The organism is Micromonospora fluostatini (assembly GCF_050410825.1).
Taxonomy (GTDB): domain Bacteria; phylum Actinomycetota; class Actinomycetes; order Mycobacteriales; family Micromonosporaceae; genus Micromonospora; species Micromonospora rosaria.
The window spans coordinates 2,467,570-2,523,562 of sequence record NZ_CP191251.1; the positions used below are offsets into that span (position 1 = coordinate 2,467,570).

55 protein-coding genes and 1 riboswitch (2 of these 56 running past the window's edge) are annotated in these 55,993 nt (G+C 73.6%); of the genes, 26 read left to right on the top strand and 29 right to left on the bottom strand.

The window, feature by feature from the left end; translation table 11 throughout:
• The 3 genes from ACQUFX_RS10575 to ACQUFX_RS10585 all read left to right on the top strand — a co-directional run.
• A protein-coding gene (locus ACQUFX_RS10575) for an ABC transporter permease (protein WP_428965826.1) crosses the window boundary here: on the top strand, positions 1-134 show its 3' portion. The gene continues 676 nt to the left of window position 1, outside the view; only the last 134 of its 810 coding nucleotides appear in the window; its start codon lies off the left edge, out of view; it ends in the stop codon at positions 132-134.
• Positions 134-2,002 (top strand): oligopeptide/dipeptide ABC transporter ATP-binding protein, encoded by a 1,869-nt coding sequence (locus ACQUFX_RS10580; RefSeq protein ID WP_428965827.1) that lies wholly within the window; start codon positions 134-136, stop codon positions 2,000-2,002. The genes ACQUFX_RS10575 and ACQUFX_RS10580 overlap by 1 nt, the downstream gene beginning before the upstream one ends.
• A 182-nt stretch (positions 2,003-2,184) precedes the next feature.
• Positions 2,185-2,787 (top strand): class I SAM-dependent methyltransferase, encoded by a 603-nt coding sequence (locus tag ACQUFX_RS10585; RefSeq protein ID WP_428965828.1) that lies wholly within the window; start codon positions 2,185-2,187, stop codon positions 2,785-2,787.
• Between the two features lie 15 nt (positions 2,788-2,802).
• Here the strand turns inward: ACQUFX_RS10585 and meaB are convergent, their stop codons facing one another.
• From meaB to ACQUFX_RS10600, 3 genes are read right to left on the bottom strand one after another with little or no spacing between them, the layout of a single operon-like run.
• On the bottom strand, positions 2,803-3,822 hold the full coding sequence (gene meaB / locus ACQUFX_RS10590; protein ID WP_428965829.1) for a methylmalonyl Co-A mutase-associated GTPase MeaB: 1,020 nt from the start codon (positions 3,820-3,822) through the stop codon (positions 2,803-2,805).
• On the bottom strand, positions 3,819-6,038 hold the full coding sequence (gene scpA, locus ACQUFX_RS10595) for a methylmalonyl-CoA mutase (protein ID WP_428965830.1): 2,220 nt from the start codon (positions 6,036-6,038) through the stop codon (positions 3,819-3,821). The genes meaB and scpA overlap by 4 nt, the downstream gene beginning before the upstream one ends.
• Positions 6,038-7,894: a methylmalonyl-CoA mutase family protein gene (locus tag ACQUFX_RS10600; RefSeq protein ID WP_428965831.1), complete on the bottom strand. Its 1,857-nt coding sequence runs from the start codon at positions 7,892-7,894 to the stop codon at positions 6,038-6,040. Before ACQUFX_RS10600 ends, scpA begins: the two co-directional genes overlap by 1 nt.
• Positions 7,895-8,084: 190 nt before the next feature.
• Positions 8,085-8,303, top strand: a riboswitch (cobalamin riboswitch).
• A gap of 123 nt (positions 8,304-8,426) precedes the next feature.
• Between ACQUFX_RS10600 and ACQUFX_RS10605 the strand changes: the two genes are divergently transcribed.
• Positions 8,427-10,811 (top strand): ribonucleoside-diphosphate reductase subunit alpha, encoded by a 2,385-nt coding sequence (locus ACQUFX_RS10605; protein WP_428965833.1) that lies wholly within the window; start codon positions 8,427-8,429, stop codon positions 10,809-10,811.
• Between the two features lie 56 nt (positions 10,812-10,867).
• The gene (locus ACQUFX_RS10610) at positions 10,868-11,845 is read left to right on the top strand and encodes a ribonucleotide-diphosphate reductase subunit beta (protein WP_428966927.1); all 978 of its coding nucleotides are present in this window, start codon (positions 10,868-10,870) and stop codon (positions 11,843-11,845) included.
• Between the two features lie 167 nt (positions 11,846-12,012).
• Here ACQUFX_RS10610 and ACQUFX_RS10615 read toward each other — a convergent pair whose 3' ends face one another.
• On the bottom strand, positions 12,013-13,233 hold the full coding sequence (locus tag ACQUFX_RS10615) for a lytic polysaccharide monooxygenase (RefSeq protein WP_428965834.1): 1,221 nt from the start codon (positions 13,231-13,233) through the stop codon (positions 12,013-12,015).
• Positions 13,234-13,371: 138 nt separating this feature from the next.
• Here ACQUFX_RS10615 and ACQUFX_RS10620 point away from each other — a divergent pair, with 138 nt between their 5' ends.
• The 3 genes from ACQUFX_RS10620 (at position 13,372) to ACQUFX_RS10630 (ending at position 15,579) form a co-directional block, all read left to right on the top strand.
• A complete protein-coding gene (locus ACQUFX_RS10620) occupies positions 13,372-13,710 on the top strand; it encodes an Imm51 family immunity protein (RefSeq protein ID WP_428965835.1) in 339 nt (112 codons plus the stop codon).
• Positions 13,711-13,828: 118 nt separating this feature from the next.
• Complete coding sequence (locus ACQUFX_RS10625) at positions 13,829-14,545, top strand: substrate-binding periplasmic protein (RefSeq protein ID WP_428965836.1); 717 nt, start codon at positions 13,829-13,831, stop codon at positions 14,543-14,545.
• Positions 14,542-15,579 (top strand): cation diffusion facilitator family transporter, encoded by a 1,038-nt coding sequence (locus ACQUFX_RS10630; protein WP_428965837.1) that lies wholly within the window; start codon positions 14,542-14,544, stop codon positions 15,577-15,579. The genes ACQUFX_RS10625 and ACQUFX_RS10630 overlap by 4 nt, the downstream gene beginning before the upstream one ends.
• An 82-nt stretch (positions 15,580-15,661) precedes the next feature.
• Here ACQUFX_RS10630 and ACQUFX_RS10635 read toward each other — a convergent pair whose 3' ends face one another.
• From ACQUFX_RS10635 to ACQUFX_RS10700, 14 genes are all read right to left on the bottom strand, one after another.
• On the bottom strand, positions 15,662-15,820 hold the full coding sequence (locus tag ACQUFX_RS10635; RefSeq protein WP_428965838.1) for a hypothetical protein: 159 nt from the start codon (positions 15,818-15,820) through the stop codon (positions 15,662-15,664).
• A 136-nt stretch (positions 15,821-15,956) separates the two neighbouring features.
• The gene (locus ACQUFX_RS10640) at positions 15,957-17,285 is read right to left on the bottom strand and encodes an MFS transporter (RefSeq protein ID WP_428965839.1); all 1,329 of its coding nucleotides are present in this window, start codon (positions 17,283-17,285) and stop codon (positions 15,957-15,959) included.
• 208 nt (positions 17,286-17,493) lie between these two features.
• Positions 17,494-17,895, bottom strand: a complete 402-nt coding sequence (locus ACQUFX_RS10645) for a RidA family protein (protein ID WP_428966928.1) — start codon at positions 17,893-17,895, stop codon at positions 17,494-17,496.
• 137 nt (positions 17,896-18,032) lie between these two features.
• Positions 18,033-18,764: a 2-keto-4-pentenoate hydratase gene (locus ACQUFX_RS10650; RefSeq protein ID WP_428965840.1), complete on the bottom strand. Its 732-nt coding sequence runs from the start codon at positions 18,762-18,764 to the stop codon at positions 18,033-18,035.
• Positions 18,761-19,804, bottom strand: coding sequence for a 4-hydroxy-2-oxovalerate aldolase (dmpG, locus tag ACQUFX_RS10655; RefSeq protein WP_428965841.1), 1,044 nt, complete (start codon positions 19,802-19,804; stop codon positions 18,761-18,763). The genes ACQUFX_RS10650 and dmpG overlap by 4 nt, the downstream gene beginning before the upstream one ends.
• Positions 19,801-20,736 (bottom strand): acetaldehyde dehydrogenase (acetylating), encoded by a 936-nt coding sequence (locus tag ACQUFX_RS10660; RefSeq protein WP_428965842.1) that lies wholly within the window; start codon positions 20,734-20,736, stop codon positions 19,801-19,803. The genes dmpG and ACQUFX_RS10660 overlap by 4 nt, the downstream gene beginning before the upstream one ends.
• Entirely contained in the window at positions 20,733-21,527 is a 795-nt protein-coding gene (locus tag ACQUFX_RS10665) for a 2-keto-4-pentenoate hydratase (RefSeq protein WP_428965843.1), read from the bottom strand. Before ACQUFX_RS10665 ends, ACQUFX_RS10660 begins: the two co-directional genes overlap by 4 nt.
• Complete coding sequence (locus tag ACQUFX_RS10670) at positions 21,524-23,032, bottom strand: 2-hydroxymuconic semialdehyde dehydrogenase (protein WP_428965844.1); 1,509 nt, start codon at positions 23,030-23,032, stop codon at positions 21,524-21,526. The genes ACQUFX_RS10665 and ACQUFX_RS10670 overlap by 4 nt, the downstream gene beginning before the upstream one ends.
• A 16-nt stretch (positions 23,033-23,048) precedes the next feature.
• Positions 23,049-23,306, bottom strand: a complete 258-nt coding sequence (locus ACQUFX_RS10675; protein WP_067363332.1) for a EutN/CcmL family microcompartment protein — start codon at positions 23,304-23,306, stop codon at positions 23,049-23,051.
• On the bottom strand, positions 23,306-23,632 hold the full coding sequence (locus tag ACQUFX_RS10680; RefSeq protein ID WP_067363335.1) for a BMC domain-containing protein: 327 nt from the start codon (positions 23,630-23,632) through the stop codon (positions 23,306-23,308). Before ACQUFX_RS10680 ends, ACQUFX_RS10675 begins: the two co-directional genes overlap by 1 nt.
• Before the next feature lie 22 nt (positions 23,633-23,654).
• Positions 23,655-23,945, bottom strand: coding sequence for a BMC domain-containing protein (locus ACQUFX_RS10685; RefSeq protein ID WP_067363338.1), 291 nt, complete (start codon positions 23,943-23,945; stop codon positions 23,655-23,657).
• 9 nt (positions 23,946-23,954) lie between these two features.
• Entirely contained in the window at positions 23,955-24,794 is an 840-nt protein-coding gene (locus tag ACQUFX_RS10690) for a DODA-type extradiol aromatic ring-opening family dioxygenase (RefSeq protein ID WP_428965845.1), read from the bottom strand.
• Positions 24,787-25,767, bottom strand: coding sequence for a DODA-type extradiol aromatic ring-opening family dioxygenase (locus tag ACQUFX_RS10695; RefSeq protein WP_428965846.1), 981 nt, complete (start codon positions 25,765-25,767; stop codon positions 24,787-24,789). The genes ACQUFX_RS10690 and ACQUFX_RS10695 overlap by 8 nt, the downstream gene beginning before the upstream one ends.
• Entirely contained in the window at positions 25,764-27,782 is a 2,019-nt protein-coding gene (locus ACQUFX_RS10700) for a hydantoinase B/oxoprolinase family protein (RefSeq protein ID WP_428965847.1), read from the bottom strand. The genes ACQUFX_RS10695 and ACQUFX_RS10700 overlap by 4 nt, the downstream gene beginning before the upstream one ends.
• A gap of 173 nt (positions 27,783-27,955) precedes the next feature.
• Here ACQUFX_RS10700 and ACQUFX_RS10705 point away from each other — a divergent pair, with 173 nt between their 5' ends.
• Positions 27,956-28,780: an IclR family transcriptional regulator gene (locus tag ACQUFX_RS10705; RefSeq protein ID WP_428965848.1), complete on the top strand. Its 825-nt coding sequence runs from the start codon at positions 27,956-27,958 to the stop codon at positions 28,778-28,780.
• Positions 28,781-28,803: 23 nt separating this feature from the next.
• Here ACQUFX_RS10705 and ACQUFX_RS10710 read toward each other — a convergent pair whose 3' ends face one another.
• From ACQUFX_RS10710 to ACQUFX_RS10745, 8 genes are all read right to left on the bottom strand, one after another.
• Positions 28,804-30,423 (bottom strand): thiamine pyrophosphate-binding protein, encoded by a 1,620-nt coding sequence (locus ACQUFX_RS10710; RefSeq protein WP_428965849.1) that lies wholly within the window; start codon positions 30,421-30,423, stop codon positions 28,804-28,806.
• Positions 30,420-31,169 (bottom strand): enoyl-CoA hydratase/isomerase family protein, encoded by a 750-nt coding sequence (locus ACQUFX_RS10715; RefSeq protein WP_428965850.1) that lies wholly within the window; start codon positions 31,167-31,169, stop codon positions 30,420-30,422. The genes ACQUFX_RS10710 and ACQUFX_RS10715 overlap by 4 nt, the downstream gene beginning before the upstream one ends.
• Positions 31,166-32,524: an adenylosuccinate lyase gene (purB, locus tag ACQUFX_RS10720; protein WP_428965851.1), complete on the bottom strand. Its 1,359-nt coding sequence runs from the start codon at positions 32,522-32,524 to the stop codon at positions 31,166-31,168. Before purB ends, ACQUFX_RS10715 begins: the two co-directional genes overlap by 4 nt.
• Positions 32,524-34,086 (bottom strand): class I adenylate-forming enzyme family protein, encoded by a 1,563-nt coding sequence (locus ACQUFX_RS10725; protein ID WP_428965852.1) that lies wholly within the window; start codon positions 34,084-34,086, stop codon positions 32,524-32,526. Before ACQUFX_RS10725 ends, purB begins: the two co-directional genes overlap by 1 nt.
• Positions 34,087-34,090: 4 nt before the next feature.
• A complete protein-coding gene (locus tag ACQUFX_RS10730) occupies positions 34,091-36,100 on the bottom strand; it encodes a hydantoinase/oxoprolinase family protein (RefSeq protein WP_428965853.1) in 2,010 nt (669 codons plus the stop codon).
• 65 nt (positions 36,101-36,165) lie between these two features.
• Positions 36,166-36,996, bottom strand: a complete 831-nt coding sequence (locus ACQUFX_RS10735; protein ID WP_428965854.1) for an ABC transporter permease — start codon at positions 36,994-36,996, stop codon at positions 36,166-36,168.
• Complete coding sequence (locus ACQUFX_RS10740) at positions 36,993-37,865, bottom strand: ABC transporter ATP-binding protein (RefSeq protein WP_428965855.1); 873 nt, start codon at positions 37,863-37,865, stop codon at positions 36,993-36,995. Before ACQUFX_RS10740 ends, ACQUFX_RS10735 begins: the two co-directional genes overlap by 4 nt.
• On the bottom strand, positions 37,862-38,806 hold the full coding sequence (locus ACQUFX_RS10745) for an ABC transporter substrate-binding protein (RefSeq protein ID WP_428965856.1): 945 nt from the start codon (positions 38,804-38,806) through the stop codon (positions 37,862-37,864). Before ACQUFX_RS10745 ends, ACQUFX_RS10740 begins: the two co-directional genes overlap by 4 nt.
• Positions 38,807-39,134: 328 nt before the next feature.
• Here ACQUFX_RS10745 and ACQUFX_RS10750 point away from each other — a divergent pair, with 328 nt between their 5' ends.
• From ACQUFX_RS10750 to ACQUFX_RS10800, 11 genes are all read left to right on the top strand, one after another.
• Entirely contained in the window at positions 39,135-39,926 is a 792-nt protein-coding gene (locus ACQUFX_RS10750; protein ID WP_428965858.1) for a MaoC family dehydratase, read from the top strand.
• Between the two features lie 383 nt (positions 39,927-40,309).
• On the top strand, positions 40,310-41,047 hold the full coding sequence (locus ACQUFX_RS10755; protein WP_428965859.1) for a GntR family transcriptional regulator: 738 nt from the start codon (positions 40,310-40,312) through the stop codon (positions 41,045-41,047).
• 84 nt (positions 41,048-41,131) lie between these two features.
• Positions 41,132-41,950 (top strand): cyclase family protein, encoded by an 819-nt coding sequence (locus ACQUFX_RS10760; RefSeq protein ID WP_428965860.1) that lies wholly within the window; start codon positions 41,132-41,134, stop codon positions 41,948-41,950.
• Positions 41,950-42,789, top strand: coding sequence for a cyclase family protein (locus ACQUFX_RS10765; RefSeq protein WP_428965861.1), 840 nt, complete (start codon positions 41,950-41,952; stop codon positions 42,787-42,789). Before ACQUFX_RS10760 ends, ACQUFX_RS10765 begins: the two co-directional genes overlap by 1 nt.
• Before the next feature lie 29 nt (positions 42,790-42,818).
• Entirely contained in the window at positions 42,819-44,135 is a 1,317-nt protein-coding gene (locus tag ACQUFX_RS10770) for an ABC transporter substrate-binding protein (protein ID WP_428965862.1), read from the top strand.
• Between the two features lie 65 nt (positions 44,136-44,200).
• Entirely contained in the window at positions 44,201-45,145 is a 945-nt protein-coding gene (locus ACQUFX_RS10775) for a carbohydrate ABC transporter permease (RefSeq protein ID WP_428965863.1), read from the top strand.
• 4 nt (positions 45,146-45,149) lie between these two features.
• Positions 45,150-46,037, top strand: coding sequence for a carbohydrate ABC transporter permease (locus ACQUFX_RS10780; RefSeq protein WP_428965864.1), 888 nt, complete (start codon positions 45,150-45,152; stop codon positions 46,035-46,037).
• A gap of 20 nt (positions 46,038-46,057) precedes the next feature.
• Positions 46,058-46,579 carry a PPC domain-containing DNA-binding protein gene (locus ACQUFX_RS10785; RefSeq protein WP_428965865.1) on the top strand — a complete coding sequence of 174 codons (522 nt, stop codon included), beginning with the start codon at positions 46,058-46,060 and terminating at the stop codon, positions 46,577-46,579.
• Entirely contained in the window at positions 46,569-48,047 is a 1,479-nt protein-coding gene (locus ACQUFX_RS10790; RefSeq protein WP_428965866.1) for an FGGY-family carbohydrate kinase, read from the top strand. Before ACQUFX_RS10785 ends, ACQUFX_RS10790 begins: the two co-directional genes overlap by 11 nt.
• A 127-nt stretch (positions 48,048-48,174) precedes the next feature.
• On the top strand, positions 48,175-48,987 hold the full coding sequence (locus tag ACQUFX_RS10795; RefSeq protein WP_428965867.1) for a hypothetical protein: 813 nt from the start codon (positions 48,175-48,177) through the stop codon (positions 48,985-48,987).
• Positions 48,915-49,985, top strand: a complete 1,071-nt coding sequence (locus ACQUFX_RS10800) for a GDSL-type esterase/lipase family protein (RefSeq protein WP_428965868.1) — start codon at positions 48,915-48,917, stop codon at positions 49,983-49,985. The genes ACQUFX_RS10795 and ACQUFX_RS10800 overlap by 73 nt, the downstream gene beginning before the upstream one ends.
• A 52-nt stretch (positions 49,986-50,037) precedes the next feature.
• On the opposite strand, the gene ACQUFX_RS10805 is transcribed toward ACQUFX_RS10800, so the two are convergent.
• On the bottom strand, positions 50,038-50,580 hold the full coding sequence (locus ACQUFX_RS10805) for a hypothetical protein (protein ID WP_428965869.1): 543 nt from the start codon (positions 50,578-50,580) through the stop codon (positions 50,038-50,040).
• Positions 50,565-51,704 (bottom strand): sensor histidine kinase, encoded by a 1,140-nt coding sequence (locus ACQUFX_RS10810; RefSeq protein WP_428965870.1) that lies wholly within the window; start codon positions 51,702-51,704, stop codon positions 50,565-50,567. The genes ACQUFX_RS10805 and ACQUFX_RS10810 overlap by 16 nt, the downstream gene beginning before the upstream one ends.
• A 243-nt stretch (positions 51,705-51,947) precedes the next feature.
• Here ACQUFX_RS10810 and ACQUFX_RS10815 point away from each other — a divergent pair, with 243 nt between their 5' ends.
• From ACQUFX_RS10815 to ACQUFX_RS10825, 3 genes are all read left to right on the top strand, one after another.
• A complete protein-coding gene (locus ACQUFX_RS10815) occupies positions 51,948-52,130 on the top strand; it encodes a hypothetical protein (protein ID WP_428965871.1) in 183 nt (60 codons plus the stop codon).
• A 336-nt stretch (positions 52,131-52,466) separates the two neighbouring features.
• Positions 52,467-53,147, top strand: coding sequence for a lytic polysaccharide monooxygenase auxiliary activity family 9 protein (locus tag ACQUFX_RS10820; RefSeq protein WP_428965872.1), 681 nt, complete (start codon positions 52,467-52,469; stop codon positions 53,145-53,147).
• A 176-nt stretch (positions 53,148-53,323) separates the two neighbouring features.
• Entirely contained in the window at positions 53,324-54,007 is a 684-nt protein-coding gene (locus tag ACQUFX_RS10825) for an HAD family hydrolase (protein ID WP_428965873.1), read from the top strand.
• 108 nt (positions 54,008-54,115) lie between these two features.
• Here ACQUFX_RS10825 and ACQUFX_RS10830 read toward each other — a convergent pair whose 3' ends face one another.
• Complete coding sequence (locus tag ACQUFX_RS10830; RefSeq protein ID WP_428965874.1) at positions 54,116-54,262, bottom strand: Trm112 family protein; 147 nt, start codon at positions 54,260-54,262, stop codon at positions 54,116-54,118.
• A gap of 381 nt (positions 54,263-54,643) precedes the next feature.
• Here ACQUFX_RS10830 and ACQUFX_RS10835 point away from each other — a divergent pair, with 381 nt between their 5' ends.
• From ACQUFX_RS10835 to ACQUFX_RS10845, 3 genes are all read left to right on the top strand, one after another.
• Positions 54,644-55,537 (top strand): LLM class flavin-dependent oxidoreductase, encoded by an 894-nt coding sequence (locus tag ACQUFX_RS10835; protein ID WP_428965875.1) that lies wholly within the window; start codon positions 54,644-54,646, stop codon positions 55,535-55,537.
• A gap of 70 nt (positions 55,538-55,607) precedes the next feature.
• Positions 55,608-55,913 (top strand): cupin domain-containing protein, encoded by a 306-nt coding sequence (locus tag ACQUFX_RS10840; RefSeq protein ID WP_428965876.1) that lies wholly within the window; start codon positions 55,608-55,610, stop codon positions 55,911-55,913.
• A gap of 5 nt (positions 55,914-55,918) precedes the next feature.
• Positions 55,919-55,993: the start of a thiamine pyrophosphate-binding protein gene (locus ACQUFX_RS10845; protein ID WP_428965877.1), read on the top strand. The gene runs 432 nt beyond the window's last position; only the first 75 of its 507 coding nucleotides appear in the window; the start codon lies at positions 55,919-55,921; its stop codon lies off the right edge, out of view.

Here is a 55,993-nt window from a genome sequence, read left to right on the forward strand (position 1 = left end):
CGATGCTCACCGACGCCTGGCTGTGGTGGGCGCTGCCCCCCGGCCTGGCGATCGTGGCCACCGTCACCGCCCTCGCCCTGGTCGGGGTGGCCACCGAGGACCGTCTCAACCCGACCCTTCGGCAGGCCCGCTGATGCTGACCGTCACCGACCTCACCGTCGTCTACCCCACCGGCCAGCCGGCCGCCCGCGGCGTCGACCTGGCCGTCGCCGCGGGCGAGATCGTGGCGCTGGCCGGGGAGACCGGCTCCGGCAAGTCCACGGTCGCCAAGGCCCTGCTCGGGCTCCTGCCGGCGGGCTCCACGGTCACCGGCAGCGCCCGCCTCGACGACCAGGAGCTCGTCGACCGCACCGGCCGCGACTGGTACGGCATCCGGGGCAGCCGGATCGGCATCGTGCCCCAGGGGGCGATGACCGGACTCAACCCGGTCCGCCGCGTCGGCGACCAGCTCGTCGAGATCGTCCGGCTGCACACCGGGGCGTCCCGGGCCGCCGCCACCGCCCGGACGGTCGACCTGCTCGGCCGGGTCCGACTCCCGGCCGCCACCGCCCACGCCTACCCCCACCAGCTCTCCGGCGGGCAACGTCAACGGGTGGCCATCGCCCTGGCCCTGGCCGGTGAGCCCCGGCTCGTCGTCGCCGACGAGCCCACCACCGGACTCGACCTGGTCACCCAGAACCACCTGCTGGACCTGCTGGTCGACCTGCGTACCCGCAGCCAGGTCGGCATGCTGATCATCTCCCACGACCTGCCGGCCCTGCGCGGCGTCGCCGACCGGATCGCGGTCATGTACGCCGGCGCGCTCGTCGAGTCCGGGCCGGCCACCGGCGTCGCCCACCACCCGTACACCCGGGGGTTGCTCGCGGCGACGCCGTCGCTGCGCCGGGACGTGGCCTGGACGAGCATCCCGGGCACCGCCCCGGCGCGGGCCGAGCTGACCTCGGGGTGTTCCTTCGCCGCCCGCTGCCCCTGGACGACCGGGACCTGTCACAGCGACCGGCCCTCGCCGGTGGCCCTCGGCCCGGCCGTGGTCACCTGCCACCAGCCGAGCGCCGACCGGCCGCTGCTGTTCCCCACCGTCGCGGTGCCCGCCCCGCGCGCACCGGCCGCCGCCGCGCCGCCCGACCAGGGGCAACAGCCACCGTCCCCGGCGGCCCCGGACCCGGGGACCGGCCACGACGGCACCGGGGCCGGCAGCGGCGGCCCCGGGGCGGGCACCGGCGCGCCCGTGGCGGTGCTGACCGGTGTCGGGCACGTCTACCGCAGCCGCCACCGCCGCACCACGGCGCTGTCCGGCGTGGACCTCCGGTTGTCGCCCGGGACGATCCTCGGCGTCGTCGGCGAGAGCGGCAGCGGCAAGAGCACCCTCGGGCAGATCCTGCTCGGCCTGCTGCGGCCCACCACCGGGCGGGTCGAGGTGGCCGGTACCGACCTGTCCCCGCTGCGCGGTCGGCGGCTGCGTGCCGTCCGGCACCGGCTCGGCTTCGTCGCCCAGGACCCCTACACGGCCCTGCACCCGGCGATGCCGGTGGCGGACCTCGTCGCGGAGCCGCTGCGGATCGCCGGGGTCCCGGCCCGCCTGCACCCCGACCGGGTCCGGCGGGCCCTGCACCTGGCCGGTGCGCCCACCGACCTGCTCGACAGCCGGCCCGACCAGCTCTCCGGCGGTCAGCGCCAGCGCGTCGCCATCGCCCGGGCCCTCGTCGGCGAACCCGTGCTGCTGATCGCCGACGAGGCCACCTCGATGCTCGACGTCTCCACCCGCGCCGGGATCGCCTCGACCCTGCGGCACCTCGCCGACACGATCGGGCTGGCCGTCCTGTTCATCACCCACGACCTCGGCGAGGCCGTCCAGGCCTGCGACCGGATCGTCGTCCTGCACGAGGGCGTACCGGTGCAGCAGGGGCGTCCCCGTGACGTCATCGACCGGCCCCGCCCCGGCTACCCGGCCGACCTGGTGGCCGCCGCCCACCGGCACCTCGGCCCGGACCGGGCGGGCTGACCCTGCGGTCGCGGCCCGCGCGGGCCCGTCGCCGGCCGACCGGGTCCCCGGTGTGCCGTTCCGGCAAAAAAACTTGTCGGTCGGGCCCGGCGGGGGCAGGTTCGGCGGCGACGGAGGTCACCGGTAGCGGGCACCACGGGGGTGCCCCCGGGCCCGTCACCCGCCAGCGAGGAGAGCAGACGATGGACGCCCAGTTCTGGGACGAGCGGTACCGCAGCCGGGACCAGTTGTTCAGCGGCGCACCCAACGGGGTGCTCGTCACCGAGGTCACCGACCTGCCACCCGGGCACGCCCTCGACGTGGGCTGCGGCGAGGGCGGCGACGCACGCTGGCTGGCCCGGCGCGGCTGGCGGGTCACCGGGGTCGACATCTCCCCGGTCGCCCTGCGCCGCGCCGCCGCCGGGGGCACGGACGTCGCGGACCGGGTGACGTGGACACCGCTCGACCTGACCCGCACCGCGCCCCCGGCCGGCGCGTTCGACCTGGTGTCCGCCCAGTACTTCCCGCTCCCCCGGCAGCCGGACCACACCGCGCTGCGCGGCCTGCTGGACGCCGTCGCGCCCGGCGGCACCCTGCTCGTCGCCAGCCACGACCTCGCCGACCTGCCACCGCAGCGGGAGTCCGACCTCGACCCCCACGACTTCTACCAGCCCGACGACATCGCCCGGCTGCTCGACCGGGACTGGACGATCCTGGTCGACGAGACCCGCCCCCGGACCGCGCCGGCCCCCGCCGGGACACCCCACACCCACGACACCGTCCTGCGCGCGCGACGCCTGCGGTGACCCGGCGTCGGCCGGTCAGCCCGGCTCGGCGGACGGGTCGACGGGCCGGGCGAACCCGGCCAGCAGCCGCTCGGCGGCGAGCGCCGGGGTGAGGGTGCCCTCGACGACCTGCCGCTCCACCGTCGGGGCGAGCGCCCGCACCTCGGGGTGGGTACGCAGCCGGTCGAGGACCTCGGCCCGGACCATCGCCCAGACCCAGCCGATCTGCTGACGCCGCCGGCGTTCGGCGAGGTCACCGCTGGCGTCCAGGGTGTCCTGGTGCTGGCGGATCTGCCGCCACACGTCGTCGAGGCCGGTCTCGTCCAGCGCGCTGCAGGTGACCACCGGCGGCTGCCAGCCACCCTCGGGCGGGTGCAGCAGCCGTAACGCCCCGGCGAGTTCCCGGGCGGCGCGGCGGGCGTCGGTCACGTGCGGCCCGTCCGCCTTGTTGACGGCGATGACGTCGGCGAGCTCCAGGACGCCCTTCTTGATGCCCTGGAGCTGGTCGCCGGTGCGGGCGAGGGTGAGCAGCAGGAACGAGTCGACCATCTCCGACACGGCGGTCTCGGACTGGCCGACGCCGACGGTCTCCACCAGCACCACGTCGTACCCGGCGGCCTCGACCACCACGATCGCCTCCCGGGTGGCCGTGGCGACCCCGCCGAGGGTGCCGGCGGTCGGCGAGGGCCGGATGAACGCGGCCGGGTTCGTGGCGAGCCGGGCCATCCGGGTCTTGTCGCCGAGGATGCTGCCGCCGGTACGGGTGGACGACGGGTCGACCGCGAGCACCGCCACCCGGTGCCCGTCGGCGGTCAGCCGGCTGCCGAGGGCGTCGATGAAGGTGGACTTGCCGACCCCGGGCACCCCGGTGATGCCGACCCGGCGGGCGCCCCCGGCGAACGGGGTGAGCGCGACCAGCAGCCGCTGCGCCGCCGCCCGGTGGTCGGGGCGGGTGGACTCGACCAGGGTGATGGCGCGGGCGATCCAGGCCCGCGAGCCGGCGCGCACCCCCTCGACGTACGCCTCGACCGTGGGGGTGCGCCCGCCGCCGCTCACGCGGCCCCGTGGCCGAGCCGTCGGGACAGCTCGGCGAGCAGGTCCAGCGCGGCCTCCGCGACCACGGTGCCCGGCGGGAAGATCGCCGAGGCGCCCGCCGCGCGCAGCGCGTCGAAGTCCTGCGGCGGGATCACCCCACCCACGATGATCATGATGTCGTCGCGGTCCAGGGCGGCCAGTTCGTCGCGCAACGCCGGCACCAGGGTGAGATGCCCGGCGGCCAGGCTGGAGACGCCGACGACGTGCACGTCGGCCTCCACCGCCTGCCGGGCCACCTCGGCCGGCGTCTGGAACAGCGGGCCCACGTCGACGTCGAAGCCGAGGTCGGCGAAGGCGGTGGCGATCACCTTCTGGCCCCGGTCGTGGCCGTCCTGCCCCATCTTGGCGACCAGGATGCGGGGCTGGCGTCCCTCGGCGACGGCGAACGCCCCGGTGACGTCCCGCACCCGCTCGATGGCCGACACCGCTCCCGCCTCGTTCCGGTACACCCCGGAGATGGTACGGATCTGCGCGGCGTGCCGGCCGTACACCTTCTCCAGCGCGTCGGAGATCTCCCCGACGGTGGCCTTGGCGCGCGCCGCGTCGACCGCCAGCGCGAGCAGGTTGCCGTCGAGCCCCGGCCCCCGGGTGCCGTCGAGCGCGGCACCGGCCGCCCAGGTCAGCGCCTCCAGCGCCGCGGTGCACGCCGCCTCGTCCCGGTCCGCGCGCAGCCGGCGCAGCTTCTCCACCTGCTGCGCCCGCACCGCCCGGTTGTCGACCTTCAGGACGTCGATCGGCTCGTCGGCGTCGGGGCGGTACTTGTTGACCCCGATCACCGGCTGCCGGCCGGAGTCGATCCGCGCCTGGGTACGGGCGGCGGCCTCCTCGATCCGCAGCTTCGGGATGCCCTCGTCGATCGCGCGGGCCATCCCCCCGGCCGCCTCCACCTCGGCGATGTGCTGCCAGGCGCGGGCGGCCAGGTCGTGGGTGAGCCGCTCGACGTACGCGCTGCCACCCCACGGGTCGATCGCCCGGGTCGTACCGGACTCCTGTTGCAGCACCAACTGCGTGTTGCGGGCGATGCGGGCGGAGAAGTCGGTCGGCAGCGCCAGCGCCTCGTCGAGGGCGTTGGTGTGCAGCGACTGGGTGTGCCCCTGGGTGGCGGCCATCGCCTCCACACAGGTGCGGATCACGTTGTTGAACACGTCCTGGGCGGTCAGCGACCAGCCGGAGGTCTGGCAGTGGGCGCGCAGGCTCAGCGACTTCGGGTTCGTCGGGCCGAAGTCGCGGACCAGCCGGGCCCAGAGCAGCCGGGCCGCCCGCAGCTTCGCCACCTCCATGAAGAAGTTCATGCCGATCGCCCAGAAGAACGACAACCGGGGCGCGAACGCGTCCACGTCCAGCCCGGCGTCGCGCCCCGCGCGCAGGTACTCGACCCCGTCGGCGAGGGTGTACGCCAACTCCAGGTCGGCGGTCGCCCCGGCCTCCTGGATGTGGTAGCCGGAGATGGAGATGGAGTTGAACCGGGGCATCCGCGCCGAGGTGTAGGCGAAGATGTCGGAGATGATCCGCATCGACGGCTGCGGCGGGTAGATGTACGTGTTGCGGACCATGAACTCCTTGAGGATGTCGTTCTGGATGGTGCCGGAGAGCTGCTCCGGCGCCACCCCCTGCTCCTCGGCGGCGAGAATGTAGAGCGCCAGCACCGGCAGCACCGCGCCGTTCATCGTCATCGACACGCTCATCCGGTCCAGCGGGATGCCGTCGAAGAGCTGCCGCATGTCGTAGATCGAGTCGATGGCCACCCCGGCCATGCCCACGTCACCGGCGACCCGGGGATGGTCGGAGTCGTACCCCCGGTGGGTGGGCAGGTCGAAGGCGACCGAGAGGCCCTTCTGGCCGGCGGCCAGGTTGCGCCGGTAGAAGGCGTTCGACTCCTCGGCGGTGGAGAAGCCCGCGTACTGGCGGATCGTCCACGGCTGGGTGGTGTACATCGTCGGGTACGGGCCGCGCAGGTACGGGGCGACGCCCGGGTACGTGCCGAGGAAGTCCAGCCCGGCCCGGTCGGCGGCGGTGTACAGCGGCGCGACGGCGATGCCCTCCGGCGTCTGCCAGGTGAGCGCCTCGGGGTCACCGCCGGTCTCGGCGCGCACCGCGTCGCGCCACCGGCCGAGGTCGGCGGCGGCGGGCGGGTCGCCGAGCGGCAGGTCGGAGAAGTCGGGAATCCGAGCGCCCATCACGCCACCCCCAGGTCACGTAGCGTCGTCTCCAGCGCCGCGACGGCGTCGCAGCCCGTGTAGAGGTAGTCGTCCACACCGGAGTGCCCGGCGGGCCGACCGGCCAGCCAGACCCGAGTCGCGCCCGCGTCCGCCAGCGCCCGCGCCAACTCCTCGGCGGACGCGGCGTAGCCCCGGTCCGAGGAGCAGAGGCAGGCCACCCGGGCGCCGCTGGCGGTGAACTCGGCGGCCAGCCGGGCCGGGTCGTCGGGTCCGACCGGCGGGCGGACGGTGGCGATCCCGCCGGCCGCGAAGAGGTTCGCGGCGAAGCCGGCGCGCGCGTTGTGCGCCGCCGGCGGGCCGAGGGTGGCGAGGAAGACGGTGGGCCGCTCGCCGGTCGCCGTCGCGTGCGCGTCGGCGCGGTCCCGCAGCGCCTCGTAGGCCTGCGCGTACCGGTGCCGGGGCAGCCCGCCGCCCGGCGCGGCGGGCGCGGGCGGGCGCTGCGGCAGCCGCTCGTCGAGGTGGGGGAACTCGCTCACCCCGGTCAGCGGGTCCCGGCGGTGCGCCAGGTTCTCGGCCCGCCGCTGCCAGGTCGCGGCGAGCCGGTCGGCGACCAGGCCGCTGTCCAGCGCGGCGGCCATCCCCCCGGCCCGCTCGATCTCGGTGAACCACCGCCAGGCCGCCTGGGCCAGTTCCTCGGTGTACCGCTCGACGTACCACGAGCCGCCGGCCGGGTCGACGACCCGGCCGACGTGGGCCTCCTCCAGCAGCAGCGCCTGGGTGTTGCGGGCGATCCGCCGCGCGAAGCCGTCCGGCAGGCCGAGGCAGTGGTCGAACGGCTGCACGGTCACCGCGTCCGCGCCACCGACCCCGGCGGCGAAACAGGCCAGGGTGGTCCGCAGCATGTTCACCCAGGGGTCACGGGCGGTCATCATCGCGGTGGAGGTCACCGCGTGCTGGCGCTGCGCGCCCGCCTCGGGGGCCCCGCACGCCTGCGCGACCCGGGACCAGAGCCGGCGGCCGGCGCGCAGCTTCGCGATGGTGGCGAACTGGTCGGCGGTGGCCGCGTAGCGGAACTCCACCTGCCCGAGCGCGGCCGGCACGGTCAGCCCGGCGTCGGTCAACTCCCGCAGGTACGCCACCCCGGTGGCCAGCGCGCAGCCGAGTTCCTGCGCGTCGGAGCCGCCCGCGTCGTGGTACCCGGTCGCGTCGACGGTCATGGCCCGCAGGCCGGGGAAGCCGGTCGCGCAGCGCTGCGCCCACTCGCCGGCCGGGCCGTCCCAGCGCTGTCCGGTCCGCGCCCGCCAGCCGAGCGGGTCCACGCCCAGGTTGCCCCGGGCCTCGGCGGCCGGCACGGCCCGCTCCCCGAGCAGCGCGAACCAGGCCGGCACCGCCTCGACCGCGGCGGCCCCGGCGTCCAGCACCACCCCGGCCAGGTCCAGGTAGACCCCGTCCAGGGCGGCCGGCAGCGCGGCGACCGGCAGGCCGCCCTCGCCGAGCGCCAGCCACAGCGAGGTGGCGCCGTTGTCCAGGTCGGCGCGGATCGCCGGGCCGGTGACCGCCGGGTCCGGGTCGGCGTGACGCTGCCGCACGTCCCAGCCGGCCACCGCCGCGCCGGTCGCCCGCCCACCCCGGGTGTACGGGAACGCCCCCGGCGGCCCCGGCACCGGGGTCGGGTCGTCGGCGGTGGACAGCGGGGCCAGCGTCACGTCGTCGTACCCGCGCGGGGCCAGCAGGTCCTCGACCGCCTCGACGGGTGTGTCGTCGCTGGCGACGCCGGCCTTGCGCAGCACGCCGAGGGCGAGTCGCCGCCACTGGTCGTACGTGGCGACGGGGAAGTCACTGGCGAGGCGAAGCTCGTCCGGCGGCACCGTCATTCCGGGATGGTACGGGCCGACCGGCGCGGCGTGGTGCGGATGTGACGACATCAACTCGGCGGACCGTCGCCCGGCGGTGGCGGGCGACGGTCCGGCCGGTGGGGTCGCCCGGGGCGTATCCCGGGTGACCCGCCGCGGCGACACGCCCGACACAGCATCTGGTGTTGTCTTTTCGCCCGCGCACCCAGATATGGTGTCTCCCGCAGCTGGTTCGACCGCTCCCCCGAGGACCGGTCGAGGCAAGAGGGAACCCGGTGGGAATCCGGGACTGCCCCGCAGCGGTGAGTGGGAACGACCGCCGTCACCACGCACTGGGCCTGAACGGGCCTGGGAAGCGACGGCCAGTAGGCGACCGGCGACCCCGGTCCCGCCCACGAGTCCGAAGACCTGCCAGCGCGCCGTCCGCGTGCGCGGACGGCGGTCGAAGGTCGCGCGGGACGACCGACGCCAGCAGCCGGGCACCGCACCCCGTCGGGCCCGTTGGCGTTCTCCCGCGCGTCCGAAGGCCATCGGAGACAGGCGAGGAGAGGTCATGACGGTCGTGCAGGACAGGCCCACGTCCGGTCCGGACGGACCGGGGCAGCGCCGGCAGGCGATGCGGGTCCGCAAGCGCAACGGTGACGTCGAGCCGGTGGACGTCGGCAAGCTCGTCCGAGCGGTCGAGCGGTGGGTGGCCGACCTGGACGAGGTGGACCCGCTGCGGGTCGCCACCAGGACGGTCAGCGGCCTCTACGACGGCACGACCACCGCCGAGTTGGCCAAGCTGTCGATCCAGACCGCGGCGGAGCTGATCGGCGAGGAGCCGCAGTACTCGAAGCTGGCGGCCCGGCTGCTGGCCGCCTCCGTGGACCGGGAGGTGCGCGGGCAGGGCGTGGCCAGCTTCAGCCAGGCCATCCGGTACGGCCACGGCCTGGGGCTGGTCGGCGACGACACCGCCGCGTTCGTGGCCCGGCACGCCCGCAGGCTCGACGACGCCGTGGACCCCGCCGGTGACCTGCGGTTCGAGTACTTCGGGCTGCGGACGGTCGCCGACCGGTACCTGCTGCGGCACCCCGACTCGCGGCTGGTGTTGGAGACTCCGCAGTACTGGCTGCTGCGGGTGGCCTGCGGGCTGTCCGAGACGCCGGACGAGGCGGTCGACCTGTACCGGCTGATGTCGTCGCTGGCGTACCTGCCGAGTTCGCCGACGCTGTTCAACTCCGGCACCCGGCACACGCAGATGTCGTCGTGTTTCCTGGTCGACTCGCCCCGCGACGAACTGGACTCCATCTACGAGCGCTACCACCAGGTGGCCCGGCTGTCGAAGTTCTCCGGCGGCATCGGCATCTCCTGGTCCCGGGTCCGGGGGCGGGGCGCGTTGATCCGGGGCACGAACGGCCGGTCCAACGGCATCGTGCCGTTCCTGAAGACGCTCGACGCCGGGGTGGCGGCGGTGAACCAGGGTGGCCGCCGCAAGGGCGCGGCCTGCGTCTACCTGGAGCCGTGGCACCCGGACGTCGAGGAGTTCCTGGAGTTGCGGGACAACACCGGCGAGGAGTCCCGGCGCACGCACAACCTCAACCTGGCCAACTGGCTGCCGGACGAGTTCATGCGCCGGGTCGAGGCCGACGGCGACTGGTCGCTGGTCGACCCGTCCGACGCCCCGGAGCTGCCCGACCTGTACGGGGAGGAGTTCGACGCCGCGTACCGGGTCGCCGAGAAGAAGGCGGTCCGCACGGTCCGGGCCCGCGACCTGTACGGGCGGATGATGCGCACCCTGGCGCAGACCGGCAACGGGTGGATGACCTTCAAGGACGCCGCGAACCGGCTGTCCAACCAGACCGGGGCCCCGGGCAACACGGTCCACCTGTCGAACCTGTGCACCGAGATCCTGGAGGTCAACTCCGACACCGAGACCGCGGTGTGCAACCTGGGCTCGATCAATCTCGGCGCGCACGTCACCACCGACGGTGTCGACTGGGAGAAGCTGCGGGCGACCGTCCGCACCGCCGTGGTCTTCCTCGACCGGGTGATCGACATCAACTACTACCCGGCCGCGCAGGCGGCGGCGTCGAACCCGCGCTGGCGGCCGGTCGGGCTCGGGCTGATGGGCCTGCAGGACGCCTTCTTCACGCTGCGGCTGCCGTTCGACTCGGCCCGCGCCAGGGAACTGTCCACCCGGGTCCAGGAGGAGATCCTGCTGACCGCGCTGGAGACCTCGGCCGGGCTGGCCGAACGGTTCGGGCCGCACCCGGCGTACGCCGAGACCCGCGCCGCCGCGGGCCACCTGCACCCCGACCTGTGGGGCGCCGAACCCACCCAGCGGGAGCGGTGGACGGCGCTGCGCGCCACGATCGCCGCGCACGGCCTGCGCAACTCGCTGCTGGTCGCGATCGCCCCGACCGCGACGATCGCCTCGATCGCCGGCTGCTACGAGTGCATCGAGCCGCAGGTGTCCAACCTGTTCAAGCGCGAGACCATGTCCGGCGAGTTCCTCCAGGTCAACACGTACCTGGTCCGGGAGTTGCGGGCGCGCGGGCTGTGGACGCCGGAGATCCGGGACCGGATCAAGCGCGCCGAGGGCTCGGTGCAGGGCATCACGGAGCTTCCCGACGACGTGCGGGACCTGTTCCGCACCGCGTGGGAACTGCCGCAGCGGGCGCTGATCGACCTCGCCGCCGCCCGCGCCCCCTACGTCGACCAGTCGCAGTCGTTGAACCTGTTCATGAGCGCGCCGACCATCGGCAAGCTCTCCTCGATGTACCTGTACGCCTGGAAGTCCGGGCTGAAGACCACCTACTACCTGCGCTCGCGTCCCGCGACGCGGATCCAGCAGGCCACCGTCGCCGTCGCGCCCGCGACCGTGGCGTCCCCGGTCGACGCCGAGGCGCTGGCCTGCTCCCTGGAGAACCCCGAGAGCTGCGAGGCCTGCCAGTGACCACGACCCCGACGACCCCCACCACCGACGCCCGGCACCTGCTGCTCGACCCGGGCATGGACCTGACCCTGCGGCCGATGCGCTACCCGCACTTCTTCGACCGGTTCAAGGACGCCATCAAGAACACCTGGACCGTCGAGGAGGTCGACCTGCACTCCGACCTCGCCGACCTGGCCCGGCTCTCGCCCGCCGAACGGCACCTGGTGTCCCGGCTGGTCGCGTTCTTCGCCACCGGGGACACCATCGTCGCCAACAACCTGGTGCTGAACCTGTACCAGCACGTCAACTCCCCGGAGGGCCGGCTCTACCTGTCCCGGCAGCTTTTCGAGGAAGCCGTGCACGTGCAGTTCTACCTGAACCTGCTCGACACGTACGTGCCCGACGAGAAGGAGCGGTTCGAGGCGTTCGCCGCCATCGAGAACATCCCGTCGATCCGGCGCAAGGCCGAGTTCTGTTTCCGCTGGATCGACTCCGTCTTCGAGCTGCGGGAGCTGCAGACCCGGCAGGACCGGCGGGCGTTCCTGCTCAACCTGATCTGCTTCGCCGCGTGCATCGAGGGCCTGTTCTTCTACGGCGCGTTCGCCTACGTCTACTTCCTGCGGTCCCGGGGCCTGCTCAACGGGCTCGCCTCCGGCACCAACTGGGTGTTCCGCGACGAGTCGATGCACATGGCCTTCGCCTTCGACGTGGTCGACACCGTCCGCGCCGAGGAGCCGGACCTCTTCGACGCCGAGTTGCAGCAGCAGGTCCGGGACATGCTCGCCGAGGCGGTGGAGTGCGAGGTCCAGTTCGCCGCCGACCTGCTGGAGCAGGGCGTCTCCGGGATGTCGCTGGCCGACATGCGCGAGTACCTGCAACACGTCGCCGACCGGCGGCTGGTCACCCTCGGCATCGCCCCGCTCTACGGCAGCCGCAACCCGTTCGGGTTCATGGAGCTTCAGGACGTCCAGGAGTTGTCGAACTTCTTCGAGCGGCGGGTCTCGGCGTACCAGGTGGGGGTGACCGGCTCGGTCAGCTTCGACGACGACTTCTGACCGGTTCGCGGTGACCGTCCCGGACGTCGTCGGTGCCCGGGACGGTCACCGCCGGCCACGCCGTACGCCGTGGTCGGGCGGACGCCACGCGCCCTCCGCCCGACCACGGGTCACACCCCCCTGAGTGTCCTAGGAGGATAGGTTCATCGGGTGCCGACCGTGGTCGGTCAACCCATCGGTTCCCACAGGGCCGGTGTCTGGGGCGGCTCCCAGCCGGCCAGGGCGACGTGCCCCTGCCGGCACATGTAGACGACCCCCTGGTACGTCACGTGCGCGCCGGTCGCGTAGGGGGTCTGCGGACGCCAGTCCGGCACGCCGTCGGCGCCCGCCTCGGGGACGGCGTGCCAGAGGGCGGGTACGGCCGGCGGCTCCCAGCCGGGCTGCGCGGTGTGCCCCTGCACCGCCACGTACGCCCCGCCCTGGTACGTCACCTGCGCCCCGGCCGGGTACGCGACACCGGCCGCCCAGTCGGCGGCTGCGCCGGGGGCGGGCCGGCGCGGGTGCGGGGCCGGGTGGTGCTCGTGCGGGTGCGGGGCGGGGTGGTGGTGCTCCGGCACGAGGGGCGGCCCCGGGTCGGGTGAGCCGGTCTCCTCGGGGTGCTCCCGGGGCGCGGGCGCCCCGGCGCCGCCGAAGTCCACGTCGGAGCAGGCGTAGAACGCCTCCGGGCTGTCCGACCGCTGGTAGATCGTGTAGATCAGGTGCCGGCCCTGCTTGGCCGGCAGGTGTCCGTCGATCCGGAAGGACCCACCCTCCAACGGGGGCCGGTCGGCCCGCAGGAACGGCTCGGGCTCCAGGTCGGCCCAGGTCAACGGGCGGGTGGGCTGGTAACCGTCGCGCGTCACGTAGAACTCGAAGGCGCCCACGTGCGGGGCGGTCCCCCGCCAGCGGAACTGGTAGCCGCCGCCGGAGGGCAGACTGGTCGTCGGCCAGTCGTCGCGGGCCAGGTCGAGGCCCCGGAACGCGTCGTTACCCGCGCTGCACAGCTTGCCGTCCGGGATGACCTCGCGGTGCCGGCCGGCCACGTCGGGCACCAGGACGCCGTTCCAGTCGTAGAGGGCCTGACTGCCGCCGGCGTCCCGCAGCGCCCGGCACGCCGCCGAGCGGGGCGCCTCCGGCCCCTCCTGCCAGCAGAGGTAGATCCGGCTCGGCGGGTTCTGCATCGAGCCGTGCGCCGCGGCCCGCCCGTCGCCCATGGCGACGACCCAGGCCAGCACGGAGCCGCCGACCAGCAGCACCGAGGCGGCGACCGCGACGGCCCGCCGGGCCACCGGCCGGGCCGGCTCGGGCGGGACGCCCCCGTCCGGTTGGGTGTCGCCCCACCGCAGCGGCCCGCCGGGTACCCCCGGGGGCCCCGTCCGGGACGGCCGGCGACCGTACCTCAGTCTCATCACACGCTCCTCGTCGCTGGGCGGACGACGGCGGTTGCCGCCACCCGCACGACGGGCCGGGGCGGTGTCCGGTTCACCACGACCGGGTGGGTCTTCCCCGGATCACCCGCCGGACGGGGCGGCTGAGAGGCTGCACCCATGCGACCGATGCGGCTGATCGAACCGTCCCCCGGGGCGTACTCCCTGTTGCTGGACGCCGGGACCACCGACGTGGACGGCGTCGTCGAGGAGCTCGGACACGAGCCCAACGGGTACTTCTGGGAGGGCGTCGCCCGGGTGCTCGTCGGCACCGAGGCCCCGGCGCTCGACGGAAGGTTCGCCTACGACCCCGAGGGCAGCATGTTCTGCGCCTACGGGACGGACCGGGACGCGCTGGCGGAGCTGGCCGGCCGGATGAGCGCGGTGGCCACCGACCCCGAGCGGATCCGGCAGGTGATCGCCCTGGCGCACGCGACCGGCGTCGAGTTCGACGACTGACGGCGTCGCGCGGCACCGGCGGGTCGGCCCGACGACTGGGCGATATGTCGGGTACCGGAGGATTCCGGGGCCGCCGTCCTGGCTAGGAGGGGCGCGGGAACGGCCGAGGGAGGTCGGGATGCGTCGGACCATCGTGGTGGCGGCGGTCGTGCTGGTGCTGGTCACCGGCTGCCGGTGGCCGCAGGACGTCGGCACGACCCTGGAGGACGTGCGTGGCGGGGTGTTGCGGGTCGGGGTGACCGAGTCACCACCGTGGACCCGGGTCGGCGACGACGGGTCGGTGACCGGCGCCGAGGCGGAGCTGGTGCAGCGGCTGGCGCAGCGGCTCGACGCGCGGGTGGAGTGGTATCCCGGCTCGGAGTCGACGCTGATGGCCGCGCTGAAGGACCGCGTCCTCGACCTGGTCGTCGGTGGTCTCGACGCGAAGGCGCCGTGGACGGAGGAAGCCGCGCTGACCCGCCCGTACGTCACCGTCCGCACGGTGGTGGCGGTGCCGCCGGGGGTGGCGACGCCGACCGACCTGGCCGGGACCCGGGTGGCGGTACCGGCCGGCACGGCCGAGGTCGCGGCGCTGCGGGCCGCCGAGGCCGACCCGGTGCCGGTGGCGGAGGTGACCGGTAAGGAGGACCTACCGGTGGTGGTCGGTCAGTGGCGCCTGGCCGACCTGGGACTGCGGGAGACGGCGCACGACCTGGCCGTGCACGACCACGTCTGGGCGGTGCCGCCGGGGGAGAACGGCTGGCAGGTCGAGGTGGAACGGTTCCTGCTGGCGCTGTCGCACGGCGAGGTCGAACGGCTGCTGGCCACCGCCGAGCGGGAGGAGGTGGCACGGTGAGGGTGTACGACCGCTTCGAGCTGCCCCCGGACAAGGCCGAGCTGCACCGACGGGCGGTCCGGCTCCAGTGGTGGACGATCGGCTTCTTCGTCCTGGCGATCGCCCTGCTGGCGCTCACGCTCGGCCAGTCGCAGGCGATGAAGGCGGCCTGGATCGAGGACATGCTCGCCCTGGTGCCCCCGGCGGCCTTCCTGATCGCCGCGCGGTTTCGCAACCGTCGGCCCGACGACCGGTTCCCCTACGGGTACCACCGGTCGGTCAGCATCGCCTTCCTGGCCGGGTCGGTCGCCCTGCTCGGCCTCGGTGGGTACGTCGTCTACGACTCCCTGACCCGGTTGGTCGCGCGGGAGCGCCCGCCGATCGGGCTGATCGAGGTGTTCGGCCACCGGGTGTGGCTGGGCTGGCTGATGATCGCGGCGCTGGTCGTCACCATGGTGCCGGCGATCCTGCTCGGCCGGGCCAAGAAACGCATCGCCCACCAACTCCACGACAAGGTCCTCTACGCCGACGCGGAGATGAACCGCGCCGACTGGCTCACCGCGGGCGCGGCGATCCTCGGCGTGCTCGGCATCGGCGCCGGGCTGTGGTGGGCCGACGCGGTGGCGGCGCTGGTCATCGGGGGTGACATCGTGCGCGACGGCACCCGGACCTCACGCAGCGCCGTGGCCAACCTGATGGACAACCGGCCCCGGGTCGTCGACGGCAGCCGCCCCCACCCGTTGCACGACCGGCTGCTCGCCGCCGTACGGGACCACGACTGGGTCGCCGACGCCTGGCTGCGCCTGCGCGAGGAGGGCCACGTCTTCGTCGGTGAGCTGCTCGTCGTGCCGGTGCCCGGCACGGACCGCCTCGTCGAACGACTGGAGGGCCTGGGCGCGTTCGCCCGGGACTTCGACTGGCGCATGCACGACCTGGTCGTGGCGCCGGTGAGCCGCATCGACAGCGCCGTCGACGGGCACGGGCCCCCGGGTGTCGCCGACGGGCTGCCGTACCCGCAGGCCGGCGCGTCGGCCGTCCCGCACGTCACCGCCTGACCGACGCCGTCCGCCGCTGAGCCGGCGGCACCGCCGCACGGGCGGTGCCGGGCCGGTACGGCGTCGGCACCGCCCGGACGCGTCACCGCCGGGCGTTCTGCTTGGCCATCTGGGGCTGCTCTCCCTTGCCGACCCGCCGCAACGCCTCGCGCAGTTGATCCTCGGTCATCTTGGAGTTGCCCTCGATGCCCGCGTCGTGGGCCTGCTGACGCAGGTCGTGCAGGCTGTCCCGATTACCCATGTCGACCTCCCCCGGCGACGGTGGCGCGGGCGGCCCCCACACCAGTCGGAGCACGCGTTCCCGGCTCCACCGGCGGCAAACACGTCCGGTCGCCGGGCCGACGCCCGACCAGGCGGTCCGGCCCCGCCGCTGGGTCTCAGGCGGGACTGGGCCAGCGGGTGTGGTTGGCGTCGATGACGACGCGGTGGCTGTGCACCCAGGTCGCGCCGTCCCACTCGGCCTGGGTGAGATGCCCCGGGTCGGCGCCGACGCCGTGCCGGTGCCGGACGACCTCGCTGAGCCCGGCCGGCCAGAGGCGGAGGGCGGTGAGCCCGGCCGCGAGCGCCAGCGCCCCGAGGACCGCCCACGCCGTGGTGAAGCCGGCCGCCGCCCCCACCCAGCCGGCCAGCGGATAGGTGGCCAGCCAGCAGAGGTGGGACAACGAGAACTGTGCCGCGAAGACGGCCGGCCGGTCGGCGGCGGTGGACGACGAGCGGACCACCCGCCCGATCGGCACCATGATCAGGCCGGTGCCGAGACCGATGAGCAGCCACACACCGACCGCCAGCGGCCACGACGGGACCGCCGCGAGGACCAGCGCCCCCGACACCGCGGCCACGGCCACGGCGACCCCGGTCAGCATCGAGACCCGTTCCCCGACCCGACGGACCAGCGGTGGCGTGGCGAGCGCCGCCGTGGCCGCCCCGACGCCGGAGACGGCGAGCAGGAGGGGTACCTGCGCCGCCGTGGCGCCGAGCAGGTCCCGTACCACGTTGACCGTGTTGACCAGGGTGATCGCGCCCGCGCCGGCGACCACCATGTTCAGCGCCAGCACCGCCCGGAGCCGGGGCGTGGCCACGAAAACCCGCAGCCCGGCGAACACCCGGTCGGTGAATCGGTCGGAACCGCCGCCACGCACGCCCGGAATGACGACGCCGAGCACGAGAACCGCCGACACCAGGAATCCGGCCGCGGTTCCCACGAAGAGGAGGTGGAAATCCACGAACAGCAGCAGGAATGCGGCGACAACCGGGCTGGCGACATTTTCCAGGGACACGGCGAACTGGGACGCGGACAGCGCCTTCGTGTAATCCTCCTCGTTCGGCAGGACATCCGGGAGGACGGACTGGAAGGTGGGCGTGAAGGTGGCCGACGCGGCCTGGAGGACGGCGATCAGCAGGTACACCTGCCAGACCTCGCCGACCCAGGGCAGCAGGAGGACGACCCCGAACCGGACCACGTCCGCGCCGACCAGCAGCAGGCGGCGGGGCACCCGGCCGGCCCACGCCCCGGCCAGCGGGGAGACGCACACGTACGCGACCATCTTGATCGCGAGCACCGTACCGAGGATCTCCCCGGCCCGGACGTCGGCGAGGTCGTAGGCGAGCAGCCCGAGCGCCACCGTCGCCAGGCCGGTGCCGACCAGCGCGATCACCTGAGCGGCGAACAGCCACCGGTAGGACGGGTTACGCAGCAGTTCACGCACGGGATCAGCGGCCTTCCGCACACGATCGAGGAACCCGACCATATCCGCGTGACCCGATTGCGACAACGCTGCTATTGCACCGGCTGGGCAAAAGAACAACCGCCGCATGTGAACAATGGCCGCACGTGAACAATGGCCGCACGTACCCGGGAACGGCCGTCGCAGAAGTGTCGCAGGCGCGATTCCTGCGGATTCCCGGGCCGGGGCGTCAGCGCGGCCGGCGCCGGGCGACCGCCTGGATCTCGATGAGCAGGTGCGGGTGCGGCAGTTGGTGGACCGCGACGGTGGTGCGGGTGGGGCCGGTCTCGTCGAAGAACTCGGCGTAGACCTCGTTGTAGCCGCCGAAGTCGTTCATGCTCACCAGGTAGGTGGTGACCTGGACGAGGTCGGTCAGGTCGGCGCCGACGGCGTGCAGGATGTCGCGGATGTTCTCGATCACGGTCCGGGTCTGGACCCGGATGTCGAGGTCGGTGGTGCCCATCGGGTCGACGGAGGCGCCGGCGATGCTGTTGTCGGGCCGGCGGCTGGACGTGCCGGAGACGAAGACCAGGTCCCCGGCGACCCTGACGTGCGGGAACCGGCCGCGCGGGGTGGCCTTGCCGGCCACCACCCCGCCACCCGCCGCCGCGCCACCGGCCGCCGCGCCGCCCGCGCTACCACCGGCCGCCGCGCCGCCCGCGCTACCACCGGCCGCCGTGCCGCCCGCGTCGCCACCGGTCACGGCGTCGCCCGCCGTGCTGCTGCCGGTCACGGCGCGACCCGCAGGGAGACGGTGCCGAGCTTCTCGACGGTCGCCCGCACGTGGGCGCCGGCCCGCAGCGGTACGGCGGCCGTCGCCGCGCCGGCGAGCAGGACCGCGCCGTCGGTCAGGTCGACGCCGCTGGCGCCGGCCAGCCGGACCGCCTCGGGCAGGGCCCGGCGCGGGTCACCGAGGATGGCGGCGGTCGAGCCGACCTGGACGGTGCGCCCGTCGACCTCCAGCAGCACCCCGAGGTTGTCGATCCCGTCCGGCACCGGCTGCCAGGCGCCGACGACGTAACCGCTCGCCGAGGTGTTGTCGGCGATCACCTCGGGCAGGGTGAAGCGGAAGTCGACGTAGCGGGAGTCGATGACCTCCAGCGCCGGGGCGACCGCCGCGATGGCACCCCCCTCGACGAGGAAGGCGACCTCCGGTTCGGCCTTCGGGTGGATGTGGTCGGCGAGGCTGAGGGTGCCGCCGTCGGGCAGGCGCATGGCGTCGGTGAGCCGGCCCCAGATGACCTCGTCGACGCCCATCTGCGCCATCTTGGCCCGGCTGGTCAGCCCCAGCTTCACCCCGACGAGACGTTCGCCGCGTCCCGTGCGGTGGGCGACCACGGCCTCCTGCACGCGGTACGCGGTGGGCACGTCCAGCCCGGTCTCGGCGGCGAACTGCGGGACCGCGGTACGGCTGGTCGCCGCCGCGTCGAGGCGTACGGCGATCTGGTCGGTGCTGTTCATCGGGCCTCTCCGGTCGTGGTGCGCTGGTCCTGTCCGCCGGTGGTGGCGGCCAGGTCGAGGGCGACGTCGACGATCATGTCCTCCTGCCCGCCGACCATCCGGCGGCGGCCCAGCTCGACCAGGATCGAGCGGACGTCGACCCCGTACCGCTCCGAGGCCCGTTCGGCGTGCCGCAGGAAACTCGAGTACACCCCGGCGTAGCCGAGGGTCAGGGTCTCCCGGTCGACGCGGACCGGCCGGTCCTGCACCGGCCGGACCAGTTCCTCGGCGGCGTCCATCAGCGCGAACACGTCGCAGCCGTGCTCCCAGCCGTGGAGTTCGGCGACGGCGACGAAGACCTCCAGGGGCGCGTTGCCGGCGCCGGCGCCGTGCCCGGCCAGGGACGCGTCGACCCGGGTGGTGCCGTGTTCGACGGCGACGACGCTGTTCGCCACGCCGAGGGACAGGTTGTGGTGGGCGTGGATGCCGATCTGGGTGTCGGCGTCGAGGACCTGCCGGTACGCGTCGACCCGGTCGGCGACGTCGCGCATCAGCAGCCGGCCGCCGGAGTCGGTGACGTACACGCAGTGGGCGCCGTAGGACTCCATCAGCTTCGCCTGCGCGGCCAGGCTCGCGGGATCGCTCATGTGCGACATCATCAGGAACCCGGCGACGTCCATACCGTTCTCCCGGGCCCAGCCGATGTGCTGCGCCGAGATGTCCGCCTCCGTGCAGTGCGTGGCGACGCGGACGCTGGTCACCCCGAGGTCGCGGGCGGCCTTCAGGTCCGCGATCGTGCCGATGCCGGGCAGCAGCAGCGTGGTCAGCCGGGCGTCGGTGACCGCCTCGGCGGCGGCGGCGATCCAGTCCGCGTCGGACGCGGCGCCGTGGCCGTAGGTGACGCTGGAGCCGGCCAGGCCGTCGCCGTGCGCGACCTCGATCGCGGCGACCCCCGCCGCGTCCAGCGCGGCGGCGATGGACCGGACCTGCTCGACGGTGAACTGGTGCCGGACGGCGTGCATCCCGTCCCGCAACGTCACGTCCTGGATGTACAGGGTCATGCCAGCGCCTCCCGCTCCGCCCGCGACGCCACCATCCGCTCCGCGGTCCGCAGCGCGGCCGACGTCATGATGTCCAGGTTCCCGGCGTACGCCGGCAGGTAGTGCCCGGCCCCGGAGACCTCCAGGAAGACCGACACCTGCACCCCGGTGAACTCCCCACCGAGGGCCGGTACGTGCCCGGACACGTCGTCGAACTGCACCCGCTGCTTGAGCCGGTAGCCGGGGACGTACTCGGCGACGGTGGCGACCATCGCCTCGACCGAGGCGGCGACGGCGGCGCGGTCGAGGTCCCGGTCGGGGCAGAGGCAGTACACGGTGTCGCGCATCAGCAGCGGCGGCTCGGCCGGGTTGAGCACGATGATCGCCTTGCCCCGACCGGCGCCACCGACCACCTCGATCGCCCGCGCCGTCGTCTCGGTGAACTCGTCGATGTTCGCCCGGGTCCCCGGCCCCGCCGACCGCGACGCGATCGAGGCCACGATCTCCCCGTACGCCACCGGGGTCACCCGCCCGACCGCGGCGACGACGGGCACGGTGGCCTGACCGCCGCAGGTCACCATGTTCACGTTCGGCTCGCCGAGGTGCTCGTCGAGGTTGACCGGCGGCACCACGTACGGCCCGACGGCGGCCGGGGTCAGGTCCACCACCAGCCGGCCGTGCCCGCGCAGCAGGTCCGCGTGCCGGCGGTGCGCGCCCGCCGAGGTCGCGTCGAAGACCACCCGCACGTCGGCGAACTCCGGCATCGCCAGCAGCCCGTCGATGCCCTCGGCGGTGGTGGCCACGCCGAGCCGGCGGGCCCGCGCGAGTCCGTCGGAGGCCGGGTCGACACCGACCATCGCCACCATCCGCAACGACTCCGACAGCCGCAACACCTTGATCATCAGGTCGGTGCCGATGTTGCCCGATCCGATCACCGCCACACCCGTGCTCACGCCTCCTCCTTCGCGCCGAAGCAGACCCGGACCGACCCCAGGCCGGAGATCCGCGCCTCGTATCCCGCCCCGGCGGTGACCGGCACCATCGGGCCGAGCGCCCCCGACAGCACCACGTCGCCGGCGGTCAGCGGGGTGCCGGCGGCGGCGAGGGTGCCGGCGAGCCACGCGACGGCGTGCACGGGGTTGCCCAGGCACGCCGCGCCGGCACCGACCGACACCGGCTCACCGGCGTGTTCCAGCACCATGCCGGCCAGCCGCAGGTCCACGTCCGCCAGCCGGCGCGGCTGGTTACCGAGCACGAACAGGCCGGACGAGGCGTTGTCCGCGACCGTGTCCACGATCGAGATGTCCCAGCCGGCGATGCGCGAGTCCACCACCTCGATGGCGGGCAGCAGGTGGTCGGTGGCCCGGACCACGTCGGCCACCGTCACCCGCTCGTGCGGCAGGTCGGCGCCGAGCACGAACGCGACCTCGGCCTCCACCCTCGGTTGCAGCAGCCGGCCCGGGTCGACCTCGGCGCCGTCGGGGACCGCCATGTCGGCGAAGAGCACCCCGAAGTCCGGCTGGTAGACCCCGAACGTCTGCTGCACCGCGGCCGACGTCAACCCGATCTTCGCACCGACCCGACGCCGGCCGGCCGCCACCCAGTCGGCGACCTGCGCCTGCTGCACCGCGTACGCGGTGTCGACGTCCCCGACCGGGACCAGGTCACCCCGTACCGGCGGGACCGGCGTCCGGGTCTCGTACGCCGCGCGCAGCAGGTCCGCCGCCCGAGCCACATCAGTCATGAGAGATCCACACAGACGTTGGTGAGTTCCGAATAGAAGTCCAGTGAGTGGGTGCCGCCCTCCCGGCCGACCCCGGACGCCTTCACGCCGCCGAACGGGGTGCGCAGGTCCCGCAGGAACCAGGTGTTCACCCACACGATCCCGGCGTCGAGCCGCTGCCCGGCCCGGTGCGCCCGGCCGACGTCCCGGGTCCACACCGTGGCGGCCAGGCCGTACTCACTGTCGTTGGCGAGGGCGAACGCCTCGTCCTCGTCGTCGAACGGCGCCACGTGGCAGACCGGCCCGAAGACCTCCTCCCGGTTGACCCGGGCGTCCGGCCCCAGCCCGGTCCAGACCGTGGGCCGCACGTACGCGCCACCGTCGCGGCCGTCCCCGAACTCCGGCACTCCCCCGCCGGCCAGCACGGTCGCGCCCTCGGCGCGGGCCAGGTCGTGGTAGCCCAGCACCTTCTCCCGGTGCTGGTGCGAGATCAGCGGCATGGTGCCGATGGTCTCGTCGGCGGGCCACCCGTACGCCATCTCGTCCGCGCGGGCCGCCAGCCGGGCCACGAACTCGTCGAAGACCGGCCGCTGCACGTACAGCCGTTCCGTGCACAGGCACACCTGGCCGCCGTTGGTGAAGCTGGATCGCACCGAGCCCGCGACGGCGGCGTCCAGGTCGGCGTCGGCGAAGACCAGGCCGGCGTTCTTGCCGCCCAGCTCGAACGAGACCGCCTTCACCCCGTCGGCGGCCGCCCGCATGATCGCCCCGCCGGTCGCCGACTCCCCGGTGAACGTGATCGCGTCCACCCCCGGGTGCCGGGTGAGGAACTCCCCCGCCGACCCCGGCCCGAACCCGTGCACGACGTTGAAGACCCCGTCGGGCACCCCGGCGGCCGCCATCACCTCCGCCAGCAGCGTCGCCGACGACGGGGTCTCCTCCGACGGCTTCACCACCACCGCGTTGCCGCAGGCCAGTGCCGGTGCCACCTTCCAGGTCAGCAGCAGCAGCGGAAGGTTCCACGGCACGATCACCGCCACCACCCCCACCGGCTTGCGCACCGCGTAGTTCAGCGCCCGGCCGCCGGTTGGGGTGACGGTCGTGAACGACTCCGTCGGCGTCGTCGACACGATCTCCGCGAACGCCCGGAAGTTGGCCGCGCCCCGGGGGATGTCCAGCGTCCGGGCCTGCGAGATCGACTTGCCGGTGTCGCCGACCTCGGCCGCCACCAGGTCGTCGAAGCGGCGCTCCAGTTCGTCGGCCACCCGGTACAGCACCGCGGCCCGTTCCCGCTCCCCCATCCGGCCCCACGGCCCCCGCACCGCGGCCCGCGCCGCGCCGACGGCGGCGTCGACGGTGGACTCGTCGGCCTCGGCCACGTACCGGATGGTCTCCCCGGTGACCGGGGAGCGTTTGGCGAACCGGTGGCCGGAGGTGTCGAACCGGCCGCCGACGTAGTTCGGCAGCACGGTCGGCTCGCCGGCCGGCCGGCCGGCGAGCAGGGTCGGGGACCAGAGCCCGGTCATGATGGGTACCTCCCGGTCAGGTGGTGGTGGGTGCGACGTCCGCGTCGGCGACCAGGGCGACCACGGCCGCGTCGACGGTGGCCTCACCGGTGACCGCAGCCGCCGCCTCGTCGGTGACGACCAGGACCGTGGTGCCGACGCCGACGTTCAGCGGGTCGACGGCCACCAGGTCGGGGCCGTCGGGCCGGACCCGGACCAGCACGAGACGCCGGCCCTGGAGCGGGGTCAGGATGCGGTCCGCCCACACCTTGCCGACGACCTCGCCGAGGACCATCAGCCCTCTCCCCGCAGGCCGGCCATGACCTCGCGGATCCGGGCGGTGTCCGGGTTGTCGAGCAGCGCGGCGGTGGTCGGGTGGGGCTTCGGGTACACCTGCGAGCTGCGCAGGTCGCCGTGGGCGCGGATGGCGGCCTCGCCGGCCGCGACGGCCTGCCGCACGGCGGCGAGGGTGCCCCGGACGGCGACGGCGAGGTAGCCGCTGGTGACCCGCTCGACGCCGACGCACCGGACGTCGGCGGTCTTGATCATGGCTTCGATGCCCGCCGAGAGGGCCACCACGCCCCGGGTCTCGACGATTCCGATCGCGATGTCGGACGACATGTCTGGTTCTCCTTACCGGCTGTCAGTTGCCGACGAGTTGGGGGTCGGCCGCCAGCGCGCTGACGGCGTCGCAGGGGCTCGCGAAGACGATGGAGCGCACCGAGCGGCTCTTGGCCCGCGCGGTCTCCTCACCGATGTCGACGGCCTCCTCGACGGTGGCCAGGTCGCCCCGGACGGCGACGGCGACGATGCCGCCGCCGAGCCGGACGACCTTGGTCACCTCGACCTCGGTGGCCTTCACCATCGCGTCGACGGCGTCGAAGATGGGGGTGAAGCCTTCGGCCTCGACGAAGCCCACGGCGGTGTTCCGCATGGTTTCTCCTTAGGGGTGGTCGGGCAGGTTCCAGGACAGGACGGCGGCGCCGGTGCCCCAGATCGGGCCGTACGCGTGCAGGTGCGCCGGCCCGGTGGTCGCCTCGGCGCCGGCGGCGAACGCGAGGGCGCGGAACTGGCTGTCGGCCTGCGCCTGCCGGGCGAAGTCCTCCCGGACGGCGAGGACCTCGTCGACCTTGCCGGCGGTGAGCAGGTCGAGGACGCGGGTGTTCCACTGGTCGTGGCCCGGCTCGCCGATGCGGTCCTGGCCGGGTTCGATCCACTGCTGGATGAGGCCGGAGGACATCCCGGTCACCACGACGACGGCGGCGCGCAGGCCGGCGTCGCGGGCGGCGGCGGCACCGGCGCGGCCCACGTCGGCGAGGGTGTCGGCGTCGGCGTACAGGTTGCAGGAGACCTGGGCCCAGCGCAGCCGGCGGTCCGGGTCGAGCAGGGCGGAGGTGACGATGGTGCCGGTGTCGATCGGAAACCCGTCGTACCGGGTCCGGCGGGCCTGCATCCCGCCGGCCTGGACCCGGTCGGCCCAGCGTTCGGTGAAGTCGACGTCGAAGCGCAGGTCGTAGTCGAGCAGCCCGTAGTCGTAGGCGTACCAGTTCTCGTCGACGTGCTCGCCGCGCGGGTTGGGGTCGCACTGGAACTGGTGGCCGAGGACGGTGAACCACTGCGTCGACAGCAGCAGCACCACGTCGGGTTCGAGGCGGCGCAGCCGGGCGCCGACGTCGCGGGCCGCGTCGGCCAGCGCCGACCAGCTCGGCGCCGGGTGCTCGGCGAGCAGGTGCGGCATGCCGGGCAGCAGCGCCCCGGCGACGATTCCGGTCCGGTCAGCCATGGTGGCTCCCCTCGGGCAGCCACTCCACGATCGCGTTGCCGGTGCCGATGATCGTGCCGTAGCCGAGCACGTCGCCGGCGACCTTGGGCCAGCCCATCGCGGCGAGCATCCAGGTGAGGCTGCCGGCCTTGGTCTCCGAGGCGGTCGCCTCGATGTGTTCGGGGATCAGGTCGCGCAGCGGGGCGGTGGGGCCGCGCCGGATCGCCTCGAGCAGTTTCATGTCCCACCGGTACTGGTGGTTGTTGTACGGGTGTTCCCGCTCCATGTCCTCGGGCAGCTCGGGTTCCTCGTGCCAGTGCAGGTGGGACAGGGAGTTGGAGGCGAGCAGCACGGCCCGGCGGCCGGTGGCCTCGACGGCCCGGCGGGTGGCCTCGCCGAGGACCTCCATCTCGGTCAGCGACGCGTCGGAGTAGAAGTACGGGTTGTTGTTGGCCGACAGGGAGACCACCGGGATGTCCCAGGCCGGGTTGGCCAGGTGCAGGGCGCCGATGGTGGCGTAGTCGACGCGGACCCGGGGGTCGCGCAGCTTGCGGGTGACCAGGCCCAGACCGCTGGCCTCGTCGGCGATCGCCTCACCGAGCTCGACGTCGGTACGGAAGTCGTACCGGTAGCGGAACAGGTGCGGGAAGATCGGCTCGACGGAGAGGCCGCGCGGGTTCGGTACGCAGTTGACGTGGTGGCCGACCATCGTGATCCAGTGCGGGGCGTGCACGATGAGCACGTCCGGCTTGTGCACCTCGCGGATGCGGGCGCGCAGCCGCTCGTACGCCCAGCGCAGGGTCTCCCAGCCGCCGGTGGAACGGGGCTCGTTCTGCGGCGGGTTCTCCCCGTAGATCAGGTGGGGCGGGTGGGGGCTGAGGCAGCCGGCCACGATGCCGGGCCGCGTCGACGCCGGGGGCGGCGCCGGGGTGCGCGGCGCGGTGGTGGCGCCGCCACGGATCGGGGCCAGCGGCACCCGGAAGACTCTGCTCATGACCGTCCTCCCCCGGCGAGCACCCGCACGTAGGAGCGGTCCTGCGGGGCGGTGCCGAGAATCTGCAGCCCGTCGTCGTCGAGGGCGAGTTCGTCCGCGGCCAGTGCCGCGTCGTGCCGGATCCAGGCCCGCAGCGGGGCCGGGTGTCCGCCGTGCACCTCGACGAGGGTGTCCTCGGCGAGGCCGCTGCCGGGGGCGACGTAGGCCAGCCGCCGCTGGCCGCGCTGCCCGGTGTAGGCCGGCTGGGTGGTGACGGTGGTGCGCAGCCAGCGCCGTTCGTCGCGCAGCCGCTGCCGGGTGGCGGCGGTCGCGGCCGGGTCGGCCCGCCCCGCCGGGTCGAGGACGACGCCGTAGCGGTCCCGGGCGTCGGCGGCGGTCAGGTACTCCTGGGTCACGTCCTCGGCGACGGCCTCGGGCGCCCGGTCCAGCGGGTCGCCCCAGCCGCCACCGCCGGCGGACTCCATCACCAGGACGTCGCCGGTGCGCATCGGGAAGCCGGCGACCTTGCCGGGGGTGGCGAAGTCGACGCGCTCGCCGTCGGCCCGGCGGACGTGGGTGACGGTGGGTGCGCCGGGGCCGCCGTGCCGCAGCCCGTACGGCGGGACGGTGGTCCGGTCGGTCTGCACCGAGTACGCGCCACCGCTGGCCAGCAGGCGGGTCTCGCGGCGGCTGCCGAGCCCGCCCCGGCGGGCGCCGTCACCGCAGGAGCCGGTGCGCAGCTCACAGGCGTCGACGAGGATCGGGATCTCGGTCTCCAGCCGTTCGACGGACTGGATGGTCGAGATGTCACCGAGGTCGACGGGGTTCATCGCGCTGGGGCCGTCGGACTCGAGGAACCCGCCGTTGCCGCCGGCCGGGTAGTCGTAGTAGAGGTAGGGCCGTCCGGTGTGCTCGTCGACACCGCCGATGAGGTTCTGGAAGGTGGTGCCGAACTGGTCGGCGGCGACGAGGTCGGGCGCCACCTGGCTGAGGGCGGCCATCACGGCGGAGATGACCCGCTTGCGGACCTCGCTGTGCGCGTTGGCCGGGGCGGGGTAGCTGACGTGCACGACGGTGCCGGGCTCGGTGTGCACCCGCAGCGGCCGGAAGGCGCCGTGGTTGACCAGCCCGCCGGGGTCGAGGGCCGACTTGACGGCGATGAAGACGCCGGCGACGGTCATCGCCCGGGAGGAGTTGACGACGGCGGCGACCTGGGTCGACGAGCCCCGGAAGTCGGCGTCGATCTCGTCGCCGTCGACGGTGAGCCGGCAGCGGACGATGGCCGGGTCGTACCGGCCGTCGGTGTAGAGGTCCAGGTAGTCCTCGTAGTGGTAGGCGCCGTCGGGCAGCGCCCGGATCATGTCGCGCAGCCGCTGCTCGGTGCGGTCCATGTTGGCGGCGACGCACTCGTGGACGAGGGCGGTGCCGTGCCGGGCGACGAGTTCGCGCAGCCGCCGTTCGGCGGTGTGGCAGGCGGCGACGCTGGACTCCAGGTCGCCACGGCGTTCGTCGGCCATCCGGACGTTGGCGAAGACGATGTCGTACGCGGCACGGTTGGGCCGGCCCTGCTCGATCAGCTTGATCGGCGGGATCCGCAGCCCCTCCTGGAGGATCTCGGTGGCCTGGCCGGAGACGCTGCCCGGGGTCATGCCGCCGATGTCCGCCCAGTGCATGCGCACGCAGGGGAAGAGGAAGAGCTGCCCGTCGACGAAGACCGGGCTGATCAGCGTGACGTCGTTGAGGTGGCTGCCGCCCCGGTAGGGGTCGTTGACGATGTAGAGGTCACCGGGGCGCATCTCCTCGGCGAAGTCGGCGAAGATCTCGGCGACCGAGGCCGGCATGGCGATGACGTGGCCGGGCATGTCCCGGCCCTGGGCGACCATCTGTCCCTGCGGGTCGAACAACGCGCACGAGAAGTCCTGTGCGTCGGCGATCACCGGCGAGTGCGCCGTGCGGAAGATCGTCTGTCGCATCTCCCGGACGATCGAGATGAGACCTTCGGTGACGACTTCCAGGTCGATCGGGTTCACAGTCATGCGGATGCCTCACTGGTTCCGGCTCGATCCCGGTGGCGGGAGAACGGACCATCCTGGGGTGGACCATCTGTCGGTGGGCCGGTGGCTGGTGGGCCGCCGGCCCGGCAAGTGGACCATAATGTGGTCCTAGAGTTATATTATGAAACCTAGCAACCGAGAAGGTGGGAAGCAAGATGTCGTATGCCACTGACACCGCCCCGGACGACGGGCCGGCCCCCCGCGAGTCCGGCACGCAGGCGCTGGACCGCGCGCTCGGCGTGCTGCTCGCCTTCCGCGGCACCGACACCGAACGCAAGGTCAGCGACGTCAGCCGCGAACTCGGCCTGCACAAGTCGACCGCCAGCCGGCTGTTCCGCGCGCTGGCCGACGCCGGCTTCCTCCAGCGCAACGAGGAGAACGGCAACTACCGGCTCGGCGTCGCCGTCTTCGAGCTCGGCGCGCGGTACCTCGCCGGCCTCGACCTGCACACCATCGCCCGTCCGCTGGTGCACCGGCTGGCCGAGGAGGAGGGCGAGAGCGTCAACCTGTCGGTCCTGGAGGGCCTCGACGCGATCTCCATCCACGTCGTGCAGGGCACCCGCAACCTGCAACTCGTCTCCCGGCTCGGCCGGCGCATCCCGCTGTGGTGCAGCGCGGCCGGCAAGGCCCTGCTGATCGAGCAGGACGACGACGCGCTGCGGGCCACCCTGGCCACCGCGCCGTTCACCGCCCTGACCGGCCACACGATCACCGACCTCGACACGTTCGTCGCCCGGATGGCGACCGTCCGCGAGCAGGGCTGGGCGCTCAACGACCAGGAGAGCGAGGAGGGGCTGCGGGTGGTGGCCGCTCCGGTCCACGACCGTCACGGTCGGGTCGCGGCCGCCATCAGCGTCTCCGGCCCGATCTTCCGGGTCGACGGGGACCGGGTGGTGGAGCTGGCCAGCGCCGCCCGCCGGACCGCCGACGAGCTGTCCCGGCAGCTCGGGTACGGCTTCGGGGAGGTCTGGGGCGACTGAGCCGGTCCACGCCCGCCGACCGGTCAAAACCGCTCCTGCACCACGTCGGGGCGGACCCGCACGTGCAGCACCGCCGGGCCGGTCAGCGGCAGCACCGCGTCGAACGCCGCCCGCGCGCCCGCCTCGTCGGTGACCGTCCACGCCGGCACCCCGAGCGCGCGGGCCACGGCGGCGAGGTCCCGGCCGGGGAACCGGGCCAGGTCCGGGTCCACCCCGCGCGGGGCGAGCTTGCGCACCTCCGCCCCGTACGCGGCGTCGTCGAGAACGACCAGCAGCACCGGCGCGCCGACCCGGGCCAGGGTGTCGAGTTCACCGAGTCCGGTGAGCAGGCTGCCGTCGCCCTCGAAGGCGACCACCGGCCGGTCGGGGCGGCCGACGGCGGCGCCGACCGCGAACGGCAGCCCGACACCGATGCTGCCGAACTCCCACGGCGCGACGAACGACCGGTCGGTGGCGACCGAGTCGAGCAGCAGGTTCGGCCAGCCGCCGAAGTGCCCGACGCCGACGACGGTGGTGCGCCCACGGGGCAGCCGGCCGGCGCAGATCCGCATGAAGGCCCGGGGGTCGATCGCGTCCCCCGGGGACCCGACGGGCAGGTCGGCGAAGGGGTCCGCCGCCGCCAGCTCGGCGGCCAGGTCCGGGCTGCGCCAGTCCGGCCGCGAGACCGGGGCCAGCAGCGCCGACACCGCACGCGCGGTCTCACCGGCGTCGCCGACCACCCCGGCGGCCACCGGCCAGCGCGCGCCGATGGCGGCCGGGTCGACGTCGACGCCGACCACCGTCGCGTCCGGGAAGAGTGCGCCGTGGTCGGCCGTCCACCGGTTCAGGCCGGCGCCGAAGGTGACCACCAGGTCCGCCCCGGCCAGCACCCGCCGGGTCAGCGGCCGGGCCAGCCCGCCGGCCACCCCGAGGTCGTACGGGTGGCCGGTGAACAGCCCGGCGGCCATCAGGGTGGTGGCGAGCAGGGCGTCGGCCCGGTCGGCCAGGTCCCGGAGCGCGTCGGCGGCCGGCTCCGCACCCCGGCCGGCGAGCAGCACCGGCCGGCGTGCCGACCGCAGCCGCCCGGCGAGCGCCGCGACGTCGGCGGGATCCGGGACGAGCGGACCCGGTGGACGGGGCACCGCCGGCGGCACGGTGGCCGCAGCGGCCGGCACCGGCTCGTCCTGCAGGTCGATCGGCACGTTCAGCACCACCGGGCCGGGCAGCTCCCGGGCCGCCCGGAACGCCCGCCCCACGTCGCGTACGGCGGTCCCGGCGGTGGCCACCGGCAGGAACGTGCCCGCCGTGGCCAGGGCGTACGGCTGCTGGTCGAAGCTCTGCACGTGCCACGGGTCGCCGGGCGGGGTGTCCCCGGCGATCAGCACCAACGGGGTACGGGCCTGCCGGGCGATCGTCAACGCCGCCCCGGCCACCGCCAGCCCCGGCCCCTGGGTGACCGTGGCCACCGCGCACCGGCCGGTCGTGCGGGCGTACCCGTCGGCCATCATCACCGCGGCGTTCTCGTTGCGGGCCGCGACGAACCGGACGCCGTGCCGCTCGACCAGGTCCGCGACCAGGAACATGTTGGCGTCGCCGAGCAGGCCGAAGACGGTGTCGACGCCGTGCGCCACGACGGCGTCGGCGATCGCCTCGAAGACCCTCACCGTCCGCCCCGGTCGAGGTAGTCGCCGGGCGGACGCAGCGCCACGCTCAGCGCGCCGAGGTAGGAGTCGGTGGCGACGGCGTCGAACCGTGGGCCGGCCAGCCGGGCCGCCCGCTTGGTCATCGACCGGCCCACCGCCGAGGTGGCCAGCAGCCGGTCGACGACGCCGGTGACGGCCGCCGGCAGCCCGTCCACGTCGACCACCCGGGTGACCAGGCGCAGGGCGAGCATCTCGGCCGGGTCGATCCGCTCGCCGAGCAGCAGCCACCGCTTGGCCAGGTCGGCGCCGACCAGGTCGGCGAGGATCGCCATGCCGCTCCAGGTCAACGGGATGCCGAAGGTCACCTCGGGGAAGGTGAAGAACGCCGGGTCGGCGGCCACCCGCAGGTCGCTGGCGAGCCCCAGCACGGCCCCGGAACCGATCGCCGGGCCGTTGAAGGCGGTGACCGTGGTCTGCTCCAGCCGGTACCAGCGCTCCACCAGCTCGGCGGTGCGCCGCTGGACGTGCATGGTGGTCCCGGCGTCCAGGCCGGCCAGCTCGTGCAGGTCGGTGCCGGCGCAGAACGCCGTACCCTCGCCGGTGAGCACCACGACCTCGACGTCGTGGTCCCGACCCAGGTCGTGCAGGACGTCCTCGAACCGGGCGAGCATCGCCAGGTCGAAACTGTTGCGCCGGTGCGGCCGGTTGAGGGTCACCCGGGCCAGCCGCCCGGTGCGGTGCAGCAGCACGGACTGCTCGTCGGTCATGGTGACTCCGAGGTGAGTAGGGCCCGGTCGACCAGCGCGGCGGCGTGGCCGACGTACGACAGCGGGTCGAGCAGCCCGGCCAGGTCGGCGCCGGGCAGGGCGGCGGCCACCTGCGGGTCGGCGCGCAGCATCTCGGCGAACGGCCTGCCCTGCTCCAGGCTGTCGCGGACGATCCGCATCACCAGGTGGTGGGCCTGCTCGCGGCCGAGCGGGCCGGCCAGGCGCAGCATGACCGCCTCGGAGAGGACCAGGCCGCCGGTGAGGTCCAGGTTGGACCGCATCCGGTCCGGGTTGACGCCCAGGTCGCCGAAGACCTCCACCAGCCGTTCCAGGGCGCCGCCGACGAGGATGAAGCACTCCGGCAGCAGCTTCCACAGCGTCATGCCGACGCCCATGTCCCGGTCGTCCTGGGCGACCATGGTCTGCAACGCCAGCGGTACCTGGGCGCGCAGCGTGCCGGCGGCGGCGATGACCGCCTCGCACCGGATCGGGTTGCGCTTGTGCGGCATGGTGCTGCTGCCGACCTGGGTGGCCCGCTGCGGCTCGTACGCCTCGCCGACCTCGGTGCGGCCGAGGAAGTAGATCTCCCGGGCCAGCTTCTCGGCGCTGGCGGCGACCAGCCCGAGGACCATCAGGCACTCGGCGAACCGGTCCGAGGTGGCGTGCCACGGGGTGTCGGCCACGCCGAGACCGAGGTCGGCGGCGACGGCGCGTTCGACCGCGAACGCCTGCGGGCCGTACCCGGCCATCGTGCCGGCGGCCCCGCCCATGCTGGTCACCAGCAGCCGGCCACGCATCTGGGCCAGCCGGGAGCGGTGCCGTTGCAGCTCGCTCTGCCACACCGCGCAGCGCAGCCCGAACGTGGTCGGCAGCGCCTGCTGCCCGTGCGTGCGGGCCGGCATCGGCGTGGTGCGGTGCCGCAGCGCGAGCCGGCGCAGGATGCGCACCAGCTCGTCGACCTGGCGCGCGACGATGTCCAGGCCGGCCCGGGCGCGCAGCACGAACCCGGTGTCCATCACGTCCTGGGTGGTCGCGCCGAGGTGCACGTACCGGCCGGCGTCGCCGGGGCAGGCGGCGGTCAGCGCCCGTACCAGCGGCACGAGCGGGTGCACGGTGTCGGCGGCGTCGGCGGCGAGCACGGTGGTGTCGAGCCGGTCGAGCCGGGCCGTGTCGCTGATCGCCTGGGCCGCCGCCGACGGGATGATGCCGAGGCCCGCCTGGGCGCGGGCCAGGGCCGCCTCGACGTCGAGCCAGGACTGCATGAGCTGCCGGTCGTTGAAGACCCCGCGCATCTCGGCGTTGCCGAAGAAGCTGGTGACGGTCAGCGAGTCCAGGAAACATGATCCGAGCTGCATCAGCGCTCCCCCTCACCGGTGAGCAGGCCGAGCGCGGCCCGCCGGTCGACCTTGCCGGACGGCAGCAGCGGCAGGGCCGGCACCGTCCGGATGAGCGTCGGCACCTTGTGCCGGGCGAGCCGGGCGGCGGCGAGCCCGGCGAGCCGGTCCGGGTCGGGCTCGCCGCCCGGGGCGGCGACGACGAGCGCGCCGACCTCCTCACCCCAACGCGGCGACGGCACGCCGAGGACGCAGACCTGGGTGACGGCCGGGTCGTCGAGCAGCGCCGCCTCCACCTCGGCCGGGCTGACGTTCTCGCCGCCCCGGATGATCAACTCCTTGACCCGGCCGGTGAGGGTGAAGACCCGGTCGGCGTCGAGCGCGCCGAGGTCGCCGGTGCGCAGCCAGCCGTCGGCGGTGATCGCCGCCTCGGTGGCGGCCGGGTCGTCGAGGTAGCCGACGGTCACCGACTCGCCCCGCACGAGCAGCTCGCCGGGCTCGCCGGCGGGCAGCGGGGTCCGGGTGCCGGGGGCGACCACCATGGCGGACAGGGCCGGCACGATCCGGCCGACGGTGCCGCCGGGCGGGCCGCAGCGGCCGTCACCCGGGTCGACGCTGATCGTCGGCCCGGCCTCGGTCTGGCCGTAGACCACCGCGATCCGGTCCAGCCCGAGCACCCGCCGGGTCCGCTCCAGCAGCGCCGGGGCGCACGGGGCGCCACCGAGGAACCCGACCCGCAGCGCCGACAGGTCGAACCGGTCCGGGTCGGCCTCGACCCGGTCGGCGAGCATCGTCGCCATCGTCGGTACGGCCTGCACCACGGTGCACCGGTGCCGGGCGATCTGCGCCAGCACCGGGTCGGAGCGGAACCGGCGCGCCGACACCCACAACGCGCCGGTGACCAGGGACAGGACCGCGCCGCTGCCGAGGCCGGCGGCGTGGGCCAGGGGCAGCGGGGAGGCGATCCGGTCCTCGGGTCCGAGCCCGGCGGCGGCGGCCGTCCACTCCGCGTTGGCGATCAGGTTGCGGGCACTGAGCGAGACCATCTTCGCCGGGCCGGTGGAGCCCGACGTGAACTGGATGTTCAGGGTGGCGTCCGGGTGCCCGGCCGGGGCCGGCACGGGGCCGGTCCAGCCGGGCAGGCCGGACAGGTCCTCGCCGTAGCCGTGCCAGCCGTCCGGTCGGGCGTCGGCCGGCAGCCCGGCGACGGCCTGCGCGGCGGTGGCCCGGCCGTCGCGGTCGCGGACCCGGTCGGCGACGAAGAGCCGGCGGGGGGCACTGCGGGCCAGGGCCGCGGTCAGCTCCGGGACGGTCAGGCCGGGGTGCAGGGTCACCAGCGCGGCGCCCCGCCACGCCGCGGCGGCGAGCAGGACCAGCCAGCCGAGCCCGTTCTCGGCCCACACCGCGATCCGGTCGCCGGGGCCCACGCCGAGGGCGGCGAGCACGGCCGCGCCCCGGCCGGCGAGGTCGGCGAACTCACCGGCCGACACCGGGGCGGCCACCTCGTCGAACGCGTAGAGGGGCCGGTCCGGCTGCCGGGCGGCGCGGTCCAGGACGAGGGCGTCGAGGGCGGGTGGGGTCACCTGGTCACTCCCGGACGAGCAGCAGGTTTCCGTGGCCGTCGACCCCGGCGGTCCAGCCGGCGCCGACGACGGTGGTGCTGCCGTTCTCCCGGACGACGGCCGGGCCGGGCACCGTAGCGCCGGGGGCCAGGTCGGCGCGGCGCCAGACGGTGGCGTCGACCCAGCCGGCCGGACCGTAGATCCGGGTCCGGTCCGGCTCCGGCGCGCCGCCGGCCGGGGCGGTGAACCGCACGGCGGGCCGGGGCCCGAAGGCGGTCAGCCGGCAGTTGACGATCTCGACCGGGTGTCCGGAGCGGGCGTAGGCGTACCGTTCGGCGTAGGCGGTGTGGAACGCCGCCACCAGCTCCTCGGTGGTCGACGGCAGGTCGGCCACGGGGACGGCCAGGTCGAAGCTCTGGCCCCGGAACCGCATGCCGACCGACAGGGCGAAGCTGACCTGGTCGGGCTCGACGCCGTCCTCCGCCTTGAGCTGTGCCCGCGCCGCGTCGCGCAGGTCGGCGACGACGGCGCGCACCGCCGCCAGCCCGGCCTCGTCGGCCGGCACCAGCACGGTCCGCACGTAGTCGTGCCGGGCCTGGGCGGTGACGAAACCGAGCGCGGAGAAGTTGCCGGGGACCGGTGGCACGAGCACCCGGCGGATGCCGAGTTCGTCGGCGAGCGCGGTGGCGTGCATCGGGCCGGCGCCGCCGAACGGCATCAGCACGAAGTCGCGGGGGTCGTGGCCGCAGGCGACCGAGATCTCCTTGATCGCGCTGGTCATCTTGACCGTGGCGATGGTGAGGATGCCGTGGGCGAGTTCCAGGTCGTCGAGGCCGAACTCGGCGGCGAGCCGGCCGACGGCGGCGCGGGCGGCGTCGACGTCGAGCCGGACCTCGCCGCCGAGGCTCTCCTGCGGGTCGAGGTGGCCGACGACCAGGTGCGCGTCGGTGGTGGTCGGCTCGGTGCCGCCCCGGCCGTACGCGGCCGGGCCGGGGGTCGAACCGGCGCTGCGCGGCCCGATCCGCAGCTCACCGCCCAGGTCCCGCCAGGCGATCGAGCCACCGCCGGCGCCGATCGTGTTGATCTCGACCTGGAAGGTACGGTTCGGGTACCCGGCGATCGTCCCGTCGTTGGTCATCAACGGGGCGCCGTTCTTGATCAGGCAGACGTCGGTGCTGGTGCCGCCGATGTCGCAGGTGATCACGTTGGGGTAGCCGGCCAGCCCGGCGACGTGGACGCTGGCGGCGACCCCGCCGGCCGGACCGGACAGGGCCAGGTTGATCGGCAGCCGGCCGGCCTCGTTGGTGGAGACGACCCCGCCGCTGCTGGTCATGATCGACAGCGGGTGGGCGTAGCCGCCGGCCGCGAGCGCGGTGCCGAGCCCGCGCAGGTAGTCGGCGACCGTGGAGCGGACGCTGGCGTTGAGCACGGTGGTCGCGAAGCGCTCGTACTCGCCCTGCTCCGGCACCACGTCGGAGGAGATGGTGCAGACCAGGCCGGGGTACCGCTCGGCGAGCCGGGACGCCGCGGCCCGCTCGTGCGCCGGATTGCGGTACGAGTGCAGCAGGCACACCGCGACGGCGGTCGGCCCGGCGGCGGCCACCCGGTCCAGCACGGCGTCCAGGTCGGCCGGGTCCAGCGACCGGACCACGCTCCCGTCGGCGCCGATGCGCTCCCGCAGCACATGCCGCAGCCGGCGCGGGGCCAGCGGCGTCCGCCCCGTCTCCTTGACGCTGTAGAGCTGCGGCCGGTGCCCCAACCCCATCTCGAGCACGTCGCGGAAACCCTCGGTGGCGACCACGCTGACCGGCTCGCCGGAGCCCTCCAGCAGCGCGTTGGTGACCCGGGTGGTGCCGTGGACGAAGCGGTCGACCTCGTCGAGGCGGACGCCGAGCTTGGCCAGCCCCTCGAAGATGGCCTCGGCCGGGTCGTCCGGGGTGGACAGGGTCTTGGCCTCGGCGAGCCGGGCGGTGGCCGGCTCGTACACGATGACGTCGGTGAAGGTGCCACCGATGTCGACGCCGATGCACAGCATGGCGAGCCTTTCGGTAGTGGTGGGCGCGCTGGTCGCGGGCGGCCGGGCCGGCCCGCCGGGGCGGGCTAGAAGGTGACGCCGTAGCGGCGCAGGGTCCTGCTGGTGACGGCCCGCAGGATCCAGTCGAAGAGGTAGCCGAGCAGGCCGAGGGCGATGATGCCGACGAAGACCCACTCGGTCTTGGCGTAGTTGCGGGCGGTCCAGATCAGCGATCCGAGGCCGCTCTGCGCCGCCACGATCTCGGCGGAGACGATCGTCAGGAACGAGTTGCCCATGGCCAGCCGGGCACCGGTCACCACGTGCGGCACGGTGGAGGGCAGCACCACCGAGACCAGGGTGCGGGCCGGGCTGGCGCCGAGCGCCCGGGCCGCCCGCAGCCGCAGCTCGTCGACGGAGAGGACCCCGGCGAGGGTGTTCAGCGCCACGATGAAGACCGTGGTGTAGAAGATCAGGGCGACCTTCGACGCCTCACCCGGGCCGAGCCAGATGATCGCCAGCGTGACGAAGGCGATCGGCGGCACGAACCGGAAGAACTGGATGTACGGGTCCAGCATCAGCCGCAGCCACGGCACGCACCCCATCAGCAGCCCGACCGGTACGCCGATCACGACGCCGAGCGCCCAGCCGGTCAGGATCCGGGTCGACGAGGCGCTGACCGAACTCCACAGCGTGCCGTCGCGGACCAGTTCGACCGCGCCCTGCCAGGTGAGCATCGGCGAGGGCAGGAAGAACGCTGTGTAGTTGCGGCTGACCAGGTCCCAGAGGGCGATGCCGAGCACCACCGACAGGACCGACAGCCCGACCCGGGTCAGCCGGGGCCGGCTCCTGCGCCGCCGGGCCGGGCCGGGCCCGGCCCGGCCGACCTTCTCCGGAACGGTACGGACGTCCACGCTCATCGCAGTGCCTTCCTGTCCCCGCCGGCCGACCGGGCCCCGGGGTCGCCGCTCGCCGGGCCGTCGGTCCGGCGGCCGTCGTGCCCGTCGTCCAGGCCCTGGGCCCGCAGGGTGCGGGCCACCTCGGCGCCGATGTCCTCGCGCAGGTGGCGGAAGAGCGCGGCGCTCGCCGGATCGGTGAGGTCCCGGGGCCGGGGCAGGTCGCACGGGTAGACGTTCTTGATCGCCGCCGACGGTCCGGCGGTCATCGTGACGATGCGATCGCCGAGCAGGATCGCCTCGCCGATGTCGTGCGTGACGAAGACGATCGTCGCTCCGGTCTCCCGCCAGATCCGGTCGAGTTCGACCTGCATCACCAGTCGGGTCTGCGCGTCCAGCGCGCCGAACGGTTCGTCCATCAGGACGACCGACGGCTCGTTGGCCAGGACCCGGGCCAACTGCGCCCGCTGGCGCATGCCGCCGGACAGTTGACCCGGGAACCGGTCGGCGCTGTGGCCGAGCCCGACCATGGCCAGGTACTGGTCCACGGCGGCGGCGCGTTGCGCCTTGCCGACGCCGCGCATCCGGGGCCCGAAGTCGACGTTCTGCCGGACGGTCAGCCAGGGGAAGAGTGCCTCGGCGCTCTGGAACACCACGCCGCGCGAGACGTCCGGGCCGGTGACCCGCGCACCCGCGCAGGTCACCTCCCCACCGGCCGGGGTGACGAAGCCGGCGATCGCGTTGAGCAGCGTGGACTTGCCGCAGCCGCTCGGCCCGAGCAGGCAGACGAACTCCCCGGCGGCGATGTCCAGGTTCGCCTGGTGGACCGCCACGAAGTCACCGAACCGGATGTCGACGTCCCGGACGGACACCGGGGAGCCGGCGCCGGTCACGCCACTCCCCTGACCATGACGGTCGCCGCGTCGGCCTTCTGCGTGACGATCCCGCTGTCCTGCTGGAACTGGGCGATCTCGTCGTAGCGCTGGATGTCCTCGTCGGTGAAGTCACGGACCTGGCACTGCACCCCTTCCAGGAGGGTCTGCGCCTCGGCCGCCGGTACCTTGATCGCGGCTTCGGTCACCGTGCCGGCCTTGGCCGGGTCGGCGGTGAGCTGCTCGCACGCCTGGCCGATCGTCGCGACGACCTTCTTGGCCGTCTCCTGGTTGGCCTCGTACCAGGCGCCGTCGACGCCGATCACGAGGTTGTAGACGTAGCCGATCTCGCCGCTGGTCAGCAGGATCTTGCCGCCGTTGCCGACGCCGCGCGAGGGCCACGGCTCCCACATGATGTAGCCGTCGACGTCGCCGCGCTGCAGCAGCGCCGGCATCTCGGCGGGCGAGGCGTTGACGAACTCGACGGAGTCCCGGCTGATGTTGCGGCTGTCGAGCACCTTGTTGGTGGCGTACTCGTTCACCGTGCCGGGGACGACGCCGTACTTCTTGATGCCGGCGACGTCGGTGATGCCGGACCGGGCGACCAGCTTGATGAAGCTCGGCGACTGGGAGAAGACCGCGAGACCCCGGATGTCGCCCCGGGTGGCCCGGTTGAGCAGGCTCGACTCGGTGCTGGCGGTGACCTGGCCCTGCTTGGCCAGGATCGCGTCGAGGCCGCCGGTGCCCTCCTGGTACTGCGTGACGGTGACGTCGAGACCGGCCTGCTGGAACAGCTTCTCCTGGTCGGCCAGGTAGATGGGCGAGTAGGCCGGGTCGACACCGACGCCGAAGGTGACGGCGACGGAGGGGGCGCCGTCACCGCCGGACTCCCCCGGGGACTGGTTCTCGGCGCACGCCGCCACGGCGACGGTCATCAGCAGGGCTGCGGCTGCGGCCCGCATCGCTCGCATTCTCATGGCTACCCCAGACTTGCGCGGCTCATATTGTGGTCTTGGTTGCTTAATGTGGGACGCTACTGCGAGCCAGTTCACAGGTCAAGAGCCTCGCGACTCCCACCCCTCGACACAGAGAGTAGGCAGACTCGCCCGGGTCTCCCCATCTCCCTCACCACCCGTGGAGGAGGCAACACCGATGAAGTACCTGAACAACCCCCTTGGTACGGCGAATCCGAATTTGCAACCCACCCCCACACCCGCCGAGCCGGCTACGGAACGTGGCGACACCCCGGTCGCGTCCCGACTCTTTTCACCAGACCGTTACGCCCCGACGGTGACCGAGCGGTCCTGGACCCCGGCCGACACCCTCCTCTACGCCCTCGGCGTGGGCGCCGGGCAGGTCGACCCCGCCGACGAACTCCGGTTCACCACCGAGAACTCCACCGGCCACCGGCACGCCGTCCTGCCGACCTTCGCCACCCTGCTCGCCGCCGACCCGCCGCACCTCGGCGACCCGGCCACCGTCCGGCACGCCGGGGAGACACTGACCCTGCACCGGCCCCTCGCCCCCGCCGGCCGGACCCGCACCACCGCCACCGTCACCGCCGTCCACGACCAGACCAGCGGCGCCCTGCTGCACCACCGGTCCGAGATCCACGACGCCGACGGCAGCCCGCTGGCCACCGTCGAGCGGACCATGTTCGTCATCGGCGCCGGTGGCTTCGGCGGCCGGCGCGCACCGGTGCCCGACTGGCGGCGACCGGCCCGACCCCCGGACCACACCGCCCACCACCCGATCCGCCTCGACCAGGCCCTGCTGTACCGGCTCAACGGCGACCGGAACCCGCTGCACTCCGATCCCGTGGTGGCCGCCCGCGCCGGCCTGCCCGGCCCCGTCCTGCACGGGCTGTGCACGTACGGCTTCGCCGCCCGGACCCTGCTGCACACCGTCGCCGAGGGCGACCCCGACCGGTTCCGGCGCGTCAGCGCCCGGTTCAGCGCGCCGCTGTTCCCCGGTGACACGCTCACGGTGCTGGTCTGGCGCCGCCCGGCCGGCGCGCTCTTCCAGGCGGTCGACGGCCGGGGCCGGCCCGTCCTGGACCGGGGCGTCGTCGACCTGCGCTGACCGGTCCGGTCGGCGGGCGGGGCGTCCCCGCCCGCCGACCGGCACCGGCGCGGCCACCTCCGGCACCCGCGCGACACCGCGCGTCGCGGCCCGGCACGAGCGGGCCGGCCGGCCCGTCCGGTGGCCGTCCGCACCGGACCGAGGCGCTGCCGCCGACCACGACCGTCACGTCCGTGTTACATCCGCGTGTCGCAATCTGAGGGCTTCACTGCGTCGCCCACTCGCTCACACTGCGTCTACCAGCGGTTTCGTCGTTGAAGATGCCCGCGCCCGACCTCTTGACGGTGACTCATGTTACGGCTACGTTTCCGTCTACCGTACACCGTCGACGATAAGTCGCCGGACTTCACCAAGTCCGGGAGCCCCCTCCGGAAGGTTGTCGCATGGTCAAGCCAGCCGAACCCGCTCCGTCCGTCACCGCGCTGCGCGTGCCCCAGAAGGTCGTGCTGAGCGAGTCGACGTACGACGTGCTGCGGGCGGCGATCCTCGACGGCACGTTGCCGCCGGGCACCCGGGTCGTGGAGGAGGCGCTGGCCCGGCAGCTCGGCGTCAGCCGGGCCCCGCTGCGCGAGGCGATCTGGCTGCTCAAGCGGGACGGCCTGCTCGTCGAGGAGTCCGCCCGGACCACCCGCGTCGTCCAGCTCACCGAGGACGACGTCCGCGAACTGCACATGATCCGCACCCTGCTGGAGACGCTGGCGTACCAGCAGGCGTCACCCCGCCTGCAACCGTCCGACGTGGCCGGCCTCGAGGACCTGATCGGCCAGATGCACGAGGCGTCGGTGGCCGGCGACACCCGCCGCATCGCCGACCTCGACTACCGGTTCCACCGCGCCCTGTGCCAGCCGTGCGGACTGCCCCGGATCCTGAAGGCCTGGGACGAGCAGCACGTGCTGTTCCGGATGTGGCTGAACATGGTCGGCCCGACGCTCGGCGTGCAGGACATCGCCGAGTCGCACCGGATCCTGCTCGACGCGGTCCGCGGCGGCGACGCCACCACCATCTCCGAGCAGGTCATCCACCACGTCTACCTGGTCGGCGGCGTCATGGCCGACCAGCGCAGCCGCTGGGCGGCGGCCCAGCCCCGCCTGTGCCTCCCGCAGGGCGCCGCCGGCCACTGACCGACACCACCCCCACCCCCTCCACACCGCCGGCGCGACCAGGCCCGGCGTCGGTGGACCGTACCCGAGAACCAGCGAGGCCCGATGAGAACTGTCAACCTGACGCTTCCCCTCTATCCGTTCATGCCGGTCGGCAACGTGTGGGCCTGGGACTCCCCCTTCCAGCTCACGCCGGTGACGACCCACGAGAGGCAGGGCGTGGCGACCCACCAGATGAGTTTCCACAGCGAGGCGGGCACTCGGCTCATGCTCGGCGCCTGCTACGACGACGACGCGCCCCGCATCCACGAACTCGACTACGGCACGCTGGTCAACCGGGAGACCGTCGTCATCGACATCCCGAAGCACGCCGGCGAGGAGATCGAGCCCGACGACATCGACCGCGCCGTCGTCGGCGACCCCGACTACCGCGACGGCGACGCCGTGCTGCTGCGCACCGGATGGGGCGACGACGAGCGGTACCGCACCCTCGGCGACGAGTACGCCACCACCACCCCGCACTTCTCCCTCGACGGGGCCAAGCGGCTCGCCGAGGTGATGACCGCACGCGGCAGCGACCTGATGCTGACCGACTGCGCCTACATCGGCAACCTCGGCGAGGGCTTCATGTTCCCGGAGTGGGCCTCCCGCAAGCCGTGGGACCGCCCGCCGTTCCCGTCCCCGCAGGCTCGCATCTACATGCGGCACTACACCCCGGCGCGCGGTGCCGGTGGCGGCGCGCCGGACTGGGGGTCGTCGGTCGTGCTGCACCTCGCGATGTCCCCGGTCGCCGCCGTCGCCAACTGCGGCGCGCTGCGCAGCAAGCGGGTACGGGTCTCCGTCCTGCCCCTGTTCCTCGCCGGAGCCGAGGGCGCTCCGTGCACCGTACTGGCCGTCGACGGCGACGAGGCGGGAGACGCCTGATGACCCTGCGCACCGTCAACCTGACCCGCCCGATCACCACCGACTCGCCGGCCGGCAGCCTCTTCCCGTGGGAGGCGCCGTACCGGACCGAGGAGATCGCGACGCTCACCTACAACGGCGCGAACCTCTTCCACATCACCATGGGCAGCGGCTCGGCCACCCGGCTGCTGGGCCCGGCGCTCGGCTCCCCGTCCGGCGCCACCGTCGACCAACTGCCGCCGCAGCGGCTGGTCGACCGGGCCGCGGTGGTCGTGTCCTGCCCGGCCGGACCCGGCGGCGAGATCTCCGCCGACACGGTCCGCGCCGCCCTGGCCGACGCCGACCTGCGCAGCGGCGACGCGGTCGTCCTCGCCACCGGGTGGGGCGACGACCCGAGCCGGTTCGCCGACGAGGCGTACTACCTCGACGGGCCGTACCTCGGCGTCGAGGCGGCACGGGCCCTCGTCGAGATCCTCGGCGCGAACTCCTCGGACCTGCTGCTGACCGACTGCCTCTACCTCGACCGTCCGGGTGGCGACCACGCCCGGACCGAATGGACCGCACTCCAGCCCTGGCTGCGCCCGGCGTACCCGTCGGACGCCGCCAAGACCTACCTCGCGCACTACCGGCCGGACAAGGTACGGCACGACTGGGCCGCCACCCTGGCCCTGACCGGGTCCGTCTGGACCGTGGCCGGCCTGGTCGGATGCGGTGCCCTCGTCGGGCGCCGGGTCCGGCTCACCCTCGCCCCGCTCAACGTCCAGGGCGTCGGCGAGGTGCCCTGCACCGTGATCGCACAGGTTCCCAGCGACGACGGTGCCCCCGCAGAACCGGTCTTCTCGTCAGGAGAACCGACATGAAGCGATCCATCCGATCGATAACACGGACCGTGGCGATAGCCCTGACCGCGACCCTGGCCGTCACCGCGTGCGGTGCGGGCGGAGGCGGAAACCAGGGCCCGGAGTACACCGGCGACACCTTCGACTGGAAGCGCCACGACGGCGAGTCGATCAAGGTCTACGTGGCCGACACCGGGCAGGTGGAGAGCCTGCGCGCCGGGCTCGCCGAGTTCACCGCCCTCACCGGCATCACCGTCGAGATCGAGGGTTCCGACGTCACCAGCTACCGGCAGAACCTGCCGGTACGGCTCACCTCGCGGGCCTCGGACTTCGACGTCATGGCGACCTTCCCCGAGGTCGACGGCCTGCAGTTCGCCAAGAACGGCTGGTACACCGACCTCGGCCCGTACCTGAACAACCCGGGCACGACCCACGCCGACTACGACTTCGAGGACTTCGGCGCCGGCATCCGCAACGCGATGACCGTCGAGGAGAAGACCGTCACCGTCCTGTGGGAGATGCAGACCGACCTGGTCTACTACCGCAAGGACCTGCTGGAGAAGGCCGGCCTGCCGGTCCCGACCACGTTCGCCGAGTGGGACGCCGCCGCCGCGGCGGTGCACGACCCCGGCAACCGGCTGTACGGCTTCGCGCTGCGCGGCATCCCGTACCAGACGACCACCCCCTTCTCCTCCTTCCTGTACGCGCACTGCGGCGAGTGGGTCACCGACGGCAAGGCGGCGCTCAACACCCCCGAGGCGCTCAAGGCGTACGAGGTCTACGGCCAGCTCGGTGCAAAGTACGGCCCGCCCGGCATCTCCGGCTTCGACTGGCCGGTACCGTCCCAGCAGTTCGCGCAGGGCAACGTCTTCGCGTTCCTGGACGTGAACCTGTTCGTCAAGGACCTGGAGGACCCGACCAAGTCCCGGGTCGCCGGCAAGATCGGCTACACCACCGTGCCGCGCGCCGACTGCGACCCGGCGCCGTTCATCGGCGGCTGGGGCTACGGCATCAACCCGTTCTCCACGAAGGGTGACGCCGCCTGGTACTTCATCCAGTGGGCCACCGGCAAGCAGATGAACCAGGAGCTGAAGCTCACCGGCTGGCCCAGCCCCCGCGCGTCGGCCTGGGAGTCGCCTGCGTTCACGCAGGCCGACAAGACGCCCGAGTTCACGCGTGTGGTGCTCAGCAGCACGGAGACGGCGCGGGCCCGGATGAACCCGCCCGTGACCCCCGGTGTCGAGGCCCGCGAGATCGCCGGGCTGGTCGCCAACAAGGGCCTGGAGGGCCAGACCGGCGGCGCTCTGAAGCAGACGGCGGACCAGCAGAACAGCAAGCTGCAGGGTCTGCTCGACGCGATGCGTTGATGACCGGCCGCGGCCGGAGGCCCCCACCTCCGGCCGCGGACCTCGCAAGGGAGGACCTGGTCCCGATGGCCCAGCTCACCGATAGCCCCCCGCCGCCCACCCGGAAGACCCCGGCACCGCAGCCGGCACGCCGCAGACTGCTCGACGTCCTGGACCGCTACGACCGCTACATCCTGCCGGCGCCGGCCCTGATCGTCGTCGTGGCGATGCTGGCGTTCCCGATCGGCTACACCCTCTATCTCAGCTTCCACGAGTGGTCCGGCGGCCTGCGTCCACCGGAGTTCGTCGGCCTGGACAACGTGACCCGGTCGCTGACCGACGGCCAGTTCTGGGGCAGCATCTGGCGCACCGTCTACTTCGTCACGCTCTCGGTCGGCCTGCAGGTCGTCCTCGGCGTCGGGGCCGCGCTGCTGTTCCACCAGCGGTTCCCCGGCCGGGGCATGGCCCGCACCCTCTTCATGTTCCCGATGATCGCGACGCCGGCCGCCGTCGCCCTCGTCTGGAAGATGATGTTCGACCCGACCATCGGCATCCTCAACTACCTCGTGCAGTCCGTCGGTGGACCGACCCTGCTGTGGATCAGCGACGCCGACCTCGTCATCCCGGCCCTGGCCATCGTGGACACCTGGATGTGGACGCCGCTGGTGATGCTGATCGTGCTGGCCGGGCTGGCCGCCCTGCCACAGGAACCGTTCGAGGCCGCCAAGGTCGACGGCGCCGGACCCCTGCGGACCTTCGTCAGCGTCACCCTGCCGCTGCTGAGCCCGGTCATCCTCGTCGCCGCCCTCTTCCGGCTCATCGACGCGATCAAGACGTTCGACATCATCAAGGTCATCACCGACGGCGGTCCCGGCACCGCGTCGGAGACCCTCAACCTGTACGCCTTCAAGCAGGGCCTGTCGTACCTGCACTTCGGGTACGGGTCGATGCTGCTGGTCTGGCTGACCCTGCTGGTCTTCGTCGTCGCGATCGTCTTCACCCGCCTCCGGGCCCGTACCGACCAGGGGTGACCAGATGTCCCAGACCCTGACCCCGCACCGACCGCCCACGACACCGGCCGCCCGGCCGGCGCCCCGCCCCCGACGCCGGCGGGGGTCGCTCCTGGGCCGGATCGGGCTCACCGTCGCCGTCACCGTGGCGCTCGCCCCGGCCCTGTTCGTGTTCTTCTGGATGCTGACCTCGTCGTTCAAGCAGCAGGTCGACATCTACACGATCCCGCCGAAGTGGTTCGACTTCACGCCCACCCTGGACAACTACCGGGAGGCGCTGACCCGGACCCCGTTCGCCCGGTACATGACCAACAGCCTGGTCGTCGCCACCTGCTCCAGCCTGCTCGGGCTGGTGATCGGTGTGCCGGCGGCGTACAGCATCGCCCGGTACCGGCAGACCAAGCTGTCGCTGTCGCTGCTGACCGCGCGGCTGCTGCCCGGCGTCGCCTACCTGGTGCCGTTCTTCGTCGCGTTCACCGCGTTGCGGATGGTCGGCACCTACCCGGCGCTGATCCTGTCGCACGTCATCATCACGTTCCCGCTCACCGTCTTCATCATGGTGAACTTCTTCGCCGCCCTGCCCCAGGAGGTGTACGACGCGGCGGAGGTCGACGGGTGCGGGAAGCTGGAGACCTTCGCCCGCATCGCCGTGCCGCTGACCCGGCCCGGCATGCTCACCGCCGGCATCCTGGCGTTCATCTTCTCCTGGAACGACTTCAAGATGGCGCTGATCCTCTCCGACGGCGACAGCCGCACGCTGCCGGTCGCCGTCTTCAACTTCGTCCACGAGGCGTCCCTGGACTGGGGGCCGATGATGGCCTACGCCTCGATCATCATGCTGCCCGTCTTCGTCCTCACCCTCGCCGCGCAACGGCACATCGTCACCGGCATGACGATGGGCAGCGTCAAGTGACCCACACCTCCGGAGGCACCGTGACCAGCACCGTACCCGCCGTCGACAGCCGCGCCGCCCGTCCCGGCCGGATCATCGCCGCGAGCATCAAGCCCGGCGCCCAGCTCACCGACTCCATCGAGCAGGTCTGCCGCGACCACGGCGTGCACACCGCCGTCATCCTCTCGGTGATCGGCACCATCGAGGAGGTCTACCTGCGCAACCCGCGCGACATCACCACCCTGCCGATCCGCCAGGAGCACGAGTTCGCCGACGACATCGACACCGTCGTGCTCCAGCGCCCCATGGAGATCCTCTCCATCCAGGGCAACGTCACCACCCTCGACGGCGAGCTGTGGGCGCACTGCCACGCCCTGTTCTCCGAGGCCGGCGGCAACGTGCGCGGCGGACACGTCTTCCGGGCCACCGTCTGGAGCCAGGGCGAGGTCTTCCTCCAGGAGCTGACCGACATCCGCATCGACCGCGAGTACGACCGGGAGGTCACCGGCCTGCCGCAGATCCGCCTGCACGGCTGCGAAGCCGGCCCCGCCGATGGCCGCTGACCCCTGCCTGCTCGGCGTCGACATCGGCACGTCGAGCAGCAAGGGCGTGCTCACCGACCCGGCCGGGACGGTGCTGGCCACCGCGACCCGCCCGCACGGCGTGTCGCGGCCCCGGCCGGGATGGGTGGAGCACGACCCCGAGACGGTGTGGTGGGCGGAGTTCGTCGCCATCGTCCGGGACCTGCTCGCCGTGGCGCCCGCGCCGGTCGCCGCGGTGGCGGTCAGCGGCATCGGCCCGTGCGTCCTGCCGGCCACCGCCGACGGCCGGCCGCTGCGCGCCGCGATCCTGTACGGCGTCGACACCCGCGCCACCGCCGAGATCGCCGAGCTGACCGACGCGTTCGGCGCCGACGAGATCGTCCGGCGCGGCGGCAACCGGCTCACCAGCCAGGCGGTCGGCCCGAAGCTGCGCTGGATCCGGCGGCACGAGCCGGAGGTCTGGGCGCGGACCCGCCGGTTCTTCATGGCCAGTTCGTTCCTGGTGCACCGGCTCACCGGCGAGTACGTCCTCGACCACCACTCGGCCAGCCAGAGCGACCCGCTCTACGACCTGCCCGCCCAGGCGTGGCTCGACGACCTGGCGGCCCAGGTCGCGCCGGGGCTGGAGCTGCCCCGGCTGCTGTGGCCGGCCGAGGTCGCCGGCCGGGTCACCGCCGCCGCCGCCGACGCCACCGGCCTGCCCGAGGGCGTTCCGGTCACCGCCGGCACGATCGACGCCTGGGCCGAGGCCACCAGCGTCGGCGCGACCCGGCCCGGTGACCTGATGCTGATGTACGGCACCACCATGTTCCTCACCCGGGTGGTGCCCGCGCCGGTCGTCCACCCGAGGATGTGGGCCACCACCGGGGTCTTCCCGGGCAGCTTCTGCGTAGCCGGTGGCACCGCCACCTCGGGGGCGGTGGTCGAGTGGCTGCGTGAGCTGACCGGCGGCACCGACTACGACCGGCTGGCCGCCGAGGCCGCCGCCGTGCCCGCCGGCGCCGACGGCCTGGTGGTGCTGCCGTACTTCGCCGGTGAGCGGACCCCGCTGTTCGACGAGAAGGCGCGCGGGGTCGTCGCCGGGCTGACCCTCGACCACGGCCGGGGACACCTGTACCGGGCCGTGCTGGAGGGCACCGCGTACGCGGTGCGGCACCACCTCGACGAGATGGCCGGGCTGCTGGCACCCCCGGAACGGGTCATCGCGGTCGGCGGCGGCGCCCGCCCGCTGTGGACCCGGATCGTCTCCGACGTCACCGGGCAGCCGCAACTGGTTCCGGAGCAGACGATCGGGGCCGGCTACGGCGACGCCTACCTCGCCGGTCTCGCCGCCGGTGTGGTCGACCGGGCAGACGACTGGACACGGTGGGCCGGCCGGGTCGAGCCGGACCCGGCGACCGCCGACGCCTACCGGCGCGGCTACCCGGCCTACCGGGAGCTGTACCCGGCGACCCGGGACATCGTCCACGCCCTCGGGGCGCGGGGGTAGCAGGCGGCGGCGACCGGGCGGACCGACCGTGACGGGCGAGCGGCTGTCAGCCGAAGGTGCGTCAGGCCGGCCCCGGGGACCCACCGTTGTACTGGTCGCGGATCGCTCCCCTCGGAAAGGAGTCGTCATGCGACTGCGGCTCGTGGCCGCCGCGGCGTCGGCCGCGGCGACCCTGATGGTGCTCGCGGTGGGCTATCCCGCCCTCGGCGCGGGAGTGGGGTGGGCGCGGGGCGAGGTCCCGACACCCCCCACCGTGGCACCGTCACCGTCCCCGTCCCCGGCACCCGCCGTGCACACCCTCCACCGGGTCGGCGGCATCGGCTGTGACGGACACCCCCAGCACGAGGCGGCCGGCACGGTCACCCTGACCCAGGTCGACGACGGGCTGCGGGTCGACATCGAGGTCACCGACACGCTGTACCCGGGACAGCCGTTCAGCGTCGAGGCGTGGGAGCAGGCCCCCGGCTGCTACCCGGACAACGCGCTCAAGGTGCCGGGCGTGGGCCTCACCACGAACTCCGCAGGCGCCGGCACCACCACCTTCACGCTCCCCTTCCCGTACGGCCGGACCTTCCCCGACGGCAGCACGGTCACCCTCGGCGACGGCGTCGGCACCGAACAGCTCGTCCTGGTGCTCGACCGGACCGACTCGACCGGCGCCGGGGACTCGTACGCGGCCGGGCCGCTGCCGCTGCCGACCGCGCCGCCGGGCGACGACGACCGGGACGGCGTACCCGACGACCGGGACCGTTGCCCCGACTCGCACCCCGGCTACCCGGTCGACGGGATCGGCTGCGCCCGCCCGCTGGAGGTCGACTGGTCGGTGCCGGCCCGGTTCACCGCACCCCGTCGAACACCCCGGCGCGGGTGCGCCACACGTCGTACCCGGCGACCCTCACCATCGGCTTCCCCGACGGGGCGCCGTGCGACCCCGCCCTGAGCTACCGCGTCTCGACCGGTGGCCGCGACCACCACCTCACCGGCGGCTGCGACCTGGCCGTGTCGTACGACTCGGAGGGCCCCCACGTCGTCGAGGTGCACGCCACCGCCGACGGGCGGGAGGTGGCCGGCGGGGCCCGCGCGATCCGGGTCGAGGACCTGCTGCTCGTGGTGCTCGGCGACTCGGTGACGGCGGGTGAGGGCAACCCCGCGTCGGGCGGCCGGTGGCAGGACAGCCGGTGCCACCGCTCGGCCGCGGCCGGCTCGTTGGGCACGACGGCGGCGCTGGAGCAGGCGGACCGGCGCAGCTCGGTCACCGTGGTGCACCTGGCCTGCACCGGCGCGTCGGTCGACGCCGGGCTGCTGGGCGACTTCGCCGGCATCACCGGGGTGCCGGGGCGGCCGATCCCGGCCCAGGTGCCCGAGGCGAAGCGGATCATCGGCGACCGGCAGCCGGACGCGGTGCTCGTCAGCGTGGGCATCAACGACACCCGGGTGGTCACCGACGTCCTCACCCCCTGCCTGGTGATCCCGCTGCACGACTGTCGCCGCCCGGCCGCGTTCGACCGCAGCCTCGCCGGGATGCCCGCCCGGTACGACCGGCTCGCCGCCGAGGTGACCCGCACGTTCGGGACGGCCTCGTCCGACGTCTACCTGACCGAGTACTTCAACCCGTTGCGCAGGGGCCCGGTCGAGCCGTGCCGGGTGTTGAACCTGTCGCCGGACGAGTCGGCGTGGGCGGAGAGCCACGTGCTGGGGCGGCTCAACGCCACCGGCGCGGCGGCGGCCAGGCGCCACGGCTGGCGGTACGTCTCCGGGATGTTCGACGATTTCACCAGCCACGGGTACTGCGCGGCGAGCCCGTCGCGCTGGGTGCGGACGATGCCGGAGTCACTGACCGGGCAGGGCGACGTGTTGGGCGCGTTCCACCCCAACGAGGCGGGCCAGCGCAGCTACGCGCGGCACCTGGAGGACGCGCTGCGCCACCTGGTCGAGTAGCCGGACCGGCCCGGGGGAGGCGTCGCGCGGCGCCTCCCTTCGGGCCGGCCGCTCACCGTGCGGGCGGTGGTGGCGGGGCCGCCGCCCGGGCGAAGGTGATCCGGTCGAGCGCGTCCGTCACGACCAGCGCCGTGAGCATCAGCAGCGCGTTGGCCACGAGGAACGCCACCAGGTCGGCCAGCGGGCGTCGCCACAGCACGATCACGGCGAGCCAGCCCACCGAGCCGGTGGCCCAGTTGGCGGGGGTGTCGAGCGTCCCGGGCGGACAGGCGACGAGGACCGCCGCGGCGCTGCCCAGCGCGGCGCCGGCGAGCAGCCAGGCGACGGACCGCCGGGCCGTCCCGGTGAGCAGCGGCACCGCTCCGACCGCGCCGACGACGAGGTACGCCAGCCAGGCGGCGGCCGCCAGCCAGGGCCACCGGTACACCGACCAGTTCGTGACGGTCGACGGCAGGTCGAACCCCAGGTGCCAGCAGCCGGCGATGACGACGGCGGCGATCGTCGCCCCGCGCGCGTACCGGGCCGCGACCTGTGCCGTCACGTCGGTCACCGCCACGTCGACCGCCGGCACGGCGGCGTTCACCGGGGCCACCACAGCAGCACCGTCGTGCCCCGGCCCACGGTGGAGCGGACCTCGGCGTCGCCGCCCACGGACCGCATCCGGCCGACGATCGCCTCCCGGACCCCGTACCGGTGGCCCGGCACCTGTCCCGGGTCGAAGCCCGCGCCGTCGTCGGTGATCTCGACCCGGATCCGACCGTCGTCGGTCGACAACCGCACCTCGACCCGGGTGGCGCGGGTGTGCCGGGCGACGTTGGCGAGCGCCTCGACGGCGGCGCCGGTGACGGCGGCGGCGACCGGTGCCCGGGTGGGGCAGGCCGCCAGGTGCCAGTCGACCGGCAGGCCGGCGGAGTCGCCGGCGGCGCGCAGGTGGGCGTCGAGCGCCACCGTCTCGTCGGCGCGCAGGGTCCGGCCCACCTGCCCGATCAGCGTCAGTTCGCTGGCGGCCCGCTCGCGGAGCATGCCGGAACTGGCCGGTACGCCGCCGGTGCCGATGGTGACCAGGGTGGCCAGCACGGTGTCGTGCATGCGGCGGTTCTGCTCCCGCTCGTCGGCCCGCCGGGCTCGTTCCGCCTCGGCGGCCTGCTGGGCGGCACGGGCGGCGGCCAACGTCAAGTCGGCGGCGGTGGCGGCCCGCCGCAACACCGTCATCAGCGCCGCCGTGGCCACCACCTGCACCACCTGGATACCGGCGGGGACCAGTCCCCCGTCGGCCGCCTCGGCCCACCGCGCGCCGGTCAGGTGCGCGCCGACGATCACGAGCCCCGCCGGCACCGCGACCGGTGGCCGGCAGGCGAAGTTCGCGATCACGATGCTCATGGTCGCCAGGCCGGCGATCCAGCTCAGCCCGCCGGGCAGGATCGGCCCGGCGACCAGTGTCCCCTGGGCCAGGCAGAGCAGCGCGGTGACGGCCAGGTCCACGGTCATCAGCCAGCCCCGCAGGCCGGTGGTCGAGGCGACCCAGGCGAAGACCGCCGACCAGCCGACGCTCACCAGCACGGCGACGACCGCCGGCGCCGGACGGACCGGGGCCACGATGCCCACCAGGGCGGCGGCGCCGCCGACGACCGCGACCGTGGTCCGCATCGCCGCACCACATCGGGCGGTGATCCGGTCCAACGCGTCGTGCGCGGGCGTCATCGTCGCCGAGTCGCTCACCGGCCCGGGTGAGTCGCCTGTCGACATACCTCATGGCATCACGCGTGTCCGACGCTCACGACCTTCGAACGGATGACAGCCGAACTGCCGTCGGGTGGTCCGAGGACCGTCGTTGCTTGACTGGGTCATCGACCGTCGTCGGACCGGTTCGTGATCCGGCGCGGTACGGCCGGTGGAGCATGTCGGGCGGTTCTCCTGATCGGAAGGGAGGTGAGTCAGGTGATTGTCTCAGCGGGAGTGGCGGTGGCCCTGGTCCACATGGCGATCCGCGGCGTCTCGGAGACCGTCAAGAGGGATCCGGAAGGCGTCCGGGAGGCGGCCAGAATGGTCGGCAAGGGTGCCTGGAAGGTGGCCCGGTGGACGGCGGGCGCCGCCGCCGCAGGCGTCGTCGGAGACGAGGCGGCACGCGTCATCCGCGGTTCGTGACCAGAAGCGGCCGGGTACGCCGTACCCGGCCGCCGTCGTGTTTCCACCGCTGTTCCTTCGATCGAGCAGCGACGATCGCTCAGACACCGACCAGGGCTCATCCCGCCCGGATCCCGGTGTTCCTCTCCGCGCGTCCACCGACCGCACCGGCGACGGTCGCGGCGCTGCCGACGGCGACCCCCGCCGGGACGCGACCGGGATTCCCGGCCAACCCGACCAACTCGGTCCACATCGACCCTCAATAGACGATCATTGATATTTAGCGCCATAGATGTGATGCTGTCCATGGAAGCGCTTCCACGACGTCACGGAACACCGAGGAACGGAGGACGTACGATGCAGTCACCCCAGCCCGAGCAGGCCGGCCGGCGATCCCGGTCCGCCGTCCGACAGCCTCTCCGGGCGCTCGCCCTGCTGCTCACCCTGGTGGTCGGCGTGCTGCCGTGGGCCAGTCCGGCCCAGGCCCACGGCACCATCGTCAACCCGGCGTCCCGCGCCTACCAGTGCTGGCAGACCTGGGGCAGCAACCACACCAACCCGGCCATGCAGCAGCAGGACCCGATGTGCTGGCAGGCCTTCCAGGCCAACCCCGACACCATGTGGAACTGGATGAGCGCGCTGCGCGACGGCCTCGGGGGGAACTTCCAGGGCAGCACCCCCGACGGGCAACTGTGCAGCAACGGCCTGTCCCGCAACAACAGCCTGAACCAGCCCGGCGCGTGGAAGCGGACCAACATCAGCCGCAACTTCACGGTCCACCTGTACGACCAGGCCAGCCACGGCGCGGACTTCTTCCGGGTCTACGTCAGCAAGAACGGGTTCAACCCCGCCACCCAGCGCCTCGGGTGGGGGAACCTCGACTTCATCACGCAGACCGGCCGCTACGCACCGGCACAGAACATCTCGTTCAACGTCTCGACCTCCGGCTACACCGGACACCACATCGTCTTCGTCATCTGGCAGGCCTCTCACCTCGACCAGACCTACATGTGGTGCAGCGACGTGAACTTCACCTGATCCGCCCCGCCGACAACCGGTGGCACCGCCGCGGCCCGGGACCCGTCCCGGGCCGCACCGGTGTCACCGGTCGGGTTTCCGGTCGCCGGTGGCCGGCGCGCACACCGGTGCCCGACACGCGGCGCTGACCGTGCCGGCGCGTGTGCGCGGGCGGCCCGCCCATTAGTCTGGGCCCTGTGATCCGGGCTGTGATCGTGGACGTCGACGACACCCTCTGCCTCACCCAGGCCGCCTCGTTCGCGCTGGAGAACGAGGTCCTGGCGGAGATGGGCCGCCCGCCGATGCCACCGGCCCTGCACCTGTCCACCTGGGGCCAACCGCTGTTGGACGCCATGCCCACCCGGTCACCCGGCCTCGACCTCGCCCGGTTCTCGGCGCTCTACCAGGCCGCGCTGGAGCGGTACATCGCCGACGGCCGCCTGGACGTCATCCCGCCGGACAACCTGCGGGCGCTGGACGAGTTCGTGCTCACCGGCCGGGCGGTGTTCCTGTTGACCTCGCGGACCGAGGACGAGGTCCGGCACATGCTGGAGCCGGACCACGTGCTGGCCGAACGGGTCAGCGGCATCTACCACGCCGGCAACACCCGGTTCCGCAAACCCGACCCGCGCGCCTTCGACGAACTGCTCGCCACGACCGGGATTCCGCCGGCGCAGTGCGTCTACGTCGGGGACTCGCCGGGCGACGCGGTGGCGGCCGGCGGGGCGGGCATGCACTTCGTCGGCTGCCTGCAGAGCGGGGTACGCACGCCGGAGGACTTCGACCTCCGGCACGTCGACGCCTTCATCGACGCCTTTCCCGACATCGTCGAGGCCGTCCACCGACTCGACCGGGCCCGGCTCTCGGCCCCCGGCGGGTAGCCGAAAACCGGGGCGGCGGCGGGCTCCGGCGCGGCAGGACAACCAGCCCCCGTTCCGGCGCGGCAGGGCCGGCCGCCGGCGCCAGCCCGCCCGCCGGGTGGGCCCGGGTCACTCCAGCAGCAGCACCGGGATGCCGTCGCGCACCGGGAACGCCAGGCCGCACCGGACGCAGCGCAACCGCTCCCCGGCACGGAGGAGGTCACCCCGGTCCGCCGGGCAGCACAGGACGTCGAGAAGCTCCTGATCGAGGTGCATGGTTCCTCCCAGGGGTGGCGTACGCGGTGGTGTGCCATACCGGAGGCGCCGGGCGGCACCGAATGGTCGGCGCGCTTTCCCGGGCGCTCAAAAGGGTAGCGGGGGGCGGACCCGTTGGCCAGCGGTCGCGCGATGATCTATTCTGGAACGACGAATCCACCGGGCTCCGGAGATCGAATTTCCGCCGGGCGGCAATATTGATCCGGGGAATCCCACTGACGATTTCCTCAGCGGATCTCCAGGAAGAGTCAGAGCAGGAACAGCATTGACGGTGATGAGTGTCACCGTTATGGTCTGGTACCGCTGGAACTTTCGTCGACCGGTTCGGTCCGCGAATGCGCGCACCCGCTCCCGGCTTCCCACGAATGATCGGGGAAACGCATGTCCGAAAGCCAGGCCAACCCCCCGCTGAGGTACGCGATCTCCGTTCCTCCGCACGGCGACTACGGCGATCCGCGATTCCTGGTGACCCTCGCCCGCGAGGCCGAGGAGGCCGGCTGGGACGGCTTCTTCCTCTGGGACCACCTGGCGTTCATGCGCGGCTTCGAGGGCCCCATCGTGGACCCCTGGATCAGTCTCGCCGCCATTGCCACCGCGACCACCCGCATCCGCTTCGGACCGATGGTGACGCCGCTGGCGAGACGTCGGCCGTGGAAGGTCGCCCGGGAGACGGTCACGCTCGACCACCTGTCGCAGGGCCGGCTGATCCTCGGTGTCGGGCTGGGCTATCCCCGCGATTCCGAGTTCGAGGACTTCGGCGAGGACGGCGACGAACGGGTGCGCGCCGAGAAACTGGACGAGGCCCTGGACGTCATCGAGGGACTGTGGTCGGGCAAACCGTTCAGCTACACGGGTCGCCATTTCCAGATCCGGGACTGCACCTTTCTGCCCCGCCCGGTGCAGGAGCCACGGATTCCCATCTGGGTCGGCGGTTACTGGCCGAACCGCCCGCCCTTCCGCCGGGCGGCCCGCTGGGACGGCGTGCTGCCCGGCCGGCTCTCCCTGGAACGGCGTCGCACCTGGACCCCGACCATGATCCCCGTCGACCAGTACCGGGAGATCGCGTCCTTCGTCACCGACCGGCGGACCCAGGACGGGCCCTTCGACTTCGCCATCGGCGGCTACACCGACGGCGACGGCGGGCCCGCCGACCGGGAGCGGGTGCGCACGTACGCGGAGGCCGGCCTGACCTGGTGGGTCGAGAACCTCCACGGCTTCCGGGGCGACCTCGCGCAGATGCGCCGCCGGGTCGCGCTCGGCCCGCCCCGGCCCTGACCACGGTCCCCGCGCCCGGCCGCGTCCCCCCGCAGCCGCCCGACCACCCTCGCCCCCACGGAGGATCCCCATGCAGGCAGACATCGTGCAGGTGGGCACCAAGCTGGTCTACCAGGACGACCGGGTCCGCATCTGGACGCTCGACCTCGCCCCGGGCGAGGAGACCACCGTCCACCAGCACCCCTGCGACTACGTCTACGTGGTGCTCAGCCCCGGCCAGACGGAGACCGTGGTCACCGACGGCACCGTGCTGCCCGGCGACGACACGGTCGGCGACGCGGTCTACCACGAGGCGGGCAAGCCCCACCTGCTGCGCAACGTCGGCGACACGCCGTACGCGAACGTCATCGTCGAACTCCTCTCCACCGGGCGGTGACGACGATGGGTGCCCGGCGCGCGTACCAGGCGCTGGTCGACAGCGGGACGGAGCTGGTCACGGCCGTCCCGGACTCCCTG

Coding starts and splice junctions, on each gene's coding strand:
- ACQUFX_RS10705 (WP_428965848.1), top strand. CDS start 27,956: ATGTCGTATGCCACTGACACCGCCCCGGACGACGGGCCGGCCCCCCGC.
- ACQUFX_RS10830 (WP_428965874.1), bottom strand. CDS start 54,262: ATGCACCTCGATCAGGAGCTTCTCGACGTCCTGTGCTGCCCGGCGGAC.
- ACQUFX_RS10780 (WP_428965864.1), top strand. CDS start 45,150: ATGTCCCAGACCCTGACCCCGCACCGACCGCCCACGACACCGGCCGCC.
- ACQUFX_RS10755 (WP_428965859.1), top strand. CDS start 40,310: ATGGTCAAGCCAGCCGAACCCGCTCCGTCCGTCACCGCGCTGCGCGTG.
- ACQUFX_RS10700 (WP_428965847.1), bottom strand. CDS start 27,782: ATGACTGTGAACCCGATCGACCTGGAAGTCGTCACCGAAGGTCTCATC.
- ACQUFX_RS10745 (WP_428965856.1), bottom strand. CDS start 38,806: ATGCGGGCCGCAGCCGCAGCCCTGCTGATGACCGTCGCCGTGGCGGCG.
- ACQUFX_RS10665 (WP_428965843.1), bottom strand. CDS start 21,527: ATGACTGATGTGGCTCGGGCGGCGGACCTGCTGCGCGCGGCGTACGAG.
- ACQUFX_RS10615 (WP_428965834.1), bottom strand. CDS start 13,233: ATGAGACTGAGGTACGGTCGCCGGCCGTCCCGGACGGGGCCCCCGGGG.
- ACQUFX_RS10790 (WP_428965866.1), top strand. CDS start 46,569: ATGGCCGCTGACCCCTGCCTGCTCGGCGTCGACATCGGCACGTCGAGC.
- ACQUFX_RS10675 (WP_067363332.1), bottom strand. CDS start 23,306: ATGGTCCTCGGCGAGGTCGTCGGCAAGGTGTGGGCGGACCGCATCCTG.
- ACQUFX_RS10690 (WP_428965845.1), bottom strand. CDS start 24,794: ATGGCTGACCGGACCGGAATCGTCGCCGGGGCGCTGCTGCCCGGCATG.
- ACQUFX_RS10765 (WP_428965861.1), top strand. CDS start 41,950: ATGACCCTGCGCACCGTCAACCTGACCCGCCCGATCACCACCGACTCG.
- ACQUFX_RS10600 (WP_428965831.1), bottom strand. CDS start 7,894: ATGACGGTGCCGCCGGACGAGCTTCGCCTCGCCAGTGACTTCCCCGTC.
- ACQUFX_RS10610 (WP_428966927.1), top strand. CDS start 10,868: ATGGACCTGACCCTGCGGCCGATGCGCTACCCGCACTTCTTCGACCGG.
- ACQUFX_RS10730 (WP_428965853.1), bottom strand. CDS start 36,100: ATGCTGTGCATCGGCGTCGACATCGGTGGCACCTTCACCGACGTCATC.
- ACQUFX_RS10680 (WP_067363335.1), bottom strand. CDS start 23,632: ATGTCGTCCGACATCGCGATCGGAATCGTCGAGACCCGGGGCGTGGTG.
- ACQUFX_RS10670 (WP_428965844.1), bottom strand. CDS start 23,032: ATGACCGGGCTCTGGTCCCCGACCCTGCTCGCCGGCCGGCCGGCCGGC.
- ACQUFX_RS10835 (WP_428965875.1), top strand. CDS start 54,644: ATGTCCGAAAGCCAGGCCAACCCCCCGCTGAGGTACGCGATCTCCGTT.
- ACQUFX_RS10715 (WP_428965850.1), bottom strand. CDS start 31,169: ATGACCGACGAGCAGTCCGTGCTGCTGCACCGCACCGGGCGGCTGGCC.
- ACQUFX_RS10695 (WP_428965846.1), bottom strand. CDS start 25,767: ATGAGCAGAGTCTTCCGGGTGCCGCTGGCCCCGATCCGTGGCGGCGCC.
- ACQUFX_RS10735 (WP_428965854.1), bottom strand. CDS start 36,996: ATGAGCGTGGACGTCCGTACCGTTCCGGAGAAGGTCGGCCGGGCCGGG.
- ACQUFX_RS10605 (WP_428965833.1), top strand. CDS start 8,427: ATGACGGTCGTGCAGGACAGGCCCACGTCCGGTCCGGACGGACCGGGG.
- dmpG (WP_428965841.1), bottom strand. CDS start 19,804: ATGACCCTGTACATCCAGGACGTGACGTTGCGGGACGGGATGCACGCC.
- scpA (WP_428965830.1), bottom strand. CDS start 6,038: ATGGGCGCTCGGATTCCCGACTTCTCCGACCTGCCGCTCGGCGACCCG.
- ACQUFX_RS10625 (WP_428965836.1), top strand. CDS start 13,829: ATGCGTCGGACCATCGTGGTGGCGGCGGTCGTGCTGGTGCTGGTCACC.
- ACQUFX_RS10685 (WP_067363338.1), bottom strand. CDS start 23,945: ATGCGGAACACCGCCGTGGGCTTCGTCGAGGCCGAAGGCTTCACCCCC.
- ACQUFX_RS10760 (WP_428965860.1), top strand. CDS start 41,132: ATGAGAACTGTCAACCTGACGCTTCCCCTCTATCCGTTCATGCCGGTC.
- ACQUFX_RS10795 (WP_428965867.1), top strand. CDS start 48,175: ATGCGACTGCGGCTCGTGGCCGCCGCGGCGTCGGCCGCGGCGACCCTG.
- ACQUFX_RS10650 (WP_428965840.1), bottom strand. CDS start 18,764: ATGAACAGCACCGACCAGATCGCCGTACGCCTCGACGCGGCGGCGACC.
- purB (WP_428965851.1), bottom strand. CDS start 32,524: ATGCAGCTCGGATCATGTTTCCTGGACTCGCTGACCGTCACCAGCTTC.
- ACQUFX_RS10635 (WP_428965838.1), bottom strand. CDS start 15,820: ATGGGTAATCGGGACAGCCTGCACGACCTGCGTCAGCAGGCCCACGAC.
- ACQUFX_RS10820 (WP_428965872.1), top strand. CDS start 52,467: ATGCAGTCACCCCAGCCCGAGCAGGCCGGCCGGCGATCCCGGTCCGCC.
- ACQUFX_RS10580 (WP_428965827.1), top strand. CDS start 134: ATGCTGACCGTCACCGACCTCACCGTCGTCTACCCCACCGGCCAGCCG.
- ACQUFX_RS10585 (WP_428965828.1), top strand. CDS start 2,185: ATGGACGCCCAGTTCTGGGACGAGCGGTACCGCAGCCGGGACCAGTTG.
- ACQUFX_RS10840 (WP_428965876.1), top strand. CDS start 55,608: ATGCAGGCAGACATCGTGCAGGTGGGCACCAAGCTGGTCTACCAGGAC.
- ACQUFX_RS10620 (WP_428965835.1), top strand. CDS start 13,372: ATGCGACCGATGCGGCTGATCGAACCGTCCCCCGGGGCGTACTCCCTG.
- ACQUFX_RS10775 (WP_428965863.1), top strand. CDS start 44,201: ATGGCCCAGCTCACCGATAGCCCCCCGCCGCCCACCCGGAAGACCCCG.